At 69.7% G+C, this 56,158-nt stretch carries 52 protein-coding genes (1 of these 52 cut by a window edge); 11 read left to right on the top strand and 41 right to left on the bottom strand.

Annotated elements, in window-relative coordinates; all coding sequences use genetic code 11:
• The 15 genes from KPL78_RS29035 to KPL78_RS28965 form a co-directional block, all read right to left on the bottom strand.
• Positions 1-32, bottom strand: partial view of a DsrE family protein gene (locus tag KPL78_RS29035; protein ID WP_219766788.1) — the beginning only. It extends 343 nt beyond the left edge of the window; only the first 32 of its 375 coding nucleotides appear in the window; its start codon is at positions 30-32; the stop codon falls past the left edge of the window.
• On the bottom strand, positions 29-457 hold the full coding sequence (locus KPL78_RS29030; RefSeq protein WP_219766787.1) for a hotdog family protein: 429 nt from the start codon (positions 455-457) through the stop codon (positions 29-31). The genes KPL78_RS29035 and KPL78_RS29030 overlap by 4 nt, the downstream gene beginning before the upstream one ends.
• Positions 454-1,245, bottom strand: a complete 792-nt coding sequence (locus KPL78_RS29025; RefSeq protein ID WP_219766786.1) for a beta-ketoacyl synthase chain length factor — start codon at positions 1,243-1,245, stop codon at positions 454-456. The genes KPL78_RS29030 and KPL78_RS29025 overlap by 4 nt, the downstream gene beginning before the upstream one ends.
• Complete coding sequence (locus tag KPL78_RS29020; RefSeq protein WP_219766785.1) at positions 1,242-2,429, bottom strand: beta-ketoacyl-ACP synthase; 1,188 nt, start codon at positions 2,427-2,429, stop codon at positions 1,242-1,244. The genes KPL78_RS29025 and KPL78_RS29020 overlap by 4 nt, the downstream gene beginning before the upstream one ends.
• Positions 2,426-4,723: an MMPL family transporter gene (locus KPL78_RS29015; protein WP_219766784.1), complete on the bottom strand. Its 2,298-nt coding sequence runs from the start codon at positions 4,721-4,723 to the stop codon at positions 2,426-2,428. The genes KPL78_RS29020 and KPL78_RS29015 overlap by 4 nt, the downstream gene beginning before the upstream one ends.
• A gap of 305 nt (positions 4,724-5,028) precedes the next feature.
• Positions 5,029-5,583, bottom strand: a complete 555-nt coding sequence (locus tag KPL78_RS29010) for a LolA family protein (protein ID WP_219766783.1) — start codon at positions 5,581-5,583, stop codon at positions 5,029-5,031.
• Positions 5,580-6,485: a lysophospholipid acyltransferase family protein gene (locus KPL78_RS29005; RefSeq protein WP_219766782.1), complete on the bottom strand. Its 906-nt coding sequence runs from the start codon at positions 6,483-6,485 to the stop codon at positions 5,580-5,582. The genes KPL78_RS29010 and KPL78_RS29005 overlap by 4 nt, the downstream gene beginning before the upstream one ends.
• Entirely contained in the window at positions 6,482-6,784 is a 303-nt protein-coding gene (locus KPL78_RS29000; RefSeq protein ID WP_219766781.1) for a 3-hydroxyacyl-ACP dehydratase FabZ family protein, read from the bottom strand. Before KPL78_RS29000 ends, KPL78_RS29005 begins: the two co-directional genes overlap by 4 nt.
• A 40-nt stretch (positions 6,785-6,824) precedes the next feature.
• Positions 6,825-7,841, bottom strand: coding sequence for a succinylglutamate desuccinylase/aspartoacylase family protein (locus KPL78_RS28995; RefSeq protein WP_219766780.1), 1,017 nt, complete (start codon positions 7,839-7,841; stop codon positions 6,825-6,827).
• 8 nt (positions 7,842-7,849) lie between these two features.
• Positions 7,850-8,830 (bottom strand): ABC transporter ATP-binding protein, encoded by a 981-nt coding sequence (locus tag KPL78_RS28990; RefSeq protein WP_219766779.1) that lies wholly within the window; start codon positions 8,828-8,830, stop codon positions 7,850-7,852.
• On the bottom strand, positions 8,827-9,798 hold the full coding sequence (locus tag KPL78_RS28985; protein WP_369412897.1) for an ABC transporter ATP-binding protein: 972 nt from the start codon (positions 9,796-9,798) through the stop codon (positions 8,827-8,829). Before KPL78_RS28985 ends, KPL78_RS28990 begins: the two co-directional genes overlap by 4 nt.
• Positions 9,795-10,673, bottom strand: coding sequence for an ABC transporter permease (locus KPL78_RS28980; RefSeq protein ID WP_219766778.1), 879 nt, complete (start codon positions 10,671-10,673; stop codon positions 9,795-9,797). Before KPL78_RS28980 ends, KPL78_RS28985 begins: the two co-directional genes overlap by 4 nt.
• On the bottom strand, positions 10,666-11,610 hold the full coding sequence (locus tag KPL78_RS30965; protein ID WP_219766777.1) for an ABC transporter permease: 945 nt from the start codon (positions 11,608-11,610) through the stop codon (positions 10,666-10,668). The genes KPL78_RS28980 and KPL78_RS30965 overlap by 8 nt, the downstream gene beginning before the upstream one ends.
• A 4-nt stretch (positions 11,611-11,614) precedes the next feature.
• Entirely contained in the window at positions 11,615-13,186 is a 1,572-nt protein-coding gene (locus KPL78_RS28970; protein WP_219766776.1) for an ABC transporter substrate-binding protein, read from the bottom strand.
• A gap of 78 nt (positions 13,187-13,264) precedes the next feature.
• Positions 13,265-15,418, bottom strand: coding sequence for a N,N-dimethylformamidase beta subunit family domain-containing protein (locus tag KPL78_RS28965; protein WP_219766775.1), 2,154 nt, complete (start codon positions 15,416-15,418; stop codon positions 13,265-13,267).
• Positions 15,419-15,544: 126 nt separating this feature from the next.
• Between KPL78_RS28965 and KPL78_RS28960 the strand changes: the two genes are divergently transcribed.
• Complete coding sequence (locus KPL78_RS28960) at positions 15,545-16,309, top strand: class II aldolase/adducin family protein (protein WP_219766774.1); 765 nt, start codon at positions 15,545-15,547, stop codon at positions 16,307-16,309.
• Between the two features lie 283 nt (positions 16,310-16,592).
• Here KPL78_RS28960 and olsC read toward each other — a convergent pair whose 3' ends face one another.
• The 3 genes from olsC to KPL78_RS28945 all read right to left on the bottom strand — a co-directional run bounded on the left by olsC (position 16,593) and on the right by KPL78_RS28945 (position 19,118).
• Positions 16,593-17,414, bottom strand: coding sequence for an ornithine lipid ester-linked acyl 2-hydroxylase OlsC (gene olsC / locus KPL78_RS28955; protein WP_219766773.1), 822 nt, complete (start codon positions 17,412-17,414; stop codon positions 16,593-16,595).
• A 133-nt stretch (positions 17,415-17,547) separates the two neighbouring features.
• Entirely contained in the window at positions 17,548-18,852 is a 1,305-nt protein-coding gene (locus tag KPL78_RS28950; RefSeq protein ID WP_219766772.1) for an AMP-binding protein, read from the bottom strand.
• On the bottom strand, positions 18,852-19,118 hold the full coding sequence (locus KPL78_RS28945) for a phosphopantetheine-binding protein (protein ID WP_219766771.1): 267 nt from the start codon (positions 19,116-19,118) through the stop codon (positions 18,852-18,854). Before KPL78_RS28945 ends, KPL78_RS28950 begins: the two co-directional genes overlap by 1 nt.
• Before the next feature lie 96 nt (positions 19,119-19,214).
• Between KPL78_RS28945 and KPL78_RS28940 the strand changes: the two genes are divergently transcribed.
• Positions 19,215-20,141 carry a polysaccharide deacetylase family protein gene (locus KPL78_RS28940; RefSeq protein WP_219766770.1) on the top strand — a complete coding sequence of 309 codons (927 nt, stop codon included), beginning with the start codon at positions 19,215-19,217 and terminating at the stop codon, positions 20,139-20,141.
• A gap of 97 nt (positions 20,142-20,238) precedes the next feature.
• Here KPL78_RS28940 and KPL78_RS28935 read toward each other — a convergent pair whose 3' ends face one another.
• Together KPL78_RS28935 and KPL78_RS28930 are read right to left on the bottom strand one after the other, a co-directional pair.
• A complete protein-coding gene (locus KPL78_RS28935) occupies positions 20,239-21,942 on the bottom strand; it encodes a stimulus-sensing domain-containing protein (RefSeq protein ID WP_369412896.1) in 1,704 nt (567 codons plus the stop codon).
• Between the two features lie 87 nt (positions 21,943-22,029).
• The gene (locus KPL78_RS28930) at positions 22,030-22,731 is read right to left on the bottom strand and encodes a response regulator transcription factor (RefSeq protein WP_219766769.1); all 702 of its coding nucleotides are present in this window, start codon (positions 22,729-22,731) and stop codon (positions 22,030-22,032) included.
• Between the two features lie 106 nt (positions 22,732-22,837).
• Between KPL78_RS28930 and KPL78_RS28925 the strand changes: the two genes are divergently transcribed.
• Both KPL78_RS28925 and KPL78_RS28920 read left to right on the top strand, forming a co-directional pair.
• Entirely contained in the window at positions 22,838-23,566 is a 729-nt protein-coding gene (locus tag KPL78_RS28925) for a HugZ family pyridoxamine 5'-phosphate oxidase (protein ID WP_219766768.1), read from the top strand.
• A gap of 95 nt (positions 23,567-23,661) precedes the next feature.
• A complete protein-coding gene (locus KPL78_RS28920) occupies positions 23,662-25,257 on the top strand; it encodes a phosphoenolpyruvate carboxykinase (protein ID WP_219766767.1) in 1,596 nt (531 codons plus the stop codon).
• 406 nt (positions 25,258-25,663) lie between these two features.
• Here the strand turns inward: KPL78_RS28920 and KPL78_RS28915 are convergent, their stop codons facing one another.
• The 5 genes from KPL78_RS28915 to cyoA are packed head-to-tail and all read right to left on the bottom strand — an operon-like array spanning position 25,664 to position 30,546.
• Entirely contained in the window at positions 25,664-26,392 is a 729-nt protein-coding gene (locus tag KPL78_RS28915; RefSeq protein WP_369412895.1) for an SURF1 family protein, read from the bottom strand.
• On the bottom strand, positions 26,389-26,748 hold the full coding sequence (gene cyoD / locus KPL78_RS28910; protein ID WP_219766765.1) for a cytochrome o ubiquinol oxidase subunit IV: 360 nt from the start codon (positions 26,746-26,748) through the stop codon (positions 26,389-26,391). Before cyoD ends, KPL78_RS28915 begins: the two co-directional genes overlap by 4 nt.
• A complete protein-coding gene (gene cyoC / locus KPL78_RS28905) occupies positions 26,745-27,374 on the bottom strand; it encodes a cytochrome o ubiquinol oxidase subunit III (RefSeq protein WP_219766764.1) in 630 nt (209 codons plus the stop codon). Before cyoC ends, cyoD begins: the two co-directional genes overlap by 4 nt.
• Positions 27,371-29,344, bottom strand: a complete 1,974-nt coding sequence (cyoB, locus tag KPL78_RS28900) for a cytochrome o ubiquinol oxidase subunit I (RefSeq protein WP_432761300.1) — start codon at positions 29,342-29,344, stop codon at positions 27,371-27,373. Before cyoB ends, cyoC begins: the two co-directional genes overlap by 4 nt.
• Positions 29,345-29,376: 32 nt before the next feature.
• Entirely contained in the window at positions 29,377-30,546 is a 1,170-nt protein-coding gene (cyoA, locus tag KPL78_RS28895; protein ID WP_255569556.1) for a ubiquinol oxidase subunit II, read from the bottom strand.
• Between the two features lie 159 nt (positions 30,547-30,705).
• On the opposite strand from cyoA, the gene KPL78_RS28890 reads away from it, so the two are divergent.
• On the top strand, positions 30,706-32,037 hold the full coding sequence (locus tag KPL78_RS28890) for an MFS transporter (protein WP_219766762.1): 1,332 nt from the start codon (positions 30,706-30,708) through the stop codon (positions 32,035-32,037).
• Between the two features lie 496 nt (positions 32,038-32,533).
• On the opposite strand, the gene coaE is transcribed toward KPL78_RS28890, so the two are convergent.
• From coaE to KPL78_RS28870, 4 genes are read right to left on the bottom strand one after another with little or no spacing between them, the layout of a single operon-like run.
• On the bottom strand, positions 32,534-33,121 hold the full coding sequence (gene coaE / locus KPL78_RS28885; protein WP_219766761.1) for a dephospho-CoA kinase: 588 nt from the start codon (positions 33,119-33,121) through the stop codon (positions 32,534-32,536).
• Positions 33,118-33,957 (bottom strand): shikimate dehydrogenase, encoded by an 840-nt coding sequence (locus KPL78_RS28880; protein WP_219766760.1) that lies wholly within the window; start codon positions 33,955-33,957, stop codon positions 33,118-33,120. Before KPL78_RS28880 ends, coaE begins: the two co-directional genes overlap by 4 nt.
• Positions 33,958-34,001: 44 nt before the next feature.
• The gene (locus tag KPL78_RS28875; protein WP_219766759.1) at positions 34,002-34,775 is read right to left on the bottom strand and encodes a GNAT family N-acetyltransferase; all 774 of its coding nucleotides are present in this window, start codon (positions 34,773-34,775) and stop codon (positions 34,002-34,004) included.
• A complete protein-coding gene (locus KPL78_RS28870; protein WP_219766758.1) occupies positions 34,772-35,734 on the bottom strand; it encodes a Bug family tripartite tricarboxylate transporter substrate binding protein in 963 nt (320 codons plus the stop codon). The genes KPL78_RS28875 and KPL78_RS28870 overlap by 4 nt, the downstream gene beginning before the upstream one ends.
• Before the next feature lie 486 nt (positions 35,735-36,220).
• Here KPL78_RS28870 and murJ point away from each other — a divergent pair, with 486 nt between their 5' ends.
• Positions 36,221-37,765, top strand: coding sequence for a murein biosynthesis integral membrane protein MurJ (gene murJ / locus KPL78_RS28865; protein ID WP_219766757.1), 1,545 nt, complete (start codon positions 36,221-36,223; stop codon positions 37,763-37,765).
• A 52-nt stretch (positions 37,766-37,817) separates the two neighbouring features.
• Here the strand turns inward: murJ and KPL78_RS28860 are convergent, their stop codons facing one another.
• From KPL78_RS28860 to KPL78_RS28820, 9 genes are all read right to left on the bottom strand, one after another.
• Positions 37,818-38,606: an ABC transporter ATP-binding protein gene (locus tag KPL78_RS28860; protein WP_219766756.1), complete on the bottom strand. Its 789-nt coding sequence runs from the start codon at positions 38,604-38,606 to the stop codon at positions 37,818-37,820.
• 1 nt (position 38,607) lies between these two features.
• Positions 38,608-39,381, bottom strand: a complete 774-nt coding sequence (locus KPL78_RS28855) for an ABC transporter permease (protein WP_219766755.1) — start codon at positions 39,379-39,381, stop codon at positions 38,608-38,610.
• A 1-nt stretch (position 39,382) separates the two neighbouring features.
• Complete coding sequence (locus KPL78_RS28850; protein ID WP_219766754.1) at positions 39,383-40,333, bottom strand: ABC transporter substrate-binding protein; 951 nt, start codon at positions 40,331-40,333, stop codon at positions 39,383-39,385.
• Between the two features lie 705 nt (positions 40,334-41,038).
• The gene (locus KPL78_RS28845; RefSeq protein ID WP_219766753.1) at positions 41,039-42,460 is read right to left on the bottom strand and encodes an alanine/glycine:cation symporter family protein; all 1,422 of its coding nucleotides are present in this window, start codon (positions 42,458-42,460) and stop codon (positions 41,039-41,041) included.
• 79 nt (positions 42,461-42,539) lie between these two features.
• Positions 42,540-44,147, bottom strand: a complete 1,608-nt coding sequence (locus tag KPL78_RS28840) for an AMP-binding protein (protein ID WP_219766752.1) — start codon at positions 44,145-44,147, stop codon at positions 42,540-42,542.
• A 5-nt stretch (positions 44,148-44,152) separates the two neighbouring features.
• Positions 44,153-44,479 carry a DUF6285 domain-containing protein gene (locus KPL78_RS28835; RefSeq protein WP_219766751.1) on the bottom strand — a complete coding sequence of 109 codons (327 nt, stop codon included), beginning with the start codon at positions 44,477-44,479 and terminating at the stop codon, positions 44,153-44,155.
• Positions 44,469-45,455: a phosphotransferase family protein gene (locus KPL78_RS28830; protein ID WP_219766750.1), complete on the bottom strand. Its 987-nt coding sequence runs from the start codon at positions 45,453-45,455 to the stop codon at positions 44,469-44,471. The genes KPL78_RS28835 and KPL78_RS28830 overlap by 11 nt, the downstream gene beginning before the upstream one ends.
• The gene (locus tag KPL78_RS28825; RefSeq protein ID WP_219766749.1) at positions 45,448-46,659 is read right to left on the bottom strand and encodes an acyl-CoA dehydrogenase family protein; all 1,212 of its coding nucleotides are present in this window, start codon (positions 46,657-46,659) and stop codon (positions 45,448-45,450) included. The genes KPL78_RS28830 and KPL78_RS28825 overlap by 8 nt, the downstream gene beginning before the upstream one ends.
• 13 nt (positions 46,660-46,672) lie before the next feature.
• Positions 46,673-47,440 (bottom strand): SDR family NAD(P)-dependent oxidoreductase, encoded by a 768-nt coding sequence (locus tag KPL78_RS28820; protein ID WP_219766748.1) that lies wholly within the window; start codon positions 47,438-47,440, stop codon positions 46,673-46,675.
• Positions 47,441-47,532: 92 nt separating this feature from the next.
• Here KPL78_RS28820 and KPL78_RS28815 point away from each other — a divergent pair, with 92 nt between their 5' ends.
• From KPL78_RS28815 to KPL78_RS28800, 4 genes are all read left to right on the top strand, one after another.
• The gene (locus KPL78_RS28815) at positions 47,533-48,276 is read left to right on the top strand and encodes an SDR family NAD(P)-dependent oxidoreductase (RefSeq protein WP_219766747.1); all 744 of its coding nucleotides are present in this window, start codon (positions 47,533-47,535) and stop codon (positions 48,274-48,276) included.
• 59 nt (positions 48,277-48,335) lie between these two features.
• On the top strand, positions 48,336-48,656 hold the full coding sequence (locus KPL78_RS28810) for a c-type cytochrome (RefSeq protein ID WP_219766746.1): 321 nt from the start codon (positions 48,336-48,338) through the stop codon (positions 48,654-48,656).
• 68 nt (positions 48,657-48,724) lie between these two features.
• Positions 48,725-49,783, top strand: a complete 1,059-nt coding sequence (locus tag KPL78_RS28805) for an NAD(P)-dependent oxidoreductase (protein WP_219766745.1) — start codon at positions 48,725-48,727, stop codon at positions 49,781-49,783.
• Positions 49,784-50,154: 371 nt separating this feature from the next.
• Complete coding sequence (locus KPL78_RS28800) at positions 50,155-51,309, top strand: MFS transporter (protein WP_219766744.1); 1,155 nt, start codon at positions 50,155-50,157, stop codon at positions 51,307-51,309.
• Positions 51,310-51,709: 400 nt separating this feature from the next.
• Here the strand turns inward: KPL78_RS28800 and KPL78_RS28795 are convergent, their stop codons facing one another.
• The 3 genes from KPL78_RS28795 to KPL78_RS28785 are packed head-to-tail and all read right to left on the bottom strand — an operon-like array spanning position 51,710 to position 54,853.
• Complete coding sequence (locus KPL78_RS28795) at positions 51,710-52,369, bottom strand: M35 family metallo-endopeptidase (protein ID WP_219766743.1); 660 nt, start codon at positions 52,367-52,369, stop codon at positions 51,710-51,712.
• Positions 52,370-52,415: 46 nt separating this feature from the next.
• Complete coding sequence (locus KPL78_RS28790; RefSeq protein ID WP_219766742.1) at positions 52,416-53,135, bottom strand: Crp/Fnr family transcriptional regulator; 720 nt, start codon at positions 53,133-53,135, stop codon at positions 52,416-52,418.
• Positions 53,132-54,853: a tetratricopeptide repeat-containing protein gene (locus tag KPL78_RS28785; protein ID WP_219766741.1), complete on the bottom strand. Its 1,722-nt coding sequence runs from the start codon at positions 54,851-54,853 to the stop codon at positions 53,132-53,134. The genes KPL78_RS28790 and KPL78_RS28785 overlap by 4 nt, the downstream gene beginning before the upstream one ends.
• A gap of 268 nt (positions 54,854-55,121) precedes the next feature.
• On the opposite strand from KPL78_RS28785, the gene KPL78_RS28780 reads away from it, so the two are divergent.
• Positions 55,122-56,158: toll/interleukin-1 receptor domain-containing protein (locus KPL78_RS28780; RefSeq protein ID WP_219766740.1), on the top strand; the 1,037-nt coding region annotated here is incomplete at its 3' end.

The raw sequence follows: 56,158 nt of genomic DNA, 5'->3' as shown, positions 1-56,158 counted from the left end.
GATTCAAGCAGGATGCCCAAGGATCGCGTCATGCCAGCACCACCGTCCCGCGCCCCGACAGCAGGGCGCGCCCTTCGCCATTCACCGCGAAGCCGTAGATGAAGCCGCGGCTTTCCCGGGCGAGGGCCGTCGCCGTGATGTGAAGTGGCCCTTCGACGGTGTCGAGCCGTTCGGCCGCCAGCGTCACCCCCGTCAGCCCGGCCAGGAAGCCGACGCCCTGCGCGCCTCCATCGGTCAGCGCCCCATGCAGGGCCATGGCCTGGAGCGCGTATTCCAGCCCGCAGATCGCCGGCAGCATCCCGTCCCGCCGCAGCGGATTCGTGGCGTCGCGGTGGGAGGTCGCGACACAGGCGATGCCCTCGGCATCGGAGGCCTCCACGCGGTCGAGCAGGCACATGGCGCCCTGATGCGGCACCAGCCGGGCGATGGCCTCCCGGCTTGCCGGCAGGCCGGTCACGGTGAGATGGCGACGTCGAGCGCCGCCGTTTCCGGCAGGGCGAAGCGCAACGTGGCCGCCTGGCGGCCGGCCAGCACGCCGAGCAGCGGCAAGGCCCGCGCCGCCGGATTGCCGGCCCGCAGCGCGTCCAGCCCGGCCGGAAGAGGGGGTTCCGCCATCGTCGCTTCGGCACGATAGGCGACCGACAGCCCACCGAGCGCGCCATCCCCGGGGACGAGCACCAGGGCCATGGCGAAAGACTCCTCGCCCGGCCGCAGCGCGGTCAGCGGCGGCGGCAGCGGCACGTCATGCACGACGAGGAGCACCGGCGCCTTCTGCACCGCCACCTGCGCGACCGCCTGCATCAGCCCGGTCGCGAAGACGAAATCATGCCCGCCCAGGCTGACCGAAGGCCGCCCCGACCCCGCGGCGATGCCCCAATACCCGGCCGCCGCATTGTGCACCGAATTGTGGAACTGGGTCGGCGAGATCGCCCCATCCGGCGCATGCAGCGCATCGAGGATGGAGACGATCACCTGCGCCTCCCCATTCGAGCTGGCGAAGACGGAATCGAGGGATTCCGGCGCCAGACCGCTCTCCTGCACCGCCTCGGCGGCGACGGCGATGGCGAGGCGCACCGACGGGCCGGTGCGGCGGCGCTCGGTCGCCGGCAGCAGCGCCGGCACGGGCGGCACGAGCGGAGCGGGTTCATAGGGCACCGTGCCCGCCAGCGCCGGCAGCGAGGCCGTCCAGCCCGCCAGCCCGGGGCCGAGCAGCCCGACCCCCGCGATCCCCGCGCGCACGGTCACGGCAGCCTCCCGATCACCAGGGCGCAGTTGCTGCCGCCGAAGCCGAAGGAGTTGGACAGCACCCGATCCACCCGCGCCGCGCCGTTGGCCACGACGACGCCCGAGGTGAAGGAGGCATCGACCCGTTCCACACCGAGGCAGCCGGGGATCAGCCCGTCCTCCACGCAGATCGCGCTGATCACCGCCTCCAGCGCGCCGGAGGCGCCGAGCGTGTGCCCGGTCCAGCCCTTGGTCGAGGAACAGGGCACCGCTGCACCGAAGACGCGCGCGATGGCGCGGTCCTCCATGGCGTCGTTCGCCCGCGTGCCCGTCCCATGCATGTTCACGTAATCGATGGCGCCGGGTCCGACCCCGGCGCTGGCGAGCGCCGCCTCGATCGCCGCCAGCGCGCCGAGCCCCTCGGGATGCGGGCTCGACATGTGATGCCCATCGGCCGAGGCTCCGGCGCCAAGCAGACCGATTGCCCCGGAATCTTCCGGTCCGGCGCGTTCGATCAGGGAGAAGGCCGCGGCCTCGCCGATCGAGATGCCGTCGCGGTCCTCGGCACAGGGCCGCGTCGGTCCGCCGCGCGCGAGCAGTTCCAGCGAGGCGAAGCCATGCAGCGTCAGGCCGCACAGCGTATCCGCGCCGCCCACCACCGCGGCATCGGCAAGCCCGGCGGCGATCAGCGTCGCCGCATCGAGGAAGGACCGCGCCCCGGAGGTGCAGGCGGTCGAGATGGACACGCAGGGCCCCGCAAGCCCAAGCCGCGCGCGCAGATAGCGGGGCAGGGCGTGCAGGTCGTGGGTGCGGGCGAAATCATAGGCCGGCAGCGCGCCATCCGGCCCGCGCTGGGCCCAGGCGCGCTCCGTCGCCTCGATGCCGGAGGTGGAGGTGCCCAGGACCACGGCGATGCGCCCGGCGCCGTGCCGTGCCCGCGCCGCGTCCACGGCCTCGGAGAATCCGTCTTGCCGCAGGGCGAGTTCGGCCAGGCGGGTATTGCGGCAGGCGAAGGCTGCGAGGTCCGCCGGCGGTTCGATCGCCTCGGCCTCCGGCACGCGGCCGATCCAGATGTCGGCGGGCATGCCCGGCAGGTCGCATGGGGTCAGGCCACCGCGGCGCAGGCGCAAGGCGTCCCGCGTCGCGGCCAGCCCCACGCCCATGGCACTGGCCGCCGTGACGGCGGTGATGCGGAAGCGGGTCATGCCGCCTCACGCCGTGGCGCCAGCACGCAGGCAAGCAGAAAGGCGCTGGCGACGCCGATGCAGACGGTCAGGCCGGTGGCATGCAGCACCGGCGTGCGGCACAGGGCGAGCAATCCGAAAGTGAGCAGAGTCGTGACCATGCAGGAAATGACCGCGCCAAGCGCGCGGGCCGAGTCCTCGGCATCCTCCCGGCCGCTCCGGGAGACAAAAAGGGCATAGTCCATGCTCACGCCGGCCAGCAAGAGCGCCGCGGTCAGGTGGAAGACGGTGATCGCCTCGCCCAGCGCATCGAGCGCCGCGAAGGTCAGCAGCAGCGCCCCGATCAGCGGCAAGGCGACGCGGAAGCCGCCGGCCAGGCCCCGCCCGGCGCCGAGCAATGCAAGAACCAGCAGGCCGCCCACCGCTCCCCAGCGCAGCGCGGTACCCACACCCTGGTCGAGCAAGGCCTCCGTCTCCGCCTTGATGTCGACTACCAGCAGGCCCGGGATCTGCGCCGCGGCCTGGCGCAGCGCGGCGAGGTCACGGACGCCCTCCGGCAGCATCAGGGCGCGCCAGCCATCGGCCTCCTGCCGCAGCAGGGGGGAGAGGCGGGCGGCGAGCGTCGGCGTGCGAGAGAGATCGGCCGGCGTCAGGGGATCGAGGTGGCGCGCCTCGGCGACGCCATCCAGGAAGGGACGGAAGGCGGTGGCGCGGAAGGGCAGGTCGGCGCGGGCCGCCTCGACCCGTGCCGCGAGGGCATCGTCATCCGGCAGCGCCGCCAGCCGCGCGCGCTGGGTCGCCGCACTCGGCAGGTAGCGCGCCGGCTGGTCCAGCGCCGTCACCGTTCCCGAGGCCAGCAGCGCCGTCGAGGCGGTTTCGGCGGCGCGCAGGGCGGCATCGGCGGTCGGCGCGGTCAGGGACAGCAGCACGCGCACGTCCGGGGCGCCGATCTGGCGACGCAATTCCTCATCCAGCGCGCGGACCGATTCAGGCACTGGGCTGAGATCCGCGATGTCGCGGGTCATGCGCGGGCCGCCCGACACGGCTAGCGCCACGGCGACGGCGACCAGCCCCAACAGCACCGGCGTGCGACGCATCGGCAGGCGCAGCAGCCAATGCGCGGCGCGCTCCGGCAAGGGGCGGACGGGCAGGCCCTCCGCGGGCAGCAGCGCCGGCAGCAGGTATCGGGTGGCGAGCGCGGCCCCGGCAAGCCCGGTCGCCGCGAAAAGGCCAAGCTGCGCTAGGCCCGGGAAGCCTGAGGCCAGCATCGGCACCATCCCTGCGATCGCCGCGGCCACCGCCAGCCGCAGGGTGGGCCAGATGCGGCGGGCGGTGCGGCGCAACGGCTCCCCCGGTGCGCGATCGGTGATCAGCAGGATCGGATAATCGTCGCAGACGCCGAGCATGGTCATGCCAAAGCCGAGCGCGGCCCCGTGCACATGCCCGAAGACGAGATCGACGACGACCAGCCCTGCCAGCGTCCCCGCCGCCAGCGGCAGCGCCACCACGGCGAGCATCATCGGCGATCGGTAGCGCCAGAACAGGAACGCCGCCACGAGCAGGAAGGACAGCGTCGAGATGAGCTTCACATCCGCCCGGACGGCGAGCGCGGCTTCCGCGGCGAAGACGCCGGGGCCGGAGAGGAGCAGCCTGGCGCCGGGAGGCGGATGCGCCGCGGCGAAGGCGGTGCGGAAGGCCTCGGCGGCCCGCGCCTGCGCCAGGGCGTCGAGCCCCGCCGCCCGTGTCTGCGCCAGGAGCAGCGCGCGTGGGCCGGGTGCCATCCACACGCCGTTCTCCGTCGCGATCCGTGCGTCCGACGACCAGCCGCGCAGCAGGGCGAGGAAGGTGCCGGTCGGGTCGGCGAAACCGAAGCGGCGCAGCAATGGCTCGGCCGAGGAGCGCAGGCCCGCGAGCAGGCGTTCGAAATCCTGCCGAAGGGCCGCTTCGGTGAAGGCATCCGGTGTCGTCGCGGGCGAGAGGCCGTAGCGGTGCGCGAAGAGCAGCGCGGCCTCGTCATCGTCGATCCGCGGCACGCCATTGGCGATGAGACCGAATTCGGCCGTCGCCTGCAACGCCGTCGCCACAGCGCGGGAGAGGCGCGCAAGCTCCGGTGCCGGCGCGCCCTCGATGCCGGCGATCAACAGGCGTGTCGCCGCGCCCTCGCGGAGTTCGCGGAGAAGGAGGGTGGCCTCGGGGGAGCGAGAGTCCGGCAGGAAATCGGTGATGTCGGTGGTGATCGTGACGTGACGCAGCACCAGCGGAAAGGCAGCGGCGAGCACAGCCAGGGCGAGGAGGAGCGGGAGGAAGCGGCGCATGGGGCTCAGGTGGCGTCAGACAGGACCGTTGGAGGGGCTTTGCCCCTCCAAGCCACCACACCAAAGGCCACAGGGCCTTTGGAAACCGATACCTGGTGTCGGGCGCTGTGGGGGCGCTGCCATGGTGGGGCTGGCCTCGTCGCCCTGTGCCGTGCCGACTTCGCCGCCGCCGGGCCGCACGAACCCATCGCCGGACAGGCAGCCCTTCCTGCCCCGCGCCAAGTGACGGCTTCCAAAGGCCCTGTGGCCTTTGGTGGGGAGAGGTCCGGAGAGGGGCAAAGCCCCTCTCTGGTCGCCTGCCCCCATCATCGCCCCGGCGTCACGGCCATGCGGCTGTTCCCGTCCCGCCCTTGCCGTTCCACCACCAGCACCGCCCCGCCTTCCCCTTCGATGGTGATGCGCTGCACGGCGGCGAGCACTCGCGAGGACAGCGGCGTCAGCACCATGCGCCAATGCGCGAGGTCGCCGGAGAAGCTGATCCCGTAGTAGCGGCGCAGCGTCACCGCATCGCCGGCGAGCGTCGCGCGGATGGCCTCGACGAGTGGACGGATCTCGGGTGCGGTGTCGAGGGAGAGTTCCTGGTGCTGTTCCCGCGTTTCCAGCAGCAGACGGTCGCCTTCGACGAGCAGGCGTTCCTCGAAGGGTTCGACGGTGCGCTTTTCCAGCCGATCCGGCGCGTGCCAGACCAGGAGGCCGCGCGAGGTCAGGGGGCGGTCGAGTTCGGGAAGTTCCTTTTCCTCGACGAAGGTCGCCTGGCTGTCGCGCACGATGGCGAGCGCGGCCATGACCTGGGCCATGACGTCCTGGGCCTGGGCGACGGCAGGCAGGAACAGGGCGGCGAGAAGGACGCGGCGCGTCACGGGGTCTCCTGCCAGAAATCGTAGAAGTTGAACCAGTTGTAGGGGTGCGCGCGGCAGACCTCGCCGAGCCGCGCCGCATAGAGTCCGAGCCAGGAACGCAGCGCCTCGGCCCGCGTTGCGCGCGGCAGGTCGATGGCCTCCGCGAGGGGTTCGAAGCGCAGCAGGTAGCGGCGTGGGCCGAGCCACAGGCCGAAGCCGAGCACGACCGGTGCCTTGAGGATGGCGGCAAGGGTCATGGGGCCGCCGGGGAAGGGGGCCTCGGCGCCAAGGAACGGGACCGGGATCATGCGCTCGGTCCGTGGCGCGCGATCGGCGAGCAGGCCGACCACCCCGCCGCGGTCGATCACCTCCTGCGCCGTGAGCATCGCCTCGGGCCGGCCGAGATGGATGACCGCCCCGGCGCGGGCGGGGTCGAGGCTGTCGAACAGCGCATCCGCCGCGCCGCCGGGGGCGCTGTGCATCAGCATGCGGACCTCGACGGGGGCATCGGCGGCGGTGACGGCGCGCAGCGCCTCGAAGGAGCCCATATGCGCGCCGAGCATCACCACGCCGCGGCCGGAGGCGGCGGCATCGCGCAGCAGGTCGAGGCCCTCGATCGTCAGGTCATAGCCCGCGGTGCGGCCGGAGAGCAGGAAGACGCGGTCGAGCATGGTCGAGGCGAAGCAGAAATAGAGCCGCCAGAGGTCGGACCAGGCAGCCTTCCGCCCCAGGGCGCGCGTCAGGTAGCGGCGTACCGCGCGCTTCTGCGCGGCGGGCGACGTCGTCAGGAAGAACAGCGTGATCGGATGCAGCAGCACGTGCCCGACATGCCAACCCGTGCCGAGCGCGATGCGCGCCATCAGGCGCATCGCGCCGCCGCCGCCGCGTTCGGGCACGCGCGTCCAGGCGGCGCTGTCGGTCATGGGCCGAATCGCAACTCGCCACTGGCGACGGGGCGGCCGGCGACCGTGCAGGCGAAGCCGATCCGGGTGGCGTCGAGGCGGGTCAGCGCGACATCGACCCGTTCCCCCGGCAGGACCGGGGCAGCGAATTTCGCGCGCGGCAGGGAAGTGGGGGCGGGCAGGGCGAAGGCATCCCGCGCCGCGGCGATCACCTGGTCGAGCAGCAGCACCCCAGGCACGATCGGCCGGCCTGGAAAGTGCCCAGGCAGGGCGGGGTGGTCGGGGCCGATGGTGACGGCCGTGTCCAGACGCTCACTCACCCGGCCGCTTGAGCACGCCGGGGGGCGGCGCGGCAAGTGTTCAGGCTGACAGATCGGCAGCGAGATGGAACAGGCAGTCGCCGCGCTTCGTCCGCGCCGGGATGCGCTTGCACATGACGATGCCGGCGGCCTTGAAGGCGATCTCGACCGGCGGCAGCCAGGGCGTTTCGGGGAAATGGATGCGCGCGGCGGGCGTGCCGGGCGTGACGGTATCGCCCAATTCAACCAGGGGTTCGAAGACGCCGTTCTCGGGGGCGTAGATGTACATCTCCGGTCCGCGCACATCGAGGAAGCGCGTGGGCACGGGCGGTTCGACCCAATGCTCGCGGCCGAGGATGCCGAGATGGACCAGCAGGTTGCGCAGGCCGCGCTCGGCGATGGCCAAGCCAGAGGCATTCACCGCCCCCGCGCCCCCGAGTTCGGTGCCGAGTGCGATGGCGCCGCGCCGTTCCGCGCCCGCCCCGAGCGTCTGGTCCGCCCCCTGTCCCTGCTGCCTGCCGCCCTGGATGTAGGTGAAGGGCGCGCCGAAGGCCCGCAGCGCGTCGAGCTGCTTCTGGTACAGCGCCGGGTCGTCGGACTGCTTGGCGAGCGCGGTCGGGATGTAGTTCAGCGACGACCCGCCCGAATGCAGGTCGATGACGAGGTCGGCCAGCGGGATCAGCTCGCTGTCGATGAAATGCGCGATCTGGCGCGTGACGGTGCCATCGGCATCGCCGGGGAAGATGCGGTTCATGTTGACGTCGTCGATCGGCGAGACGCGGCGGCCGGCGAGTGCCGCGGGGAAATTCGCCATGGGCAGCAGGATGACGCGGCCGCGGATCATCTCCGGCTGCAGCCACTTGATCAGGTTGGTGACGGCGATCTGGCCTTCGTATTCGTCGCCATGGTTGCCGGAGGAGAAGAAGGCGGTCGGGCCGTCACCGTTCTTCACCACGACGATCGGGATAGGGATGAAGCCATAGGCGCTGTCATGGGTGGAATGGAACAGGCGGATGAAGCCGGTCTGCTTCCCGTCCTTGGTGAAATCGACCTCGGGGACGAGGCGGGACTTGGCCATGGCGTTCCTCAGCTATCGGTCAGGTGGCAGGCGACCTGGTGGCCGGAAGCGGCGTCCTTCAGCACGGGCGCGCGTTCGCGGCAGACCGGCATGACGTGCGGGCAGCGCGTGTGGAATCGGCAGCCGGATGGCGGGTTCAGCGCGGAGGGGATGTCGCCCACGATGCGCTGTCGCTTGCCGCGCGACCGCTGCGCCGGATGCTGCGCCGGCACCGCGGCGATCAGCGCCTGGGTGTAGGGATGCAGCGGCGCGGCGTAGATCGTCTTCTTCTCCGCGACCTCGACCACCTTGCCGAGATACATCACCGCGACGCGGTCGGAGATGTGGCGCACGACGGACAGATCGTGGGCGATGAAGAGGTAGGTCAGCCCCATCTCCCGCTGCAGGTCCTGCAGCAGGTTGACGATCTGCGCCTGGACGGAGACGTCGAGCGCCGAGACCGCCTCGTCGCAGACGATCAGGCGCGGATGCAGCACCAGCGCGCGGGCGATGCCGATGCGCTGGCGCTGGCCGCCCGAGAATTCATGGGGGAAGCGATCGAGCGCGCGTGCCGGCAGCCCGACCTTCTCCAGCATCGCCGTGACCTTGGCGCGCGTCTCGGCGCCGGGGCGGGCGCCGTGGATCAGCAGCGGCTCGGCGATGATGTCCTCGACCGACATGCGCGGGTTCAGCGCGCCATAGGGGTCCTGGAAGATGATCTGCATGGAGCGGCGGAAACCGCGCATCTCCATCCGGCCGATGCGGGTGATCTCGTTGCCGTCGAAGGTGATGGCACCTGAGGTCGGTTCGATCAGCCGCAGCAGAAGTCGGCCGAGCGTGGATTTGCCGCAGCCCGATTCGCCCACCAGGCCGAGAGTTTCGCCCGCGGCGATGGACAGGGAGACCTCGTCGACCGCCTTCAGCGTCGTCGGCTTGCGCAGGCCGAAGAAGCCGCCGCCGCCGATCTCGAAATGCTTGGACAGCGCTGTCGCTTCGATGAGCGCCGTCATGCCAGTTCCCTCGCGCGGAAGCAGGCGGCTGTGTGCGTGGGTTCCAGCGTCTCCAGCGCCGGGATGGACGCCGAGCAGGATGGCAGCGCATGGGCGCAGCGTGGGCTGAAGCGGCAGCCGGGCGGGCGGCGCGCGGGTTCCGGCAGTGTGCCGGGAATGGCGACCAGGCGCGGCTTGTCCTCGGTGAGCGAGGGCACGCATTCCAGCAGCCCGCGCGTATAGGGGTGCAGCGGGTGGTCGAAGATGGTCGCGACCGGTGCTTCCTCGATGACCCGGCCGGCGTACATCACCATCACGCGATCGGCAGTCTCGGCGATCACGCCCATGTTGTGGGTGATGATGATGACGCCCATGCCGAACTCGTCGCGCAAATCCATCAGCAGGTCGAGGATCTGCGCTTGGATCGTCACGTCGAGCGCGGTGGTGGGCTCGTCCGCGATCAGCAGTTTCGGATTGCAGGCGAGCGCCATGGCGATCATCACCCGTTGGCGCTGCCCGCCGGACATCTGGTGCGGATAGTCGTCGAGGCGCCGCGACGCGGAGGGAATCCCCACCTTGTCCAGCATGTCGATGGCCCGCTTGCGCAGATCGGATTGCGACAGGCGTTCATGCGCCGCGATCGTCTCCATGATCTGGTCGCCGATGGAGAAGACCGGGTTCAGCGACGTCATCGGCTCCTGGAAGATCATCGAGATGCCCGGGCCACGGATGCGTTGCATCTCGCGGTCGGACATCCGGGTCAGGTTCTGGCCATTGAAGAAAACCTCCCCGGCGGCGACGCGCGCGGGCGGCTTCGGCAGCAGATCCATGATGGTCAGCGCCGTGACCGACTTGCCCGATCCGGATTCGCCGACGATGCCGAGGATCTCCCCTTCCTTCAGGGAGAAGCTGACGTCCTCGATGGCATTCACCTCGCCACGCCCTGTCATGAAGGCGGTGGTGAGTCCGCGAACTTCAAGGAGATTCACTGCTGGATCCTGAGCCTTGGGTCGAGCACGTCGCGCAGCCCGTCGCCGAGAAGGTTGAGCCCCATCACCGTGATCATCAGCATCACGCCGGGGATGGTGATGATCCAGGGCGCCTCGCGCAGGAAGTCGCGGCCCTCGGCCATGATGTTGCCCCAGGTCGGCGTGGGCGGCACGGCGCCGACGCCAAGGAAGGAGAGCGTCGCTTCCGACAGCACCGCATAGGCGAAGAGGAAGGAGAGCTGCACGATCATCGGCGCCATGGCGTTGGGCAGGATGTGGTGGCGCAGGATGCGCCAATGTCCTGCTCCGGCGGCGACGGCGGCCTGAACGTATTCCATCTCCCGCAGCACAATCACCGAGGACCGCACGATGCGTGCGGTGCGCGGGATGTAGACGATCGACAGCGCGAGGATGACGTTCAGCGTGGAGGGCCCCAGCACGGCGGTGACCGCGATGGCGAGCAGGATGGCCGGGAACGCCATCAGCGCATCGTTCACCCGCATCAGCGCGTTGTCGAGCTTGCGGAAATACCCCGCCGCCGCGCCGATCAGCGTGCCGAACACGGCGTTCAGCGCGACGACGGACGCGCCGATGATCATCGACAGCTGCGCGCCCCAGACGGTGCGCGACCAGAGCGAGCGACCGAAATTGTCGGTGCCGAAGATCCAGGTCTCGCTGGGCGAGAGGAACTTGTTGCGCATGGAAAGGCGCTGCGGGTCGATGTCGGTGATCCAGGGCGCCGCGATGCCGATCCCCGCCACGATCCCGAACAGCAGTAGGCCGGTCACGAACAGCTTGTGGCGGAACAGCCGGCGTAGCGTGACCCGGAGCGGATGCTCGCGCTTGAGGGCGATGCCCTCGGCATTGTCACTCATAGCGCACCCGTGGGTCGAGCACCGCGTAGAGAACATCGACGCTGATGTTCACCAGCACCAGGAAGGTGGTCACCAGCAGCAGGCCCCCCTGCACCATCGGATAGTCGCGGTTCAGCACCGCCTGGGTCAGCAACTGCCCCATGCCGGGGATGGAGAACAACGCCTCCGTCACCACGGCACCCGAGAGCAGCAGCGAAACGATGATGCCGACCACGGTCACGATCGGGATCAGCGCATTGGAGAGCGCATGCTTCAGCACCACCTTGCGCTGCGGCAGCCCCTTGGCGCGCGCCGTACGGATGTAGTCCTGGCGCAGAACTTCCAGCATCGACGACCGCGTGATGCGCGCGAGCAGCCCCGCCTGGAGCAGCGCGAGCGAGAAGGCCGGCATGGCCAGGCTGCGCAGCCAGCCCAGCGGATCGGCCGAGAAGGCGACATACCCGCCGGAAGGCAGCCAGCCGAGATGCACCGCGAAGAGGATGATCATCAGCAGGCCGAGGAAGAAGTTCGGCACGCTGATGCCGATCATGGCGAACATCATCGCCGCCTGGTCGATCCATGAATTCTGCCGCAGCGCGGCGATGATGCCGCTCGCGATGCCGATCAGCAGGGTGAAGACCAGGGCGTAGAGCGACAGGCCGATGGTCACCGGCAGGCGTTCCATCGTCGCGGCGAAGACGCCCTTGCCGAGCAGCAGCGACCGCCCGAGATCGCCCTGCGCCAGCCCCCGGTAGTAGTCGACCAATTGCAGCCAGAGCGGCTGGTCGAGGCCGAGGTCGCGGCGGAGCTGCTCGATCTGCGCCGGCGTCGCGGCGACGCCGGCGATGGCCGCTGCCGGGTCGCCGGGGATCAGCCGCATCAGCCCGAAGGTGATGAGGCTGACGATGAAGAGGACCGGGATCGCGCTGAGGACGCGCCCGGCCGCGACGCCGATCACGGGATTACCGCTGCACCCACACGTTGGAGAAGCGCGGGATGCGGAAGGGCACGAAGTTCTTCACGTTCGCCCGCACCGCCTGCACCTTGGTCAGCGATCCGAAGGGATAGGCATAGGCGCGTTCCAGCACCAGCCGCTGCATCCGCGCGAAGGCGTCCTGCCGCGCGGCCGGGTCGCGCAGATTGTTCATGTCGTTCCAGGCGGCGAGCACATCCGGATCGTCCTTGTCGTCGCGCGGACGGTAGTTCGCCCCGGGCGAGACCAGGAACTGCATGGTCGCCAGCGCGCCGAGCGCCGGCTGCGTGCCCCAGCCGGAATGGAAGAAATGCCATTCATCGCTGTTCACGCGCTGAGACATCTGCACCGAGGTCGGCCAGTCCACCACGCGCAGATTGGCGTTGATGCCGACCGCGCGAAGCTGCTGCTGCATGACCAGCGCCGCGTTGTACATCGGCGGGTAGTCGCGGTTGGTCAGGATGGTGATCGGTTCGCCGCGATAGCCGGATTCCCTCAGCAGGGCCCGGGCGCGGGCCTGATCGTTGATGTTGTAGGTCTCCTTGCCGGCATCCGTGTAGGAGGGCTGGTTCGGGAACTGGAAGCCGACATTCAGGCGAAAATTGCCGTCCGTCGCCGCGTCCATGATGTCTTCCATGCCCATCGCCGCCTGCACGGCACGGCGGAAGGCGAGGTTGTTCGTCGGCGGGTTCGCGGTGTTCGGCAGCGCGATCTGGATCCACCAGTTCTGCAGCGGCAGGATGGTTATCGCATTGTTGCGGCGCAGGCTGTCGAGCGAACGGGTCGGCACGTCCTCCACCGCCTGGAGCTCGCCGGTCTCGAGCCCCGCCACGCGGGCCGAGGCCTCCGTCACGATGCGGAAGGTGACGGTGTCGACGCAGGCGACGCGATAGCCGCCGAAGCCGGTGCGCTGCTCGAAGGCGGTGTTGGGCTGGTAGCCGTCGAAGCGGCCGAGCTTCGCATGGCTGCCGGGGACGAATTCCAGAAGGCGGAAGGGCCCGGTGCCGACGGTGCGGAGCTGCTGCCGCTCGTCATTCTCGTGCTCCGAGGGGATGATGACGATGGGCACGGAGAAGCTGGACAGCGCCTCGATGAAGGTCGGCTGCACATGCTTCATGCGGATGATGAAGGTGTAGGGGTCCGGCGCGTCCCAGCCCGCCACGTTGTCGAGCGTGCTGCGCTGCAACCCGATGCGGTTGTAGCGGTTGAAGGACGCCACGACATCAGCCGAGGTCATCGGCTTGCCGTTGTGGAAGGTGATGCCGCGGCGCAGCTTGAAGGTGTAGGTCAGCCCGTCGCCGGACTCCTCCATGCTCTCGGCGAGCTCGAGGATCGGACGGTTGTTCTCGTCCCGCGTCATCAGCGATTCGTAGATGTTCATCGCGATGTTGCGGGTGGAGATCGTGCTGGACGTCATCTGGTCCAGCGAATTCACGTTGGCTTCCTGGCCGAAGACGATGTCGCCCCCGCGCGACGGACAGGTGAACGGCGCCGCCAGCGCCGCGGCGGGCAGGCCGAGGCCCGCCGCCAGGATCGAGAACGCAAGACGAGAGCGCTTCATGAGCACCATCCCCCGGAAATTGCGTGGCCACCCTAGTTTCCGGCGAGCGTCCGATGCGTCAGGCAGCCTGTCAACCGGTCAGTCGGCGAAGCGGCGCAGCACATTCTCCATGATGCGGCTGACCGGGCCCTGGAATGCGCCATCCTGCCAAAGACTGCCGCACCAGGTGATCGATCCGGTGGCAAAGACGGCGCCGCCGCCCGGCGTGTCGAAATACACGATCTCGGCGCGCTTCAGGGCATCGGGCGTTTCGCCGGTGACGGTCTTGACGTGGGACAACAACTCCTCCGGCACGGTGACGAAGGAGGCCGGCGGGTCCTCGGACCGCGCCAGGATCGCCGTGCCTTCCGGCGTGCCGAGCGCGGGATCGGCGCGGTCCAGCTCGAAGCCCGCGGCGCCGCCGCCGGACAGGCCGTAATCGCCGAAGGTCTCGCCGTCGACGCCGTCGAAGATCCAGGCGTGCCGGGGATCGCGCGCTGCCGGCAGCAGGCGGTAATGCGTGCCCTCGAACAGCCCCTGGCCCGAGAAGCCGACGCCCGCGAGCATCTGCGGCGGCCGCCTGTTGCGCCGCCACAGCCCGCCATAGGCGCCATCCGTCTGGTGATAATATTCGCCAGGCTCGGCGGCCCAGGCGCGGATGCCGCCCTCGGCGCGACGCAGCTCCAGCATGCCGGGCAGGGTCTGCGTCACCGCGATGCGCCAGTAGAAGCCATTGCCGCCCAGATACATCAGCCGCCCCGTCCCGCGCGTATAGTCGCTGAGGGCGTCCAGCGTGCGGATGGTGTGGTATTCAGGGTGCGAGCCCGTCATCACCACGCGATAGGGCTTCAGCAGGTCGAGCCCTTCCTCGTGCAGGTCCTCGTCGGTGATGACGTCGAAGGCGATGCCCTTCGCCTCCAGCCAGGCGAGGATATGCGTGTCCGCCGGATAGTGCCGCAGCCCCGACCCGCGCGCGTCGTTGAAGGTCAGGAAGCCCGGCCGCATGGTCAGGATCGGCCGCAGACGCGACGAGAACGACACCCCGCTGCCATCCGGATGCAGGTTGTAGGTAGACCCCGCATAAATCGCGAAGTCGTCCGGATTGTGCGGATAGGCGCCCCAGGCCGCGACGCGCGCCTTGTAGGCCGCATCGGCATTGCCCCGCGCATGGTTGGCATAGGCCTGGTAGGTGAAGGTCGAGGCGAGAAAGGCGACCGGCGCCCGCGCCTCGCCCTTCGGGGGCAGGACGTAGAGCGGCAGCCAGTCCTCGCCCTCCGCGCAGGTCAGGTGCAGCGCATAGGCGCCGGAGGGCAGGTCGTCGGGTACGGTGAAGGCAAGGTCGGACTGCCAGCCGCAATCGCCGAGGTCGTCGGCATGGAAATGGATGGCGCCGTAATCCTCTGGCGCATGGCGCCAGCACATCTCGCGCCCCGACCAGCGCGCGCCGACCATGGCGCGCGTGGGGAGGTTCACCAGATACCCGTCGCAATGCTGCTCCCCGACATCGAGGATGCGCTGCGTCGGGATGTCGCGCGAGAAATCCCAGCCGGCGATCGGGTCCAACGCGGCGAGCGTCGCCGCCGGATGCGGGTAGCTGTCGCGGTAGCCCCCCAACAGCGCCGGGTCTTCGACCTTGGCGGTGAGGTGGCGGCCGCCCTTCGCATCCGCGGCAATCACGATGCGCGCACCGCCCGCTGGCAGGTGCAGGTGCGGCACCACGGCGGTCGCGACTGTCTCCGCCCCGCCGTCGAGCGGCACCATCCCCACCGCGACCCGCCCCGTGCCGGGATCGGCGCTGAGCCACAGGCGATGCCAGCAGCGCAGCGCCGGCGGGCGCGGCGTCGCGACCACGGCGCCGCCGATCGCGCCTGCAACGCCATCCGGCGTCAGGGCAAGCACCACATCGCCTTCCGCGATCACGACGGCCTCTTTGACAGGGTGCGCGCCCAGCCAGACCAGCGCCGTCCAGGTCATTGGGCCGACGTCCCGCACCGGCCCGCGCGGCACCACCGCATGCGACCCGATGCGGATCGCCTGCCGCCGTCCGGCGAAGGTCACATCGAAGCGATGCGATAGATCCTCGAAGCGCAGCCCCGGGCCTTCCGGGTTCGGATCACCCGAGATCACCCGCACCAGCCGCGCCCGGGCCGCGCCGCCCTCGCGCACGCTGACATGCGCCGTGAAGCGCTCGCCCGGCCGATGCGAGAAGCGGTCGAGATAGCCGGTGATGGGCAGTTCCGCGGGCGATGGCATGCAGGGCTCCTCGACAGGCCGGACCGCCCGGAAGCCTCCGACCCCTGCTGCGATGCGTCAATCCGCGTCTGGCGGGCCCGGCGCGATCATGCCAGCCTTCACCCTTCCGCGTGCGTGGAGGCCCCCATGTCGACCGTGATCCGCAACCTCACCGACAGCCGTGCGGAGGAACGCGAATGGGCGCTCCGCTGCGACATGGCGGCCGTGTTCCGCATCGGCGCGCGGCTCGGCTGGAACGAGCATATCGGCAACCACAACTCGCTGATGCTGCCGGATAGCGAGGAACCGCTTTTCCTCATCAATCCGCGCGGCTTCCTGTTCCAGGAACTCCGCGCCTCGGACCTCATCGTCTGCGACCTGGATGGCAAGGTGGTGCGCGGGACGGGCGAACTGCGCAAGGTCGCCTTCCACATCCATTGCCGCATCCACCTGGCCAACCCCGCCGCGACCTGCGTCATCCACGTCCATCCGCGCTGGCTGACCGCGCTGTCGATGATCGAGGATGCGGAGTTCTCCCTGTCGCATCACAACTCGCTGCTGCTGAACGACCGCGTGGTCTACGACCCGTCGGGCGACGCCCCGGTGCATTCCAATGAGGAAGGTGACCGCATCGCGCGGTTGATGGGCGACAAGACGATCATGGTAATGCGCGGCCATGGCGTGACCGTCGTCGGCCCCACCGTCCACGACGCCTTCGACGAGACCTACATGGCCGAGCGCACGACCATGTACCAGATGACCGCGATGCAGACCGGGATGAAGCTGCACACGCTGCCGGATTCGGCGCGCCGCCACCATGCGGGACCCTGGGGCGAGAAGCTCGATGCCCGCTTGCATCTCGACGCCTGGCGCCGCGTGCTGGATCGGGAGGAGCCTGACTACAAGACCTGACTTGTGCCGACGGTCGCTGGCCGGCGCGCGCGGAATTGGAGGGGCGCTGCCCCTCCAGGCCACCCCGCCAGAGGCCCGAGGCGCTTGGAAACCGTCACTTGGCGATTGCCAGTACAGGCAGGTCACGTCCTGCGCAGCGCGTTCCATGTGCGAAGGCGAGCTTCGGCACTCATTCCGCCAGGGGCGCCCAGCACCAGGTATTGGTTTCCAAAGGCCCTGTGGCCTTTGGTGGGGAGAGCGCGAGAGGGGCAAAGCCCCTCTCGGTTCCACAGGCCAGGACGTATCAGGCGCGTCTGTTCCGCAGCGCCTCGGCCTGTTCGTAGAAGCGCTTCTCCCAGGCCTTCTGGTTGTCCATGCCCTCCCGGATGAAGGGCGTGAAGACAGCGAGGTTCAGCAGCAACCAGTTCACCAGCCGGGCCGGGAAGCGCAGCGGCTTCACGAAATCGACGAAGAGCACCACGCGCGTCCTGTCCGTGTGGTTCCATGCCTCGTGCTCATAGGCATCGTCGAAGATCAGCGCCTTGCCTTCCTCCCAATGGCAGACCTGCCGGTCCACGCGGATGGCGAGCTGGCCCGGCGCCGCCTCCGGCACGATCAGCCCCAGATGCAGTCGCAGCACGCCGTTGTAGGGACCGCGATGCGCCGGCAGGTGCTTGCCGGGTTCGAAGATCGAGAACATCGCCGTCTTCAGCCCCGGGATGCGCTGCACGACGCGCCAGGTATCCGGGCATTGGGCGATGTTGCGTTCCGAGGAGACGCCATAGCCGGTGAGGAAGAACGTCTTCCAGGCGCTGTCGGTGCTGATCGTCTTCACGTCGGAAGACAGCTCATGGAAGCTCGGCAGATCCTGCTGGCGCTGCAGCAGCGGGTCGAGCTCGGCCCGGATCAGGTGCCAGTCGTTCTCGATCTCGCGCGCCCAGGGGAAGGTGGCGTTGTCGTAGACGGGAGGGTTGCCGACCTTGGAACAGCGCAGGTTCAGCCGTTCCGCCCAGGCCACGACGCTCATGAAGAAGCGGGTGACGAGGCTCGGGCGTTCCATCGGCGCGACGCCCGCCGTGCCGAAGGTCTGTTGCGGGGGCGCGGCGGCGGGTCGGGTTGCGGTCATCAGGTCTTCGTTCACGCCGTCGGGTTCCCTCTCAGGGCCGTGGAGTCGCCATGCTATTATGCAAATCAGTCGCATTCGCAAATATGGAATGCGCCGACCCACACTGCCGATAATGCCGCAGGACCGCTACCTACTATCGCCGCCAGGCCAGCGCCGCGATCGCGTTCCGCGACACCTTACCCACAGCATCCCGCGGCAGGGCCGGCAGCATGACGACGGGGCGCGGCAGGAAGGCGGGTTCCACCTGCTCGCGCAGCGCCGCGACGATCGCTTCCGCGCTGAGCCCCGGCGCGACGACAGCGGCCGCCAGCCGCGCCTGCGGATTGGCATCGAGGTCGTCAGGCGCGACGAAGGCGCCGTCCTCCACCCCATCGATGCCGGTCAGGATGCGTGTCAGCCCGGCGAGCGACGCTCGCTTGCCCGCCACCTTCACCATGTCCGCGAGCCGCCCCTCCAGCCGGAAGCGGCCTTCGCCGTCCCGGACCAGCCGGTCCGACAGCGGCACCGGCGCCGGCAGTCCGGGCACGGTCACGCTGGCGCTGTCCTCGCCGATGGCGAACGTCATGCCCGGATAGGGCGTCCAGCCCGGCCCCTCCAGCGTGCGGCGGGACGCGATAGACCCGGCCTCGGTCGCACCGTAGATCTCGCGCACTGGCGCACCCCAGGCGGCCTCGGCCTCGGTGGCCAGCGCATCCGACAGGGGCGCGGTGGCGGAGACGATGCCCGCCAGCGCCGGCATCGCGACCTCACTGCGCAGCAGCGCGCGCAATTGCAGCGGCGTTGTCACCAGCAGCCGCGGCGCCGGCAGCGCGGCCAATGCTGCCGCAATGTCCTGGGGATAGAACACATCCCCGGCATGCCCGGCGCCTGCACCCTGCAACGGCAGCATCACCGTCGTCTCGAAGCCGTACATGTGCTGCGCCGGCACCGTGCCGAGGACGCTGGTCCCGCCCGTCACGCCGAAGGTCTCCGCCGCGCCGCGCGCACCGGCGACCAGCGCGCCCCAGGGCTTCGCATGGGGCTGCGGCTCACCCGTGCTGCCGGAGGTGAAGGCGATGACCGCGATGGCATCGGCCGGGATCAGCGGATTGGGCGCAGCCTCACCCGGCATGGCATCCGGCCGCAGCACCGGCAGGGGCAGGACAGCCGCGACATCGGACAGCGCGTAGCGCGCGCCATGCCCCTGGGCGATCTCGGCCAGACGCAGCGGCGTGCGGTCGGCGGACAGCAGCGTGACATGCCCGCGCGACAGCGCCGCCGCGAAGCCCAGCAGCGCCAGGTAGCGATCGGCGCAGAAATTCAGCACCGGCCCCTCGTCCGGCAGGCGCGCGGCCAGCGCCGCGACCTCGGCCAGAAACCGCGCCACCGTCACCGGGGCGGCACCGCGGTGGAAAACCACCTCCTCCAGCCCGCGGGAGGTCAGCGGCAATCCCGGCATCAGGCGCTCCGATGCGCCTCGATATGCGCCGCCAGCGCCCGCAGCGAGGCGAAGATGCGATGGTTCCGCTCATCGTCGGAACGAAGCTGGAAGCCATAGCGGCGCGACACGGCGAGCGCGATCTCAAGCGCGTCGATCGAATCGAGGCCCAACCCCTCGCCGAACAGCGGCGCTTCCGGATCAATCGCCTCCGGCGGGGTTTCGAGATGCAGCGCCTCCACGATCAGGCGTGCAACCTCGGCTTCGAAGGAGAGGGTGGTCGTCAAGCTCGGGCTCCCGCCGCGCGTCGCAATGCCTCCCCGGAACGCCCCTCTGGCCTTTTGGCCCTGAAGAGGATAGGTCCGCCGGCAACCTCAGCCGCCATGCCAACCCGTTCCGGAACCTTCACTTATCAATGCGAAAGCGGCCGAACAAGGGCGTCGGCGCGCGCTGCCCGCCGCTTTGCCGCCCTGCCGGCCATCTTCACCTTCACCGTGGACGTGGAGACGCATCCGGGCGGCAGCGGGCCGACCGGCCCGACGGCGCGGCTGCTCGATCTGCTGGAGGCGCGCGGGTCGCGCGGCACCTTCTTTATTCTGGATTCTGTTACCCGGAGCGAACCTGGCCTGGTGCGGGAGATCGCGCGAAGGGGGCATGAGATCGCCTCCCACGGCCATGCGCACCGTCATCTGGCCGAAGAAGCGCCCGCGGCGTTCCGCATGGCCATGGCGACCGCGCGGGACCGGCTTGCGGCACTGACCGGCTTCGCACCCGTCGGCTTCCGCGCCCCCTATTTCTCGCTGACGCCCGCGGCCGGCTGGGTGCCGGAGGTGCTGGCGGAACTCGGCTTCGCCTACTCTTCCTCCCTGCTGCCGGCGCGCAACCCGCTGGCCGGCTGGCCCGGCGCCCCGCGCGGACCCTTCCGCTGGCCGTCTGGCCTGCTGGAACTGCCGGTGCCGGTGGGGCGGATTGGGCCGGTGGCCGTGCCCTTTCTCGGCGGGATGTATCTGCGCTGGCTGCCTCCCTGGCGGCTCAGCGGGCTCGCGCGCAACTGGGCGGCGGGCGGGCAGGGCGGCCTGTGGTCCTATTGTCACCCTTACGACCTCGACACGGACGAGTCGCTGGTGCATCGGCCGGATGCGGGGCCCTTCGGCAGCCTAATGCTGTGGCTGAACCGGCGCACCACCTTGCCTCGCCTGGAAGGCCTTCTCGAAGGCCGGCGTTCCCTGCCCTTCGCCGCAAGGCTGGTGGAGTTCAGCATGGTCCCGACCTGGGGCGGTGGCGGGGAGGCGCCCGCCAAGGCAGCGTAGACAGACGGTGCTGGCGGACCAGAGAGGGGCAAAGCCCTTCCCCGATCGACGTGTCCCGCATCGTCGCACGCATGGGACGGAGCAGCGCCCCCGGCGATCACCCTGCCGGCAGCCGCACCATGAAGCGCGCCCCCTGCACTGTCCCCGCGGCGTCGCGGATGTTCTCCGCCGAGATCTGCCCGCGCAGCCCTTCGACGATCTGCTTGCTGATCGACAGGCCGAGGCCGGAATGCTGGCCGAAGCGTTCCCCGCTCGGGCGTTCGGAATAGAAGCGCTCGAAGATGCTCTCCAGCTTCTGTTCGGGGATGCCAGGGCCTTCGTCCTCGATGGCGACTTCCACCATGCTGCCGATCGGGCGGGCCTTCACCCGCACCGTGCCGTTGCGCGGGCTGAACGACAGGGCGTTGCCGAGCAGGTTGCGGAAGACCTGGACGATGCGGCCCTCGACGCCACGCACGACCAGCGGGCCGGCCGGCGCTTCGAGCACGACGCGCGGATCGTCCTCCTCCTTGCGCGTCGCGTTGTGCAGTTCGGACAGGGCAGAGAGAATCGGCGCGATGTCGACGGGGGCGGAGATGGTCCGCGACAGCTCCGCATCGACGCGGGAGGAATCGCTGATGTCGGCGATCAGCCGGTCCATGCGGACGGCGTCCTCGGCGATGATGGCGAGCAGGCGGTTGCGGCTGTCGGGGTTCTCGACGCGGCGCAGGGTTTCCAGCGCGCTGCGCACGCTGGTCAGCGGGTTGCGCAGCTCATGCGCCACATCGGCGGCGAAGCGTTCATTGGCGTCGATCCGGGCCCATAGGGCGCGGGCAGAATTCTGCAGGTCGCGCGCCAGTGTGCCGATCTCGTCATTCCGGGCCAGCAGGGGTTCGGGGACGGATTCCTCGCGGCCTTCGCCTTCGCGGATGCGCTGGGTGGCGCGGGCAAGGTCGAGCATCGGCGTGGCGATGGTGCGGGACAGGTAGAAAGACAACATCACCGTCAGCACCAGCGCCGTGCCGAACAGCAGCAGCACCGAGGCGCGGATCTGGAACAGGCGCTGGTCGACCTCCCGCGCTTCCTTCGTCAGCAGCACGATGCCGACGGATTGGTTGCCGCGGCGGGCGGGCTCGGCGACCGAGACCAGCAGGCGGCCATCGCCCGTGCGCCGGATATAAGGCCGCACGCCGCCTTCCAGCGCGAGGCGCAGCTCCTCGCGCCGGTCGGGGCCGAGGTCGGGTTGCCAGTCGAAATCCGGCGCCTCGGGTCCGACACTGACGGCGACGCCGCCTCCCCCGCCCGCGACGCGCAACGGTCCGGGCAGGATGGTGACCAGCCGGTCATAGATGCCGGCCACGGCCGAACTCAGCGCGCCGCGGGGTTCGGGCGAGGGCAGGGGCTCGGTGACGACGGCCCCGCCGGTGCCTTCCCGCACGCGGCTGTCGGCGACCAGCAGGCCGGTATTGTCGAACAGCCGCGCCTGGGTGTTGGGGGAGGGTTCCACCAGACGGCGCAGCAGCGGCCGGGCGAGTTCCGGCACCAGGATGGCGCGGTCCCCCTCAATGCGGACGGCGGCCTCGGCGATGCCGCCGGCGTAGATGCGGGCCTGGGTGCGCAGGGCCTCGACCTCGGCGGCGATCAGCCCGTTCTGATACTGGTCGAGATAGAGCAGCGCCGCGGCCAGCAGCGCCGGCGGCACGGCATTGACCAGCAGGATACGACGCAGCAGGGGCGAAAAGCGCCGGCGCGTGCGCCGGGGCTCCGGCTTGCTGGTGGCCGGGGCGGCGGGGCGCGGCAGGCTGGCGGTGTCGTCAGGCACGGCTTCAGCCTAAAGGGTTTTCGGGCGTGGCGGCAGGCTGGCGCGGCACGGATCCGATCGGACGACGGACAGACCCGGCCGTCCCGCTCAGGCTTCCTTGTAGCGGTAGCCGATCCCGTACAGCGTCTCGATCTGGTCGAACTCGCCATCCGTCTGGCGGAACTTCTTGCGGATGCGCTTCACATGGCTGTCGATGGTACGGTCATCGACATAGATGTTCTCGCCATAGGCCGCGTCGATGAGCTGGTCGCGGTTCTTCACCATGCCGGGGCGCACGGCCAGCGCCTTGACCAGGAGGAACTCCGTGACCGTGAGCTGCACCTGTTTCCCCTTCCAGACGCAGGTGTGCTTGGTCTCGTCCAGCACCAGGTCGCCGCGGGCGATGACGCCACCTGGAGGGGCGCCGGACCCTTCGGCGCGCGATGCCTCGTTGCGGCGGAGCAGGGCGCGGATGCGCTCCAGCAACAGGCGCTGGCTGAAGGGCTTGGTGATGTAGTCGTCCGCGCCGAGGCGCAGGCCCATCAGCTCGTCCACTTCCTCGTCCTTCGACGTCAGGAAGACGACGGGCATGTTGGACCGCTGGCGCAGTCGTTGCAGCAGTTCCATCCCGTCCATGCGCGGCATCTTGATGTCGAGCACGGCGAGGTCCGCCGGCTTGGACAGCAGCCCCTGCAGGGCGCTCTCGCCATCGGTGAAGGTGCGGACGGAATAGCCTTCCGCCTCCAGCGTCATCTGGACGCTGGTCAGGATGTTGCGGTCGTCGTCCACGAGGGCGATGGTCTGGGCCATAGTCTCTTCCGGGTCTCCGGCGTCCTGATGGGGCCGCGGTTGCACGGCGGCGGCCCTGGCGCCACTTTCGCGGGCGATTGTGGCACGAGCCGGGCCGGGGAGAGACATGGCATCACAGGAGGGGATTCGCGAGGCCATTGCGCTGATTCGGGGCGCGACGGCGGCGAGCCTGGCAACTTCGGCCCAGGGCCAGCCCTTCGCGAGCCTGGTCACGCCGGCGCCGGCGCCCGACCTGTCCCCGCTTCTGTGGCTGTCGGCCCTGTCGGCGCATACGCGCCAATTGGCGGCAGACCCCCGCTGCGCCCTGATGTTCACCGGCACCGCCGAGGGCCCCAACCCGCAGACCGCCCCGCGCGTGACCGTGACCGGCCTCGCCGAACGCGTGGCAGAGGACCAGGCCGCTCCGCTCAAGGCGCGCTGGCTGGCCCGCCACCCGTATGCGGCGCTCTATGCCGATTTCGCGGATTTCGGGCTGTGGCGCGTCGCGATCGGCGGCGCCCTGCATGTCGGCGGCTTCGCGCGGGCCGAGCGGATCAAGGCGTCCGAGCTCGCCCCGGACCCCGCGGCGGTCGCCGCGATCCTGGCCGCCGAGTCCGATATCATCGGGCACATGAACGCCGACCATCCCGACGCGGTGGCGGCCATCGCCCGGGGGCTGCTCGGCGCCGGGCCGGGCGACTGGCGCATGGTCACGATCGATGTCGATGGCGCTGACATCTCCGATGGTAACCAGTCAGTTCGTCTTGCTTTCTTAGCACCGTTAAGCGATTCCGAGGATGCTCGCGCGGCCCTGATCCGCGCAGCGCGGGAGGGACGGAACCGGTTGCAAGGCTGAAATACGGTGGATTTCCGCCGTAATTCTGCCGTTGCCGGGGCTGAAATGGCGCCGTCATCGAACCGCGACATGTCCTGCCAGGAGAGTGGCCCTCTATGTCTTCCCCGAACCCCGCGCTTGCCGGCACCGGCGTCTCCCCCAGCGGGGAAGTGCATCCGAACCTGACCGCGCCGGCGCTCGTCGCCCAGGCGCTGCGCCGCGGCGAGGGCCGGCTGTCCGCCGATGGCGCCTTCATCGCCGTGACCGGCCAGCACACCGGCCGTTCGCCGCAGGACAAGTTCGTGGTCGATGAGCCCACGACGCGCGACGCCGTGTGGTGGGGCAAGGTCAACCAGCCCCTGCCGGCCGAGAAATTCGCCGCCCTGGCCGCCAAGGTCCGCACCTGGCTCGGCCAGAAGCCGGAACTCTACACCCAGGATCTGAACGCAGGTGCGGACCCCGCCCAGCGCATCAATGTCCGCCTGGTTACCCCGAATGCCTGGCACGCGCTGTTCGCGCGCAACATGTTCATCCGCCCTGAGAAGGACACGCTGGACGGCTTCGCACCCGACTGGACGATCCTGCACGCCCCGGAATTCGAGGCCGATCCCGGGACCGACGGCTGCCGCACCAGCACGGTGATCGCGCTGTCGCTCGAGACGCGGACCATCGTTATCGCCGGCACTTCCTACGCCGGCGAGATCAAGAAGAGCATCTTCACCGTCATGAACTGGCTGCTGCCGGCGCGTGGCGTGCTGCCGATGCATTGCAGCGCCAATGTCGGCGCCAAGGGCGACGTGGCCCTGTTCTTCGGCCTGTCCGGCACGGGCAAGACGACGCTCTCCTCCGACCCGGAGCGCGCGCTGATCGGCGATGACGAGCATGGCTGGTCGGATACCGGCGTCTTCAATTTCGAGGGCGGCTGCTACGCCAAGGTCATCAAGCTGTCCCAGGACGCTGAGCCGCAGATCTGGGCCGCGTCCCACCGCTTCGGCACGGTGCTCGAGAACGTCGTCGCCGATGCGGATGGCGTGGTCGATCTCGACGACGGATCGCTGACCGAGAACACCCGGTCCTGCTATCCGATCCACTACATCCCGAACACGGTGCCGTCCGGCACGGCGGGCCTGCCGAAGAACGTGGTGATGTTGACGGCCGATGCCTTCGGCGTGCTGCCGCCGATCAGCAAGCTGTCCGCCGCGCAGGCGATGTACCACTTCCTGTCGGGCTACACCGCGCGCGTCGCCGGCACGGAAAAGGGCCTGGGCAAGGAACCGCAGGCGACCTTCTCCACCTGCTTCGGCGCCCCCTTCCTGCCGCGTCATCCGGAGGTCTATGGCCGGATGCTCGCCGAGCTGATCGCAAAGCACGGCGCGGATTGCTGGCTGGTCAACACCGGCTGGTCGGGCGGTGCCTACGGCACCGGGTCGCGCATGCCGATCAAGGTGACCCGCGGGCTGCTGCGCGCGGCGCTGGACGGCTCGCTGGCGAAGGTGGAATTCGTGCAGGATCCCTTCTTCGGCCTGATGGTGCCGAAGGCCGTGCCGGGCATTCCGACCGAGCTGTTGAACCCGCGCGATGCCTGGGCCGACAAGGCGGCCTATGACCGCACCGCGGCGCAGCTTGTCGGGCTGTTCGAGAAGAACTTCGCGACCTTCGCCGGCGCCGTCGGTGAGGATGTGAAGGCCGTGGCGATCCGCGCCGCGGCGTAAGGCTGGCGGAGATCCGCAGGCGATGACGTCGACGTGACGCGTCGATCCGCCTCGCGGATGATGGTCGCAGGAAGAGCGTTGAACGTCCGCTCTTCCTCGACCGCGCGGACCGCGCGGTAGCCTTGCATCGCGGCACCTTGCAGGACGCGTCGACGACCGCGGATGCCGGCGAGGCTGTCGCAGGCGCCCTGCAACGGAAACTGCGGCGTCGCGAGCCGCGATTGGCCGGGGGCGAGTCACGGCGTGGCGGGAGCGACTCGGGGCGCCTTCTCCTGGGCAGTGAATGCCCCAGGTGCCTGAAGCCGATGTCGCTCCGCGGATCCGTCCCGATCCGGCGTTGCCCCGCGCCATGCCATCGCGGCATCAGACCTCGATCCCAAATCTTTCTTCCCGTGCCGGGCGCCGGTCACTCCGGATTCGTCGCGTCCTCGGCCCGGCCCCGGCGCAGGACCGTCAGGCCGGCCCAGGCCGACAGCAGCGCCAGGCCGAACCAGGTCAGCGCATAGATGAGGTGGTTGTCCACGAAGCGGATCACCGTCAGCCCCCCGACCGGCTGGTTCTCCGGGCCCGTGGCGACCTCGGCATCGACGAAGAAGGGCGCGGCATCTGCGATGCCGCGCCGGGCGGCGATGGCCGCGACATCGCGCGAATACCAGCGATCCTGCGCGGGATCGTTGGCGCGGAGAAACCCGCCCCCCGGCTCGCTCAGGCGCAACAGGCCGACGATGCGCACTGGGCCATTGCCGCCTTCCCCGCCGCGCGTCGATGCGTCGCGCCGTTCCGGGGGAACGAAGCCGCGATTGACCAGGATGGTGCCGTCAGCGGTCTGCATGGGGGTGATGACCCAGTAGCCGCTGCCGAGCACGGTGGTGGCCCGCACCAGCGTCTCGCGATCCCGCAGCATCCGCCCTTCGACGAGGACGCGCCGGTACCCGTCCCGCACTGCGGAGATCTGCGGCCATTCCGCCCGCCCCGGGACGGGGGCCGGCGCCGCGTGGACCCTGGCCTCGACCTGCGCGATCAGCGCGTGCTTCCAGGCGCGGCGCTGGAGTTGCCACAGCCCGAGCCCGACGAAGGACGCCACCAGCACCAGCGCGCCCGCACCGGCCAGTGCCGGCGCATGACGCGACGTCACGGGACGCTGCGTAACTCGTGCGGCATCGGCATCATGTTCGCGTTGAGGTGATACATCACCCATAGCGAGCCGGTCATGGCGATCGCGACGACGACCAGGGTGAAGATCAGCGCGATCATCGTCCAGCCGCCTTCGGAGCGGCCGTTCATATGGAGGAAGTACACCATGTGGACGAGGATCTGCACCACCGCGAAGCCCACGATCAGCACGCTGGTGGGGCCGGCCGCGAGCGGCCGTTCCATCACCAGCCAGAAGGGGATCGCGGTCAGCACGACCGACAGGCCGAAGCCGATCAGATAATCCCGCAGCGTGCCGTGGGCGGCACCATCCGTCGCGTGATGCGCCTCGTCGCTCATCGCAGCATCCCCATCAGGTAGACGAAGGTGAAGACACCGATCCAGATGATGTCCAGGAAATGCCAGAACAGGCTGAGGCACATCAGGCGGCGCTGATTCGCCGCGATCAGGCCGCGCCGGCCGACCTGGACGATCATGGTCAGGATCCAGACCAGGCCGAAGGTGACGTGCAGCCCGTGCGTGCCGACCAGGGTGAAGAAGGCCGACAGGAAGGCGCTGCGCTGCGGCGTCGCGCCGATCGCGATCATGCCGGCGAATTCATGGATCTCGATCGACAGGAAGGCCAGGCCGAAGACGGCCGTGATGGCGAGCCAGAACCGCACCAGTCCCGACCGCCCTGCCTGCATCGCCAGCATGGCGAAGCCATAGGTGATGGAGGAGAAGAGCAGCATCGCCGTGTTGACCGCGACCAGGGGCAGGTCGAACAGGTCGCGCGGCGATGGTCCGGCCGCATAGTTCCCGCCCAGCACCGCGAAACAGGCGAAGAGGACCGCGAAGATGAGGCAGTCGCTCATCAGGTAGATCCAGAAGCCCAGCATCGTGCTGCCGCCTTCCGGATGCTCATGCTCCTCGAGGTCGTAGAAGCGCGGCGCGGGCATCTGCGTCGTCATGCTGTCGTTCGTCATTCTGCCGCTGCCAGGGCTTGCGTGCGGAGCGCCTCGGTATCGGCGATGGTCTCGGCCGGGATGCGATGGCTCCGATCGTAGTCGAAGGTGTGGACGATCGCCGTCACGATCACCGCGATGAAGCTCAGTCCCACAAGCCACCAGATGTGCCAGATCAGCGCGAAGCCGCAGATCGTGCTCAGTGCGGCCAGCACCACGCCCGCGCCCGTATTCCGCGGCATCGGAATGGAACGGAAGCCCGACAGCGGCCGCTGATAGCCGCGGCGCTTCATGTCGTACCAGGCATCCAGGTCATGGACGACGGGCGTGAAGGCGAAATTGTACTCCGGCGGCGGGGAGGAGGTCGCCCATTCGAGCGTCCGCCCGTCCCAGGGATCGCCGGTCACGTCGCGCAGCCGCTCGCGGTGCAGGATGCTGACGGCGAACTGGATCAGCATCGCGGCGATGCCGCAGGCGATAACGGCGACGCCGACGCCGGCGGTGATGAAGAAGATCTGCAGCGAGGGATCGTCGAAGACGCGCATCCGCCGCGTCACGCCCATCAGCCCCAGGATGTAGAGCGGCATGAAGGCGAGCCAGAAGCCCACCACCCAGCACCAGAAGGAGATCTTCCCCCAGAAGGGATCGAGCTTGAAGCCGAAGGCCTTGGGGAACCAGAAGTTGATCGCCGCGAAACTGCCGAACAGCACGCCGCCGATGATGACGTTGTGGAAATGCGCGACCAGGAACAGCGAGTTGTGCAGCACGAAATCCGCCGGCGGCACCGCCAGCAGCACGCCCGTCATGCCGCCCACCACGAAGGTCAGCATGAAGGCCACGGTCCACATCATCGGCAGTTCGAAGCGGATGCGGCCGCGATACATGGTGAACAGCCAGTTGAACAGCTTCGCGCCGGTGGGGATGGAGATCACCATGGTGGTGATGCCGAAGAAGCTGTTGACGCTGGCACCCGACCCCATGGTGAAGAAGTGGTGCAGCCACACCAGGTAGGACAGGATCGTGATGCACACCGTGGCGTAGACCATCGAGGTGTAGCCGAATAGCCGCTTGCCCGAAAAGGTCGACGCCACTTCGGAGAACACGCCGAACAGCGGCAGGATGAGGATGTAGACCTCCGGATGGCCCCAGATCCAGATGAGGTTCACATACATCATGGCGCTGCCGCCGAGGTCGCTCGTGAAGAAGTTCATCCCGAGGTAGCGGTCGAGCCCCTGCAGCGCGAGCACCGCCGTGAGCACCGGGAAGGTCGCCACGATCAGCACGTTGGTGCACAGCGCGGTCCAGGTGAAGACCGGCATCTTCATCAGGCTCATGCCGGGCGCGCGCAGCTTGATGATGGTCACGATCAGGTTGATGCCGGATAGCGTCGTTCCGACACCGGCCACCTGCAGGGCCCATATCCAGTAGTCGACGCCGACATCCGGGCTGTAGGTGATGCCCGACAGCGGCGGATAGGCGAGCCAGCCCGTCTTGGCGAATTCGCCCACGAAGAGCGACATCATCACCAGGATGACGCCGCCCACGGTCATCCAGAAGCTGAAGTTGTTGAGGAAGGGGAAGGCGACGTCGCGCGCGCCGATCTGCAGCGGCACCACGAAGTTCATGAAGCCCGTGACGAAGGGCATCGCCACGAAGAAGATCATGATCACGCCATGGGCGGTGAAGATCTGGTCGTAGTGGTGCGGCGGCAGGTAGCCTTCGGACCCGTTGAAGGCGATCGCCTGCTGCAGGCGCATCATGATCGCGTCGGCGAAGCCGCGCAGCAGCATCACGGTGCCGAGCACCAGATACATGATGCCGATCTTCTTGTGATCGACGCTGGTGAACCACTCCTTCCAGAGATAGCCCCAGAGGCGGAACCAGGTGAGGAGCGCGAGCAGCGCCACGCCACCGGCCGCGACCACGGCGAAGGTCACGACGAGGATGGGCTGGTCGAGCGGCAGCGCGGCGAGGGTCAGCTTGCCGAGGATGGGGCTCACGTCCGAAGGGGTCGTCATGGCGGTCACGATTCCGGGCCGGGCGGCAATTGGGATACGGCCAGGGGCAGCGAGCGTTCCAGGCCAGGGGGGCGCAGGCCGGCTCCGGTCAGCCGCATCTGGCTGACCGCTGCGCGCTCTGGTCGCGCCGCCGGAAAGGTGGGAATGGCGCAGATGGATGCCACCATGCTTCCCGCCGGCCTCTCGGCTCCGTCGTCCGCAGCACCGCCCCGGACCAGTCGCCGCACACTGCCGATGCCCGCCACGCCGAGACCGCCGCGCGCGTCGATGCTCATCATGTCATGCTGGCACATGCGGCCCGGCTCAACGCACATGTTCAGGATGGCGGAAAACAGGTCCGGGTCCACGGCGGAGAAGTGACGGACGGGGGCGTTCTGGCTCGGCCGTTGCAGCGCGAGGAAGTCCGTGCGGCCGAGTGTCTCGCCGGCCCGCCTGACCTGTGCGACCCAGCCCTCGAAGCCCTGCTCGGTCATGCCGTGGAAGCGGAAGCGCATGCCCGAGAAGCCGGCCCCGCTGTAGTTCGCGGAGAAGCCCTCGAATTCGCCGGGCCGGTTGATGACCGCGTTCAGCGTCGTCTCCATGCCCGGCATGGCGTAGATCTGCCCGGCGAGGGCAGGGATGTAGAAAGAGTTCATCACCGAGGTCGCGGTGATGCGGAAGCGGATCGGCCGATCGACCGGCGCGGCGAGTTCGTTCACGCTGGCAATGCCGTATTCCGGCAGGATGAACAGCCATTTCCAGTCGAGCGCGACGACATTGACTTCCAGCGGCTCGACGGAGGCCGGCACCGGCCGGTCGGGCGCGATCCGGGCCAGCGGGCGGTAGGGGTCGAGCAGATGCGTCCCGGCCCAGGTCAGGGCGCCGAGGCAGATGATGATGACGAGCGGCGCTGCCCAGATCACCAGCTCGAGCCCTGTCGAATGGTCCCAGTCCGGATCGTATGGCGCGTCCCGATGCGCCGCGCGGTAACGCCAGGCGAAGAGGACGGTGAGCGCCATCACCGGCAGGATGATGAGCAGCATCAGCCCCGTGGCGATCATCACCAGGTCGCCCTGGCGCTGCGCCACATCGCCCGCGGGGTTGAGGACCACGAGGTTGCAGCCGCCAAGCAGCAGCGGCACGGCGAGCAGGGCCAGGCGGCGCACCGTCCGGCGCATTCGATCGGAAGCGGTCATGTCGCGCAGTTAGCCACGGGATAGTCCCTAGGATATAGGCGAAATTGTTAATTCCGACACACGCCGCATTTTGTTCCAGACCCACGACGCCGCATCGGTCCAGACTTGCGGAAGCGGCCCGCGCCGCGCTTAAACGAAGCACGGACGAGCTGTGACCCCATGACGACCACCCATCCCATCGCATCCACCGAGGCCGAGCGCGACGCGCTTGCTCTGCACAGCCGCGATGATCACCAGATCTCGCCGGGCGAAATAGCGATCGGCGTGGTGATCGGCCGGACCTCGGAGTTCTTCGATTTCTTCGTTTATGCGATCGCCTCGGTGCTGGTCTTCCCGAAGCTCGTCTTTCCCTATGTCGATCCGCTGACCGGCACGATCTACTCCTTCGCGATCTTCGCGCTCGCCTTCATGGCGCGGCCGGTCGGCACGCTGATCTTCATGGCCGTGGACCGCGCCTATGGTCGTGGCACCAAGCTCACCATCGCGCTTTTCCTGCTGGGCGGTTCCACCGCCGCCATCGCCTTCCTGCCGGGCCACGACACGATCGGTCACGCCTCCGTCATGCTGCTCGCGCTGTTCCGCATGGGGCAGGGCGTCGCGCTGGGCGGGTCCTGGGACGGCCTCGCTTCGCTGCTCGCGCTGAACGCACCGGAAGGCCGGCGTGGCTGGTACGCGATGATCCCGCAGCTCGGCGCGCCGCTCGGGTTGATCGTCGCCAGCCTGCTCTTCGCTTTCTTCACCGTTACCCTGCCGGCCCAGGACTTCCTCGACTGGGGCTGGCGCTACCCCTTCTTCGTGTCCTTCGCCATCAACGTCGTCGCGCTCTTCGCCCGGCTGCGCATCGTCGTGACGCCGGAATATGCCCGCCGCTTCGAGAGCCTGTCCCTGGAGCCCGCCTCGGTCCGCGAGACGATCCAGGCCGAGTGGCGCACCATCGCCATGGGCGCCTTCGCGCCGCTCGCCAGCTTCGCCATGTTCCACATGGTCACGGTCTTCCCGCTGTCCTGGGTCTTCCTCTTCACCCCCGAGGCACCCGCGGGCTTCCTCGTGATCGAGGCGATTTCGGCCGCGCTGGGCACGGTGGCGCTGGTGGCATCCGGGCTGATCGCCGACCGCGTCGGGCGCCGGACGCTGCTCGGCTTCTCGGCCGCGGCCATCGCGGTGTTCAGCGGCTTCGCGCCTCAGCTCCTGGATGGGGGGCCGATCGGCGAGGCCGTGTTCATGCTGCTGGGCTTCGTGCTGCTCGGCCTGTCCTTCGGGCAATCCTCGGGAGCGCTGTCTTCCAGCTTCTCGCCGCGGCATCGCTACACGGGCTCGGCTCTCACCTCCGACCTGGCTTGGCTGTTCGGCGCCGGCTTTGCCCCGATCGCCGCATTGCTGCTGTCGAGCCACTTCGGCCTTGCATCGTCGGGTGCCTACCTGCTGTCGGGTGCGCTGTGCACCCTGGTGGCGCTGTGGCTGAACCGCGAGCTGGCCCGCACGATCGAATAGCGGGCGCGGCGCAGGGTTCCGGTCCGCCCGGGCACGGCGCGCCGCGGGCGGACTGCGATACCGGGCCAGCCGATATCATGCCAGCGGCCACTGTTCCTGATCGGTCGACCGAGAGGGGCTTTGCTCCTCTCGCACTCTCCCCGGCCAAGGCCACAGGGCCTTTGCAAACCTTGGTCTGGCGCGGTGCGCCGCTGCCACGATGGCGCCGAGAGCCACTCTTGCGCAGGATGCGCGCTTTGCGGGGGCGGCACGCCTGTCGCGTCCAGCGCCAACGGACTGCGTTCCAGGTGCTCCAAGCGCCAGGGATGCCCATTGGCGTTGCACGGCAACGTCAATGGGATCCCGGTGGCGGGGCGATGTGGAGAGGCAGCGGCCCCTCCAACTCCAGCAGCGGAAGGCGCCCAGTCATCCGGACGGCCTTTGGCCGTGTGGACTGGCGCGGCAGGGCCGCTCCCATCTCCCAACCTCGCCAGCCATCAATTTCGGCCGGCGGGAATCAGGCGGTCAGCCGCCGCACCAACCGATGGATCGCGGCCTGGGCGAAGCGGCGGCTGAGCCCTGTCGGGATGACATGATCGGCGCGCCGACGCTTTTCGGCATCCGGCATCTGTCGGGCGCGGATGGCGGCGAAGCGTTCCTCGGTCATGCCGCGGCGGCGCAGTACGCGGGCGCGCTGCACCCCGGCGGGGGCCGAGACCACGACGATCCGATCCGCCCGCTTCTCGCCGCCGGTTTCGAAGAGTAGCGGCACGTCCAGTACCACCAGCCTCTCGCCCGCCCGGCGGGCGCGGGCGAGGAAACGCCGCTCCTCGTCCCGCACCAGCGGATGCACGATCCGCTCCAGCCGCTTCAGCGCCTCAGGGTTGCCGAGAACGACGCGGCGCAGGGCCTCTCGATCCAGCCTTCCATCGACGACGCTGCCGGGAAAGGCAGACGCGATCGGCCGCAGCGCACGCCCCCCCGGTTGCTGCAAGCGGTGCACTGCGGCATCCGCGTCGAAGACAGGGACTCGCAGGCGACGGAAGCTCGCCGTGGCTGTGGATTTCCCCATTCCGATGCTGCCGGTCAGGCCCAGGATGATCATCGCGGCGGAATATCCCCGGCGACCGCCTCGCGCAGTGCCGCATCGACCGTGGGTGCCGTGCCGAACCAGGCTTCGAAGCCCGGCCGCGCCTGATGCAGCAGCATGCCAAGTCCATCCACGGCCCGCAGGCCACGCGCCCGTGCGGCCGCGAGCAGGGGTGTTTCCAGCGGCACATAGACGATGTCCGCGACCACCGCGCCGGGGGGCAGCGGTGCGAGGTCAATGGCGAGCGACGGATGGCCGCGCATGCCGAGCGATGTCGTGTTCACCAGCAGCGCCGCCTCGGCCAGGGGCGGCGCCTCGGCCACGCGGACCGGGCCGCCGAGGTCGCGGGCCAGCGCCTCGGCCTTGTCGCGCGACCGGTTCACCAGCACGAGCCACGGGCAGCCGGCGTCGAGCAGCGCCGCCGCAATCGCCCGTGCCGCCCCGCCGGCGCCGAGCAGCACCGCAGGCCCCGCGGAGGCCTGCCAACCCGGTACGGCGTTGCGGACATTCTCCAGGAAGCCGAAGCCGTCGGTGTTGGATCCCTCGATGCGGCCATCCCGGAACACCAGGGTATTCACCGCCCCAGCGCGTTTCGCCGTCGCATCCACCACGTCGCAGACGGCGAAGGCCGCCTGCTTGTGCGGGATGGTGACATTCGCGCCGCGGAAGCCGAGCGCCACGAGGCCCCGCACACCTTCCTCGAAGCGGTCCGGATGGACCGGCAGGGGCAGATACGCCCCATCGATGCCGAGGCTGTCCAACCAATACCCGTGCAGCCGCGGCGAACGGGAATGGGAGATGGGCCAGCCGAGGACGCCGGCGAGACGGGCATGACCGGAAAGCAGTCGCATCGGCGCAGAAAGCCCTGCCGCGGCGGCCGGCGCAAGGCCGCCCGTCAGCCGAATTTCAGCGGCGGACCGGCCTCCGCCGCCGGGACCCAATAGACGTAGCGATAGGCTTCCGTCAGCCCGAGGGCGGTGTTGAGGGCAAAGGAGGGTTCGTTGGACACCGCCACCTGGCAGAACATCCAGCGCGCACCCTGTCCGCGCGCCCAGTCGGCGGCGGTGCGGACCGCCCGCGCGGCGAGGCCCCGGCGCCGGTATTCCGGCCGCACCGCCAGGTCGAAATAGCCCGCCAGCCTGCCCGCCACGACCACCGAGGCCACCGCCGCCGCCACACCGTCCACCCGCAGCGTGATCCAGGCCCCCGGAACGGTCAGTAGCGGAGGCGTGCCTTCCTTTTCCTGGCGGCGCCTGGGGCTCTGATGCTCGGCGGTGGCGGTCACGGCCATCCAGTCTGCATCCGGGGCCGGCACGGCTTCCGCCGTGGGGTCGGGTTCCGCGAGTCCCTCGATCGCGGCGATCAGGACGCGGGTCTCGTCCTTGGGCACATAGCCCCGGGCCTCAAGAGCGGCGGCCAGCCCCGGCGGATCGAGCGGCGTGGAGCGGAACCGCGCCGGCAGCCCCATCGCGGCATAGCGCGCCGCGATGCGGTCGATCCGCGCTTCCAGATCGGGATCCGCGCCGCCATCGAGCGACGACGCCGCATTCGCCCGCCCGGTCCCGCCGGAGAAGGCACGCACCACGAAGGGGCCGTCGAAGCCGGTGCGCGGTGCGGGGACCGTGGTCAGCGTCGCGCGCTCCAGCGCGAGAATATCGGGGGGCGTCATGGCACCAGGCCGAGGCGGCCGATCAGCATTTCCTCGGTGCGGGCGGATTCGGCGATGAAGGCGGCATAGGCGGCGCCGTCGCGATAGTCCTCGGTCATGTCCAGTCGCTCGAGAAGGCTGAGGAAGGGTTCGTCGCGCATCGTGGCGAGCACGGCATCATGCACGGCCGCCGTGATCTCGGCCGGCAGGCGGGGTGGGCCGACGATGCCGAAGGGCGAAGTCACCACCAGGCGGTAGCCGAGCTCGCGCAGGGTGGGCGCGTCGGGCCAGCGGCGCAGGCGCTCCGCACTCCAGACATTCAGCCAGACGGCCTCGCCATTCGTAACGGCCTCGCCGATGCCGGCGGGGCCTGCCATCACGTCGATGTCGCCGGCGGCGAGCGCCTGGACCCCGTGCATCGCCCCGCGAAAGGGCACGTGAACGGCCTGCACACGTTCGCGCAGCAGCAGCCGGGCCATGGTGAGGTGGCCCGTGCTGTTCACCCCTGCCGTGCCATAGGACAGCGCGCCCGGCTTCTCCCGTGCCTCGCGGATGAAGCCGGCCCAGCCATCGGGGAAGCGATCCACCTTGGCGATGCTGCCGAAGGCGCTGCCGGCGACGCTGAGGATCGGGGTGGTATCGCGGCTCGCGTCGAAGGGCAGGTTCTCGAGCAGCGCGATGCGGATCGCCGCAGCGGGCAATTGTGCCAGCAGCAGCCCATCCGGTGGCGTGTTGACCATCCCCGCGATGAAGCGGACGCCCCGCCTGCCCGGCTTGTTCAGGATCTCGACCGGCTGGCCGAGCCGCCGGGCCATGCCCTCGGCCAGGGCGCGCATCACTTCATCATTCGTGCCGCCGGAGGCGTAGGGGACGACAATCGTGACCTTCCCGGCCGGCACCCATCGGGCCAGTCCAGGTCGCATGGTCATCGGGAGGGCCAGGGCGCCGCCCAGCAGGGCACGGCGCGCGATCCCCGACATAGTCAGCCGTCTCCTTCGGCAGGAACAAGCACCCAATGTGCGACATCACGAGAGAGTGCGCCAGCACCCACCGGCGGCAAGGGGCGGCGCCAGGGGGAGCAGGGGGCCTCCCGATGGTCCGGGCAGGCCGGGTGCGGCGTCTGGCGGAGGCGTTCCGCCCCTCGGCGCTGCCCCGCCATCGGGATGCCATGGATGGTGCCGCGCACCGTCGATCGGCATGCCTGGTGGCGGGGCATCCCGGCCCGCAGCGTCCCGGCACGGGGGGCGATGGCCATGGAGTTCCCACGCAGTGCCCGTCGCGCACCGGTGCGGCTGTCGGCTGCATTCCGCCTGCGGCGCCCGGCGCCAAATTGAGGTTTCCAAAGGCCCTTTGGCCTTTCGCGGGATGGTTTGGAGGGGCGGAGCCCCTCCGACGCGACGCCGAACGTGTCGCGGCGTGTGGCAGGTGCCTTGCTTCCGCCCCAAGGCCCGGGCAGACGAGGCGCAATGCTGAAATCCGTCCTCACCGTCGGCGGCTGGACCATGGCGAGCCGGGTCCTCGGCTTCGCGCGCGACATGCTGGTCGCGGCGCGGCTGGGTGCCGGGCCCGTCGCCGATGCTTTCTTCGTCGCGCTGAAGCTGCCCAACCTGTTCCGCCGCCTGTTCGGCGAAGGCGCCTTCAATGCGGCCTTCATCCCCACCTTTGCCGGGACGCTGGTGAAGGAAGGCCGAATGGCGGCGCAGGACCTGGCGGAGCGCATGGGTTCGCTGCTCGGGCTCTGGCTCAGCCTGCTGACGGTCCTGGGGCTGATCTTCATGCCCCAGGTTCTGGTGGTGCTGGCCCCTGGTTTCCAGGCCGACCCCGCGAAGTTCGACCTGGCGGTCACCCTGACCCGCATCACCATGGGATACCTGCCGCTGATCTGCCTGACCGCACTGATCTCCGGCGTGTTGAACGGGCTGGATCGCTTCGCGGCCGCGGCGGCGGCACCTGTCTTCTTCAACCTCTTCCTGATGGCGGCGCTGGTCGGGCTCGCACCATACGTGGCGACGCCCGGGCACGCCCTGGCCTGGGGTGTTCTGGCATCCGGCTTCGTGCAGCTTGCCATGGTGTGGCTGGCCGCGCGGCAGGCCGGCATGACGCTGAACCTGCTGCGGTGGCCCGAGCTGGCGCCGCCGGTCATGCAGGTGCTGCGACGCATGGCACCGGGCGTGCTCGGCGCCGGGGTGACGCAGATCAACCTGGCTGTGGATGTCATCATCGCGTCGCTGCTGCCGTCGGGGGCGGTGTCCTTCCTGTACTACGCGGACCGGGTCGCCCAGTTGCCCCTGGGCGTGGTGGGCGCGGCGATGGGCACGGCGCTGTTGCCGGTGCTGTCGCGCCAGCTGCGTGCCGGCCAGCGGCTTTCGGCACATCGAACGCTGAACCGGGGCACGGAGATGGCCCTGCTGCTGACCTTGCCCTCGGCGGTGGGCCTTGCCGCGGCGGCCGGGCCGATCGTCGCCGCCCTGTTCCAGCGCGGCGCCTTCGGGGCCGAGGCCGCGCATGCCAGCGCCACCGCACTGGTCGCCTATGCCTTCGGCCTGCCGGCCTTCGTGCTGGTGAAGGTCTTCGCCCCGGGCTTCTTCGCTCGCGGCGACACGGCGACGCCGGTGAAGATTGGGCTCGTGGCCGTGGCGCTGAACCTGGCGTTGAACCTGCTGTTCATGTCCTGGCTGGCGCATGTCGGCGTGGCACTGGCGACATCCTGCGCCGCCTGGGTGAATGCCGGCCTGCTGGGCTGGCTGCTGGTCCGGCGGCGTATCGTCGTCGCCGATCGGCGGTCCCGGCGCGTGCTGCCGCGCATCCTGGCTGCGAGCCTGGTAATGGGCGCCGTGGTGGCAGGATTGGCCCTTGTCCTGCCAGCGCCGAGCCATTCGGTGGGGCGGGTGGCGCAGGCGGGGGCGCTGATCGGGGCCGGGGCGCTGGCCTACCTGGCCGCCGGGACCGGCCTGCGCGGGTTCAACCCGCGGGACGTGCTGAGGATGCTGCGGCGACGCAAGGCGGCATGAGGGTTGGAGGGGCGAAGCCCCTCCCATGCCACAGAGGAGGACCGGGCGCCCCCTACGCCATCGCCGCCTTGCGCACTTCCTCGCGGATCTCCCCCATCAGCCGCGCCTTCAGCGTTCCGAATTCCGCGCTGGTCTTCATCGTCCAGTCGCGCGGATAGGGCAGGGGGATGGGCACATCCGCCTTGATGCGCCCGGGGCGCGCCGACATCACCACGACGCGCTTCGCGAGGAAGATCGCCTCGTCGATGTCATGGGTAACGAACAGCACGGTCTTGCGGTCGGCTTCCCAGATCTCGAGCAGCAATTCCTGCATCAGCTCGCGCGTCTGGTGGTCCAGCGCGCCGAAGGGTTCATCGAGCAGCAGGATCTCGGGGTCGTTCGCCAGCGCGCGGGCCAGGGCGCAACGCTGCTGCATGCCGCCGGAGAGCTGGCGCGGCCAGTGGTTCTCGAAACCTTTCAGACCCGTGCGGGCGATGAAGCGCGCGGCGATGGCCTGCTGCTCGGCGTCCGGCACGCCGCGTTCCTGCAGGCCGAAGCGAATGTTCTGCGCGACGGTCAGCCAGGGGAACAGGGTGTAGGACTGGAACACCATGCCGCGGTCGGCGCCGGGGGCGGTGACGGGCGCGCCGTCCAGCGTCACGCTGCCGGCCGTCGGCTGGTCGAGGCCGGCGACGATCCGCAGCAATGTGGACTTGCCGCAGCCGGACGGGCCGAGGATGGCGATGAACTCGCCGGGGGCGGCGGTCATATCCGTCGGCTGAAGCGCGAGCGTCGGGCCGGCCTTCCCACGCCCGGGGAAGGTGCGCGTGACGCCGGCGATGCGCAGGGTCTTGTTGCTCATCTCACAGCGCCGCCCAGGGGAAGAGCCAGCGGTTCAGCGCCTTGAACAGGAAGTCTGTCGCCAGCCCGATCAGCCCGATCACGACGATGCCGAAGATCATCTGCCCGGTATCGAGCAGGCGCTGGCTGTCCATGATCATGTGCCCGATGCCGGAGGAGGCGCCGATCAGCTCGGCCACGATGACGTAGGTCCAGGCCCAGCCGAGCACGAGGCGCAGCGTTTCCATCACCAGCGGTGCCGAGGCCGGCAGGATGACCCGCCGCAGCACGCCGCGCGACTTGGCGCCCAGGGTATAGGCGGCCTCGACTAGGTCCATGCGCGTGCCGCCAGCGATGACCGAGACCATGATGACGATCTGGAAGAAGGACCCGATGAAGATCAGGGAGAGCTTCTGCGTCTCCCCGATGCCGACCCACAGGATCAGCAGCGGGATGAAGGCCGAGGCCGGCAGGTAGCGGGCGAAGGAGACGAAGGGCTCGAAGAAGGCCTCGACCGGCTTGAAGGTGCCCATCAGCAGGCCGAGCGGCACGCCGCAGGCCGCGGCGATGACGAAGCCGCCCACCACGCGCCAGATGGTCACGGCGATGTCGCCGAGGAAGCCGTATTCCGTCAGCAGCGACCAGCCGGACAGCAGCGCCTGGCCGGGCGAGGCGAGGAACAGCGGCGGCACGTAGCCCGAATAGGTGACCGCCGCCCAGACGCCGACGAACATGGCGAAGAAGCCGACGCCCAGGATCACCCGGGCGGCGGCAGGGACGGGAACGAGTGGCTTCATCTCACCCGATGAAGGCCGGGTTGAACAGCGTCGTCAGGTCCACGTCGCGGCGCACCACGCCGGTCTCGCGCTGCACCAGATGCGCCTTGCGGGTGAATTCCGGCAGGCCGTTCGCGACGTAGTCCCGGTTCATCGGCTGGTCGAGCCATTCGATGAACTGCGCGGACGCCTTGAACTGCTCGGCCGACTGGTTCACGCGGCGGCCCATGATCTCGTAGGATCGGTCGGGCTCGGCCTTGACCATGGCCAGCGCGTCGAACCAGGACTTCACCAGGCGGCGCACCGCTTCCGGGTTCGCCTGGACGAAGGCGGGCGGCAGCGCCAGCGTATCGACGATGCAGGGGTAGTCGAGCGTCGTCGCGAAGATCTTGCCCTTGTCGGCCCCCATGGCACGGACCTGGGAGAGATAGGGCTCGTAGCTGGAGCAGCCATCGTACTGGCCGGCGACGAAGGCCTGGGCGGCGGGCTGGGCGGCGAGGGTTGCGAGGTTCACGTCGCGCATCGACATGCCGTTCTCACGCAGCATGTAGGCCAGCACGAAATAGGGAGAGCTGCCCGCGCCGTCGCAGGCGAAGGTCTTGCCCTTGAAGTCGGCCCAGGAATTGATGGTCGGCCGCACCGCGATGCCGTCGCCGCCCTTGGATCGGTCGAGCACCAGCACCTGCACCAGCGGTGCGGTGCTCGCCCACAGGATCATGGTATCGACCGTGGTGACGACGCAGTTCAGGGCCCCGGAGACAAGGGCGAGGTTGCGTTCCCGCACCGGGATGAACTTGGTCTCCACCTCGATGCCGTTGGCGCGGAAGATGCCGGCCTGTTCGGCCAGCGTCAGCGGCGCGAAGCCGGTCCAGCCCGACATGCCGATGGTGATCTTCGGCAAGGCCTGGGCTCGCGGGATGGCCGGTGCAGCCACCAGGCCGGTGGCGGCTCCGAGGAGAAGGCGGCGGTCCATGATCGTCGCTCCGTGCGAAAAAGGGCTGTTCTTCCTATCTCCTGCCAGGGATGCTTCGCGCAAGCGGCGCGTGGGGTGGCAATGGCGCCACGGTGCCGGCGTTGCCGCCGCCTTCGGCAGGTCCTGCGCGAAAGACAGGCTTGCTTGCCCGGCGCGATCGGGATTAGGGTCCTCGCCATGGACGCGCTGCGCATCCCGACGACCCGATTTTGGTACCGCTGGTATCCACCAGCGGCCTAGGGAACGTCATCGCGACCGAGTTTCCCCGAAAGCCGCCAAGCCCTGGCGGCTTTCGCGTTTCGGGACCTCGATTTCCCCGCTTCTCGCAAGACCCAGGTGCAAGGCGGCCCCACACTGAAGAGGCCACCATGAAGCGCACCGAATACGATTTCGACGTCATCTCCGGCCCGTCCACGCCGGTGCGGCAACAGCCTGTGCCCAAACCGGCGCCGCAGCCGCAACCGGCGGGTAAGTGACGCCAACGGACCGGTCTGTTGACCGGTCTGAGGCCGCAATAGGTTCCCGATCACGTTCCCCTGCAACGTGATCAGGAACCCGGAATGCGGCCCGCCGGCAGTCCGGCGAAACCCGGGCAAGCCGGAGGTTTGCGCGTCACGCGGATAGCGTGCCTCCGGCGCGACGCGTTTGATGGCATGGAAAGCGAATGCCAACGGTCCCGGACCGGGGCCGTTGGCTTGACCGCGATCAGCCGCGGCGCGTCCAGATCTCCGCATCGATCTGCCCGGCGAGCTCGGGCATGGTCTCGGCGGCGAAGACCGGCTCCTTCCCCTGGCGCCGCTGCGTCAGGTAGTCCTGCGTCAGTCGCACCACCAGGTTCGACAGCATCACGATGGCGACGAGGTTGATCGTCGCCATCATGCCCATCGAGGCATCTGCCGCGTCGAAGACGGTCGCGATGCTCTCATAGGCACCCCAGACCACCATCGCGAGCACCGCCGTCCGCAGCACCGTGCGCGCCGTCCTGTTGTCGAGGCCGAGGAAGACCAGCGCGCCTTCAGCGTAGGCGTAGTTGCCGATGATGGAGGTGAAGGCGAAGAAGAAGATCGCGACCGCGATGAAGTAGGGGCCGGCGGCGCCGATATGGACCTCGAGCGCCTGCTGCGTGAGTTGCGTGCCGGTCAGCCCCGATCCCGGCACGAGCTGGCCCGAGAACAGGATCATCAGCGCGGTCGCCGTGCAGATCAGGATGGTATCGATGAAGACGCCGAGCGACTGCACGAAGCCCTGGCTGACCGGGTGATGCGGGTCGGGCGTGGCGACGGCGGCGATGTTGGGCGCGCTGCCCATGCCGGCCTCGTTCGAGAAGAGCCCGCGCTTCACACCGTTCAGCATGGCCGCGGCGATTGACCCCGTGACGCCGCCGGCCGCCTGGGTCAGGCCGAAGGCGCTGCCGATGATGGTGCCGATCATCGCGGGCACCTCCGTGATGTGAATGACGACGACATAGGCGGCGACCGCGAGGTAACCCACGGCCATGAAGGGCACGACGTATTCCGCCACGCGCGCGATGGCCGCGATGCCGCCGAAGATGATGACCCCCGTCAGCGCGGCGAGAACAAACCCGGTGCCCATCTTCGGGATGCCGAAGGCGCCCTGCATCGCATCGGCGATCGAATTGGCCTGCACCGCGTTGAACACCAGGCCGAAGGAGATCAGCAGGCAGATCGAGAACAGCACGCCCGCCCAGCGCGCCTTCAGGCCGCGCCAGATGTAGAAGGCAGGGCCGCCACGATACTGCCCCTCGGCGTCCTTCACCTTGTAGAGCTGGGCGAGCGCGCTCTCGGCGAAGGCAGTGGCCATGCCAAGCGTGGCGACCATCCACATCCAGAAGATCGCCCCCGGCCCGCCGAGATAAAGCGCGACCGCGACCCCCGCGAGATTCCCCGTGCCGACGCGCGAGGCGAGGGAGGTGCACAGCGCCTGGAAGGGCGAGATGCCGGCACGGTCGGTGGAGGAGGACCCGGTGACGCAGCGGATCATCTCCGGGAAGTGGATCACCTGCAGCAGCTTCAGCCGGATGGTGAAGTAGAGGCCGACCGCCAGCAGCCCGTAGATGAGGACATAGCCCCAGAAGATCGTGTTGAGGAAACCGATCACCTGGTCCATCGCATGTCTCCCGGACTCGGCTCGCGGCGTGGATGCCGCCACCTCCGGGCATCCCAGATCATTCCAGGAGCGCGCGCAATCAGGAGTTGATCGACAGTGTCCGCCGCAGCTCGAATTTCTGGATCTTGCCGGTCGCCGTCTTGGGCAACTCGCCGAAGGTGACGTGGCGCGGCGCCTTGAAATGCGCCAGGGACGCGCGGCAATGGGCGATGATCTCGGCCTCGGTCGCCGTGGCGCCGGGCTTCAGCGTCACGAATGCGTGCGGCACCTCGCCCCATTTCGGGTCGGGATGCGCGACGACGGCGGCCTCCATCACGTCAGGGTGGCGGTAGAGGGCTTCCTCGACTTCCAAGCTGCTGATGTTCTCGCCGCCGGAGATGACGATGTCCTTGGCGCGATCCTTCACCTCGATATAGCCGTCGGGGTGCAGGACGCCGAGGTCGCCGGTGCGGAACCAGCCATCGACGAAGGCGGCGGCGTTGGCCTTCGGGTTGCGGAGGTAACCCTTCATCACCGTGTTGCCGCGCAACGCGATCTCGCCGAGCGTCGCGCCATCGGCGGGCACGCGCGCGCCGGTCTCGGTGTCGATGACCGTGGCGTCCTCCAGGGTCGGCAGCGGCACGCCCTGGCGCGCCATGAAGGCGGCCTTGTCGGGCAGATCGAGATTGGTCAGTTCCGGCTGCCAGGCGCAGAGCAGGGACGGCCCGTAGCATTCCGTCAGCCCGTAGAGATGGGTCACGTCGAAGCCGAGGCGTTCCATCGCGGCGATGACGGGGGAGGGCGGCGCGGCACCGCCGGTCGCGATGCCGACGCGCTGCGGGAAGCTGCGGCGCTGGTCCTCGGGCGCGTGGATCAGCATGGTCAGCACCACGGGCGCGGCGCAGAGATGCGTCACGCCATACTCGGCGATCAGCGCGAAGATGCGCGCCGGATCGATGCGGCGCAGGCAGACATGCGTGCCGCCCTGCAGCGTGACGGCCCAGGTATAGGTCCAGCCATTGCAGTGGAACATCGGCAGCGTCCAGAGATAGACGCTCTGCGGCGACAGACCGAAGGCGAGCGCATTGCCGCAGGCGTTCAGATACGCCCCCCGGTGATGCACCACGACGCCCTTCGGATCACCCGTGGTGCCGGAGGTGTAGGAGAGCGAGATGGCGCGCCACTCATCCTCCGGCGGTTCGATCGGGAAGGCGGCGTTGCCGGTGGCGAGGAAATCCTCATAGGGCGTGGCCGCGATCTCCGCGCCGGGGACGCCGTCATCGACGATGACGATACGCGGCGGGTTTGCGACGCCATCCAGCGCCGCCACCGCGACGGCAGCGAATTCGCGGTCGAGCAGCAGCACCTTCGCCCCTGAATGGCCGAGGATGAAGCGCACCGTCGGGGCGTCGAGCCGCGTGTTGATCGGGCACAGCACCGCATGCGCCATGGGCACGCCCATATGCGCTTCCAGCATCTGCGGAATGTTGGGCAGCAGGGCGGCGACCACGTCCCCCGGCGTGATCCCGGCACGCCGCAGCGCCGAAGCGAGGCGCCGGCTGCGGTCGAGATAGGCGGCATAGGTGATGCGCCGCTCGCCATGGATGACGGCGGTGCGCCCCGGCCAGATGCGCGCCGCGCGGGCGAGGAAGGAGACCGGCGAGAGCGGGACATGGTTCGCGCGCGTCTGCGGCAGGTCGTCTTCCATGGCGGTCATCCCAGGGCGCGTGGCGCGCTGACCAGGCAGCGCGCGCGGGTGATGTCGTCCAGCAGCGCGGCGGCCTCGCCATGCTGCGGCGTGCCGGGGTCGAAGCGTCCGGCGCGGATGTCGGTGGCCAGGCTGCGCGCATCGCTGGCCAATGCGGCGAGGCGCGCTTCGGCATCGCCCTCCTCCGAGGACCGCGCGGCAATGGCCATCGCGTTCGCCACCATCCGCGCGGCAAAAGCCTTGTCCGGCGGCAGCGCGGGCAGCAGGTCTTTCAGCAATACCTCCCGCGCGATGGCGAGCAGGTCGGGGGGCAGCGGTTCCTCAGCCAGCATCGCGGGCCTCCACCATGCGCAGGATCTCCCATTCCAGGCCCGGGACCATGTGGCCGGTCAGCGCCAGCTCCAGGTTGCGCTCGACGCCCGAGATATGGCGCTCGGCCTGGTCCACCGCGATCGAGGCCCAGCGGATATGTGCCGCCAGTTCCCACCAACGCACGCGGGCGTCGTCCACGGCGCCATAGCCTTCGTACAGCGCGGCGCGCGGGCCGATGCCGCCGGCTTCCTGCGCGTCATTGCCGAAGCGCCAGCATTTGGCGCAGAGCCAGCCGAGATCGGCATGCGGGTCCGACCAGCAGGCGAATTCCCAGTCGAGCACGGCGGTCACGCCGCTCTCGTCCAGCATGATGTTGCCGGTGCGGAAATCGTTGTGCACCAGCACGGCGGTCACCGGTGCGGGCGCCGTCCGTTCCAGGTGCCGCAGCCCCCATTCCAGCACGGGGCGCGGCAGGCGCTGGCGGTCCAGCGCGGCGCGCTGCTCGGCGATGAAGGCGCGGCAGGGATCATCCGGCGCGGTGCCGAGGAAGGCGAGATCCTCGCGCGGCGGGCGCACCGTATGGATGCGCGCCAACTCCCGCCCCAGGGCACGCACGCAGGCCTCGCGGCTGCCGCCCAGCGTGTCGCTTTTCACCACGCGATGTGCGGCGGCGGTGCCGGCGACGCGGCGCATGACGAAGAACGGCGCGCCGGTCACCGTGGCGTCCTCGCACAGATACAGCGGTTCCGGCACCGTCACCCCGGCGGCGAAGGCGGCGCGCAGCAGCGCGAATTCCTGCGCGCGGCCATGCGACACGGCGAGCGTCGCCGCATTGTCCGTCCGCAACACCCAGGCCCGGCCATCCGACAGGTCGACCGCCCAGTTCTGCTGAATGGCGCCGCCCGACAGCAGCGCCATGCGCTCGATCTCAAGCTTCGGCTCGCCCGTCGCCGCGCGCAGCCAGGCCGTCAGGCGAGCGCGGCGGGGTTCATCCACGTCCGGCCTCGCCCCAGCGGAAGAAGCCATCGCCTTCGGCACGCAGCAGGCCGGCCAGGACCATGCGATGCACCTCGGATGCCCCATCCACCAGCCGCGCCTGGCGGGCGTAGCGGTAGATCCACTCGATCACCGTGTCCTTGGAATAGCCGCGCGCGCCAAGCAATTGCAGCGCCGTATCCACCGACTTCTGCAGCGCGTCGGCGACGACGATCTTGGCCATCGACACCTCCTTGCGCGCGAAGAATCCCTGGTCGAGAGCCCAGGCCGCACGCATGGTCAGCATGCGGCCGATCTCGATTTCCATCGCCGCCTGGCCGATCAGGCCCTGCACGCTCTCGCGGTCGATCAGCTTCATGCCGAAGGAATCGCGCTGCTTGATGCGTTCCATGGCGATTTCCAGCGACCGGCGCGCGAGGCCCGTCCAGCGCATGCAATGCGTCAGCCGCGCGACGCCCAGCCGCATCTGCGTCAGCTTCAACCCGTCGCCGACGCCGAGCAGGCGCTGCTCATCCGGGATCTCCAGCCCGTCGAAGACCAGTTCGCAATGCCCGCCATGTTCCTCGGGGCCCATGATCGGGATGCGGCGGACGATCTCCCAGCCCGGATCGGCGGCATCGAACAGGAAGGCGGACAGGCCCTTGCGCTCATCGTCCGAGGTGCGGGCGATCAGGATGAAGACCTTCGCGTTGCCCGCGCCGGTGATGAAGTGCTTGCGGCCGGTGATGCGCCAGCGGTCGTTGCCGACGCGTTCGGCCTTCGTATAGGTCAGGTTGGGATCGGAGCCGCAGCCATCGGGCTCGGTCATCGCGAAGGCCGACTGCACCGCGCCGTCGACGACGGGCTGCAGCCAGCGCTCCTTCATGTGCTCCGGCAGCACACGATCGAGGATCATCATATTGCCGTCGTCGGGGGCCGCGCTGTTGAACACCACGGGGCCGAAGATGGAGCGGTTCATCTCCTCATAGCAGGCGGCCATGCCGATGCGCGGCAGCTCCATCCCACCCAGGCGCTTGGGCATCTGCAAGGCCCACAGGCCTTCCGCCTTGGCGGCGCGGCGCATCTCCGTCAGCACATGGGGGGCGATGTTCTCGTGCTCGTCGTAGTTCGCGCGGTCGGATTCCAGCGGGATCAGTTTCTCATCCACGAAGCGGCGGATGCGGCGCCGGACTTCCTCGATCTCGGGCGGCAGGACGAAATCCATGGGGTGGCGTTCCTCAGAGCGGATTGACCGAATGCCCGCCATCCACCGTGACCGTCGCGCCCGTCATGTGCGCGCCGGCGGCGGAGGCGAGGAGCAGCAGCGGACCCGTCAGGTCATCGGGCGTGCCGAGCCGTCGCTGCGGGATGCGCTTGATCATCGCCTGGCCGGGTTCCGAGGCGAAGTAGTCGCGGTTGATGTCCGTCGCGACATAGCCCGGCGCGATAGCATTCACGCGGATGCCGAAGCGCGCCAGTTCTACCGCCATCTGCCGGGTCAGATGCAGCAGTCCGGCCTTGGCGGCGGTATATCCGGCAACGCCGGGAATGATGCGGTCGCCCAGCACGGAGGCAATGTTGACGATTGTCCCGGGCATCTTCGCGGCGGCCAGGCGCCGCGCGGCTTCCTGCCCGACCAGGAAGCAGCCGCGCAGGTTCACCGCCATCACGCCGTCCCAGTCTTCCGCGCTCTGCTGCAGGAAAGACTTGGTCACGGCGATCCCGGCATTGTTGACGAGGATGTCGCAAGGGCCGCCCAGCGCAGCCTCGGCGGCCTCGAAGGCCGCTGCAATCGATCTCGGATCGGTCACGTCCAGCGGCACTGATACGGCCCGTTCGCCCAGTGTTTCCGCCAGCGTCGCCGTCGCCTCGACCCGTCGTGCCGCCAGCGCCACCGACGCCCCGGCACCGTGCAGCACCCGCGCGAAATGCCCGCCCAGCACGCCCGAGGCGCCCGTCACCAGGGCCCGATGCCCGGCCAGCGAGAACAGCCCGGCGATGTCCATGGCGTCTCCTTCCCTTTGGCAACCAGGGGTGCCACCCGTTGCGCGCCCCTGCAAGCCCCACGATGCTGCCCCGCAGCACCAGGAGAGACCGCATGACCGACCGCAGTGTCCTCGTGACCGGGGCCCAGCAGGGCATCGGCGCCGCCGCCGCCCGCGCCTTCGCCGCCGCGGGTCATGACGTGGCGGTGAACTGGCTTGATGACCGTGCCGCCGCGGAGGCCGTCGCCGCCGACATCGTGGCGCTCGGCCGGAAGGCCGTGCTGGTGCAGGGCGATGTCGGTACCGCCGCCGCCTGCGCCGCGCTGGTGGAATCGGCTATCGCGGGGCTCGGCCGGCTCGACGTGCTGGTGAACAATGCGGGGATCTACCCGCGCGTGGACTTCCTCGCCATGACCGAGGCGGAATGGGACCGCGTGCTGGATGTGAACCTCAAGGGCAGCGCCTTCTGCGCCCAGGCCGCCGCGCGCCACATGGTCGCCGAGGGGACCAAGGGCGTCATCCTGAACCTCGCCTCCGCCGCGGTGCGAGGCGCGCCGCTCGGCGTGCATTACTCCGCGACGAAGAATGGCGTCGTCGGCATCACACGCTCCATGGCGCTCGCCCTCGCGCCGCACGGCATCCGCGTGAACGCCGTCGCCCCCGGCCTGACCGACACCGCCCAGCCGCGCTACGGCAACACCGACGCGGAGTTGCTGGAAATGGGCAAAGCGCTGCCGCTCGGCCGCATGGGCCGGCCGGAGGAGATCGCCGGGCTGATGACCTGGCTCGCATCCGACGCGGCGTCCTGGGTGACCGGCCAAGTCTATCACATCAATGGCGGCGGCTACTTGCCCTGACCGGTAGCGCGATGCCGCGCAAAGGACCAGACTTGGTGCATGAACGCGGGAGAGTCCCCATGCGCCGCCTCGCAGCAACCCTGATCCTCCTGGCCGGCACCGCCCTGCCGGCGCTCGCCCAGACCGAGCCCGGTGACCCCGCCGCCGGCCGGCGCCTGGCCGAGACCTGGTGCGCCAATTGCCACCGCATCGCGCCCCAGGGTCCGGGCCCGGTCAGCGACGCGGCGCCGGCCTTCGCCGCTGTCGCCGCGATGCCCTCCACGACCCGCATGGCGCTGGCCGCCTTCCTTCAGACGCCGCATCCCCGCATGCCGAACTACCAGCTCTCGCGGGAGGAGATGGACGACGTCATCGCCTACCTCCTCTCGCTCCGGCGCTGACCTCCCCGTCTGGCGCGTCCCTGCAACCCGCGCTACCCAGGCGGGACGTCCAGAGGGGAAATCGCCAGGTGTCTTCATCCCAGTCCCGTTTCCGCGTCGGCTACCTGATCCGGGTGCCGCATCAGAGCTTCCTCGACACCGCGGCGCAGGATCCGGGGCTCGAGATCGTGCGCATGACCCTCGATGACGGCGTGGACGCGGCGATCAAGGTGCTCGAGACCTGCCAGGGCTACTACGTGAAGGCGTCGCGCGACGAGTTGCCGAAGCCGATGCATGTCCAGGACGAGCTGCTCGCCCGCCTGCCCAACCTGCTGATGGCGGCGTCCCAGGGCGCCGGCTACGACACCATCACGCCAGCGGCCTGCACGCGCGCGGGCGTGCTCGTGGTCAACCAGGCCGGCGGCAATGCGGAAGCCGTGGCCGAGCACGCTGTCGGCATGATGCTGTCCCTGCTGAAGCGCTTCGGCGAATGCCATGCGGGCATGCGCGAAGGCCGTGCCAGCCGGCGCGAGGACTTCATGGGCCGCAACCTCTACGGCAAGACGGTCGGGCTGGTCGGCATCGGCAATGTCGGCACGCGGACCGCGGCCATGCTGAACGCCGCCTTCCATTGTCGTGTCCTCGCCTACGACCCCTATGTCGATGCGGCGACCGTCGCCGATCGTGGGGCGGAGAAGATCGACGATCTCGCCGCCATGCTGCCGCAATGCGACGTGGTCTCCCTGCACTGCCCACTGACGCCGGAAAGCCGCGCCATGATGGCGGCCAATGCCTTCGCCGCGATGAAGCCCGGCTCGGTGCTGGTGACGACCGCGCGCGGGTCCATCCACGACGAGATGGCGCTGGTCGAGGCGCTGAAGTCCGGGCACCTCGCCGCCGCCGGCCTTGATGTGTGGGAACAGGAACCGCCGCCGCCGGACCACCCGCTGCTGTCCATGGCCAATGTGATCTGCACGCAGCACACGGCGGGCGTGACGCATGAAAGCCGGTCGATGATCGCGCGCATCGCGGCGGAGGCGTTCTCCGACTTCGCAGCCGGGCGCTTCCCGCCGCGGATCATCAACCCGGAGGTCAAGCCGCAGGTCGCGGCGCGGTACAAGGCGGCGCTGGGGCGCAGCCTGGGGTAAGTGGCGGCACTGTGGAATTGGAGGGGCTTTGCCCCTCCAAGCCACCCCACCAAAGGCCACAGGGCCTTTGGAAACCTTGACTTGGCGCCGTACACGCCGGGCAGGAGCAGCAGGGAAGCGCGGTCCCGGTACGGCGACAGCAGGCGATCGGGCCTGGCTGCGCTGCGCGCCACCCGATGCTCAAGACCGACAGCTTTGCCCGGCACCAAGTGACGGTTTCCAAAGGCCCTGTGGCCTTTGGTGGGGGGAGGCCCGGAGGGGGGCAAAGCCCCTCTCCGTCTCCCTGCGCGCCGGGCTGCGACGCAAGGCTCCTCCAATTTCACGCTTATCCATCTAGGCGCGCGTGCGTCGCCGCGTGACCATGGCGCGCAATGGCCAGTCGCGCTCTCACCGTTTCCGTCCTCGGTACGACACAGACCCTCTCCTGGGGGTCGTCCTATTACCTGCCCGCCATCCTCGCGACGCCGATCGCGGCCGAGTTCGGCGTCTCCCGCGCCACCATCTTCGGCATCTTCTCGGTCGCGTTGCTGCTGACGGCGGTGCTCGGGCCCGCGGCGGGCCGGGCGATCGACCAGCGCGGCGGGCGCGACGTGCTGGCGCTGTCCAATGTCGTCTTCGCCGTCGGGCTGGTCATGATGGGGCTGGCGCCAGGACTGGTGGTCTTCTGCCTGGCCTGGGCGGTGCTCGGCGTCGCCATGGCGATGGGGCTGTATGACGCCGCCTTCGCAACGCTCGCCGGCCTCTATGGGAAGGAGGCGCGGAACAGCATTACGGGCATCACGCTCATCGCCGGATTCGCGAGCACGGTGGGCTGGCCGACCTCGGCGCTGATGGAGGCTGAATGGGGGTGGCGGGGCGCCTGTCTCGGTTGGGCGGCTTTGCAGATCGTGCTGGGGCTGCCGCTGAACCGATTCCTCCTGCCGCCGGTGCCGCCGCCTGAGAAGCGGGCCGCCGCGGCGAGCGCCGAGACGGGGCCGGCGCCGCGCTTCGCTGACATGGCGTTGTTAGCCTTCGTGCTGGCGGCGGCGGGGTTCAGCGCCTCGGCGCTGGGTGCGCATCTGCCGGGGCTGTTGCAGGCGGCAGGGACGACGGCGGCGGCGGCGGTGGCCGCGGGCGCGTTGCTCGGCCCGGCACAGGTGGGCGCGCGGATCCTTGAGTTCGGCTTCCTGCGGGGGGTCGATCCGTTGGTCTCGGCACGCATCGCGGTGGTGGCGCATCCGGTGGCCGTGGCGGTGCTCTTCGCGGGTGGGGCGCCGATGGCCGCGGTCTTCGTGCTGATCCATGGCGCTGGCAACGGCATGCTGACCATCACGCGCGGGACGCTGCCGCTCGCGCTGTTCGGGCCGGTAGGTTACGGGCAGCGGCAAGGGCTGATTACGGCGCCGGCGCGGGCGACGCAGGCCTTCGCGCCGTATTTCTTCGGGCTGCTAGTGGATGCCTACGGGACCGGGTCGCTGCTGCTGACGGCGGGACTCGGCATCGCGGCGCTGGTGGCGCTGTATGGGCTGAAGCCACGGGCGGGTTGAGTGGAGGAGCCGTGCGCGGGCGTTCCTGGCGAGGCTGATGGCTTCCCCCTGGCGAAAGCCGAAGAGCCTTGGTGAGTGGCGTGCCGTCGCTGCGGAATTGGAGGGGCTTTGCCCCTCCAAGCCATCCCACCAAAGGCCACAGGGCCTTTGGAAACCGTCACTTGGCGCGGCGCGCGACTGTCAGAAATGGCGTCGAGACCCACTCCTGCGCACGGAAGCGGGCTTGGCGGGGGCGGTAAGGCCATTCTGCCCGGCACCAGAAGACTGCGGTCCAGGATGCCCAGCATCCTGGCGGGGTGGTTCGGAGGGGCAGAGCCCCTCCGATGGCCACCTCACCGCCCGGACTTCAGGAAGGCTGTCGGCAGCTACCAGGGAAAGGCAACGCCCCTCTCCGTCGCCTTCACCGCGGCAACGTCTCGACGAAATACTCGTAATTGTCTGCGTTCTCCGCCGCGCGCGCCGCGTTCTCCTTCGCCAGCACCAGCGCGCCGTTCGGCCGGTAGGCGTGATCGCGCGTATTGGCGGCGATGTGCGACCCCTCATGGATCAGGATGCCCCAGCGGGCGTCGGTCCCATCCATCCGCGCGCGGAAGTAGGGCGGGCAGAGCCCCAGCACCAGGTCGCGTTCCCGCGCATAGGCGAAGCGCCCGCCCGGGCAGCCGGCCGGGTCGTTGCAGCGGATGTTCAGGCCCGAGGTATCGGCCAGCCGCGCCGCCGTCAGTTCCAGCGTGATGGCGATGGTCTTGCGCGGCGCGGAGCCGAACCACCGCGTGACATGCGGATGGTCCGGCTGGTCGCGCACGAGGCGGAGGGCCTTGGCGAGGCGCTCCTGCGCCTCCGCCAGCGCATCGTCGATCAATGCCTGGTGGGCCGGCGTGCAGGCCGGGCCGGGGATGTCTGCGGCGGTCAGCTCGGCCGGCGGCGGCTTGTCGGTCGGCAGTTCCACCTGCAGCACGCGCCGATTCGGTTCGGCCGGCGGCGGCTTGGCCGTCGGCAGGTCGGCCAGGGCAGGCAGGGTCGCCAGCATCAGCGCGGCGGCCAGGGGAAGGTGACGCGTCATCGCCGTCAAGTGTGTCACGGCCGGTGGCACGGCGGTGCGAAATGCTTCATGCCCCGTCCCGCGGCCCCGCCGCGACGGCGGTGAGCCCGGCCTCGTCCAGCACGAAGAGAAACGCCTTCTCCGTGTCGTAGGAAACCAGGTTCGACCCGCGCCAGGCATTCAGGATCGAGATGATGCTGCGCGTCGTCGCGCCGAGCAGGTCGGCGAGGTCCCCCTGCCGGAACCGCGCGGCGAGCCGCACCCCGCGATCGGTCTTCACGCTGTCGGTCTTCAGCAGATAGATCACCTGGCGGGCGAGGCGGACCTCCAGCGGCGCGAAGGTCGCATCCTGCAACAGCCCGAAGGTGCGCCGCAGGCGCGCGGAGAGCATGCGCGCCAGCGCGAGGCCAAGCGCCGGCTCGCTCTCCGCGACCTCGAGGAAGGTGGCGGCGGGGATGCGGGCGAGCTTCACCTCGCCCTGCACGAGCGCATCGGCACTGCGCGTGGCGCCGTCCAGCACGCCGATCTCGCCGAAGATGTCGCCGGTGCGGAACACCTCGACCATCAGGCGCTTGGCCGCGCTGTCGGGGGCGCCGACGCGCACGCGGCCGCGGCCCTCCAGCACGGCATAGACGGCATCCGGCGCGTCGCCCTGGGCAAACAGCGGCGCGCCATCGGCCGGTGCGATGCGACGCGCGCTGTCGGCCAGGCGCGCCAGGGCCTCGGCGGACAGGTCGCGGAACAATGTCATGCGGCCGAGATCCTCGGCGAGGCGGGGGTCGCTCAAGTCCTGTCCTCCTCGAAACCGGCGCGCCGCAGCGCATAGAGCGGCAGGGAGCCGAAAGCCTTGGCCGTGGGAATACGGCCGGCATAGTCGCAGGCCAGCCCCGCCCCGGGGGGCAGCAGCGCCACCTCGCAGGCGAAGGCCTCGGTGGCGAAGATGCGGCCCGGGGGTGTCACGGGCTCGATCCGCGCCGCGCGCGTCATGGCGCGACCGGAGGTCTTCGTCACGAGCTGCACCGCATCATAGACCGGCAGCATGGGGCCGAAATCCAGCGCGAAGCGGGGATGGATGGGTGGGTCCTGACCTTCCAGCGCCGCGCGCATGTCGAAGGCGCAGGCGGCGGCCGTGGTCACCTCGTCGAACGTGATCTGCACCGCATCGCCCCAGGCGTTCCGATAGGTGGAGGGATAGCGGTCCAGCGCCGCCCCCATCGCGGCCCAGGGGCCTTCGTAGAATTTCGCGAAGCCGAGGTCGTCCAGCGCGCTGAAGCGCGGCAGGTCGCCGAACAGCACGGCCATGGGGGTGCGGCGCGGCTCCGGCGGCGGTTCGGCGCTGCCGTTGCGCGGCCAGGGCCAGCCGAGGAAGAGCGACTTCCCGCCGGCCGTGGTCCAGGCCGTGACATCCGCTCCGGTCCCCGCCGCCCCGCGCGAGGGCACACGGTCCCAGGCCGCGACCTGCAAGGCCTCGCCATCGCGGTGCCGGGCATGCAGCCGGGCGAGGCCCATCGCCCGCCGCGCCGCCATGGCCAAGTGCAGGTCGTCGCCGGGGAAGGGCCGTTCGTCCAGTTGCTGGATGCGGACCCGGTCGAGCAGGGCGCGGTAGCGCGGCACCCAGCGCTCGCCTGCCGGGACGACCGAATCGGCCTCATAGGTGTCGGGGTCACAGGGCAGCACCACGGTCGGGACGACGCCGGCGCGCAGCAGCGCCTCGACCGCCAGGATGTCGAGCCCCGCCGCCAGGCCGCCGAAGGCCATGCCGACATGCTGGGCGGCGATGGCGGCATCGAGCGTCGCGCCGATCAGCCCCTCGATCGCCGGATCGTCCTGTCCCGGCTTCGGCATGTGGCCGGTGTAGTGCAGCACCGAGGGGATGCGCAGCGCATCGACGATGGAGGGCGAGACGCCCAGCGCCGCCGCCTCCCGCCGCAATTGCCGGCGCGTGGTGGCCCGGGCGGACAGGTCCGACCCGGCGCGCGCCTCCGCTTCCTCGAGCGCGCGGCGGGCGCCGATCTCGCGTCCGGCGATGAGCAGCGCCTCGGCTTCCGTCGCGGCCGACCAGTAGTCGCCGGAATCACGATGGTTGCGCAGCACCTCCTCGGCGATGGCAGTGGCGGCGGTCCGGTCGCCGCCGAGCAGCAGCAGGGCGGCGGCGTTCACGCCATGCCATCCGCCGCCGCCGCGACGCCACAGGTCGCCATAGCGCCGCGCCGCGTCGGCCAGCAGAGGTCCGCGGACGGCCGCCGGCTGCTCGAAGGCCTGGTCCTTGATCAGCCGCGCGCCGAGCGCAGCGATTTCGGGATCCGGCTCGGCATCGAGTCGGAGCTGGTGGAACAGGTCGAGCGCGCGGCTTGTCGCCCCCGCCCGCGCGATGGTCAGCGTGGCGCGATAGCGCAGCGCGGGGTCGTCCGGGCGTTCGGACAGGGCGGCCATGGCCCTGTCATGGGCGGAAAGGAGGAGGCCCTCCGCCTCCAGGGCCAGGACCTCCGCAAGTGGGTCGGACATGAGTTCCTGACGCGCGGATCGATGCGATCCTAGAAGGCTGCCCGGGGGGCGGGCAATCTGTGCCTCGGAGCCTGTCTTGAAAGCCCGGCACCGGCCCACACCCCCACCCGGCCACCCAACGACAGTATGCTGAATTGGGTGGCCGGGTGGGGGTGTGGGCCGGTGCCGTACCTTGAAAGTCGCCTCAAGGCGTCTTTCAGGACAGACTCTCTGTGCATGGCGTCCCGGCGCGGGCTGTGCCAGAAGGCATTCGTTCCGGACGCCGCCCATGCCGCATGACGTATTTCTCAGCTACGCGTCGCCCGACCGCGCCGCTGCGGATGCGGTGTGCGCGGCGTTGGAGTCGCGTGGCATCCGCTGCTGGATCGCCCCCCGCGACGTCCCGGCCGGGGCGGATTGGGGCGAGGCGATCCTGACGGCGATCGGCCGCGCCCATGCCATGGTGCTGATCCTGTCCCGCAGTACCGCCAATTCCGTGCATGTCAGGAATGAGGTCGTCACCGCAGTCTCGCAATCCCTCGCCCTGGTGCCGGTGCGCATCGAGGATTGCCAGCCGGGCGGCGCGCTGCGGCTGCATCTTGCGGGCGCGCATTGGCTGAACATTTTCCCCCCGCCCTTTGCCCAGCATGTCGATGCGCTGGTCGCCGGGGTGCGGCTCGCTTTGGCGGCCGATGCGACCATCGAGATCCCGCGCGCCCAGGCGGCGGCGCTGGTGGCGGCGGCGCGTGCGTCGCATGCGGCCGCCCATGGTCGACCGGCCGGGCCGCCGCCGGGTGGTGGGCAACTGGCCATGTCGCCACCGCGCCATGCCGGGCCGCCCCCTGACGCGCCGGGCCGGGCCGCCCCTATGCTTGCCGCGGCCGCAGCCCCGCGTGCCGCCGCACCGGCCCGCCAGGCCGCGAGCCCGGCGCCGTCGTCCAAGCGACCCGCCCTCATCCTCGCGTTGCTGGCCGTGCTGCTGCTGACTGCCCTCGGCGCCGCGGCCTGGGTCTTCGAGCCGCGCCTGCGCGCGCTGCTAGGCGCCGCGGCCATGCTGCCGGTCGCCACCGGCGTGACCAGCGCCGTGGCAGCGCCGCCGCCAGACGAGCCCCGCGGCCTCGGGTCCAGCGCGACGCTGCCCGGTCTCGGCGGGCCGCTGATGCTGCCGCCATCCCCGACGGCGCCCGCCGCGGATTCCTCCCCGCGCAGCCTGGCCCCCGCGACCGTGCTGCCGGGGCTCGGCGGGTCGGTGGCGCTGCCGCCGGCTGCGGTGACGCCGGCGGTGCCCGCGCCCTTCGCCCCCGCCCTCCGCCCGGCCCCGGCCCC

The organism is Roseomonas alba (assembly GCF_019430885.1).
Classification (GTDB): domain Bacteria; phylum Pseudomonadota; class Alphaproteobacteria; order Acetobacterales; family Acetobacteraceae; genus Neoroseomonas; species Neoroseomonas alba.
The sequence above is the reverse complement of the archived record's forward strand: the minus strand, read 5'-3'. Positions and strand labels throughout refer to the sequence as shown.

Excerpts from the sequence above, each read along its gene's own strand:
- KPL78_RS29020 (WP_219766785.1), bottom strand. The coding sequence starts at position 2,429 with ATGACCCGCTTCCGCATCACCGCCGTCACGGCGGCCAGTGCCATGGGC.
- KPL78_RS29015 (WP_219766784.1), bottom strand. The coding sequence starts at position 4,723 with ATGCGCCGCTTCCTCCCGCTCCTCCTCGCCCTGGCTGTGCTCGCCGCT.
- KPL78_RS29005 (WP_219766782.1), bottom strand. The coding sequence starts at position 6,485 with ATGACCGACAGCGCCGCCTGGACGCGCGTGCCCGAACGCGGCGGCGGC.
- KPL78_RS28995 (WP_219766780.1), bottom strand. The coding sequence starts at position 7,841 with ATGGCCAAGTCCCGCCTCGTCCCCGAGGTCGATTTCACCAAGGACGGG.
- KPL78_RS28990 (WP_219766779.1), bottom strand. The coding sequence starts at position 8,830 with ATGACGGCGCTCATCGAAGCGACAGCGCTGTCCAAGCATTTCGAGATC.
- KPL78_RS28980 (WP_219766778.1), bottom strand. The coding sequence starts at position 10,673 with ATGAGTGACAATGCCGAGGGCATCGCCCTCAAGCGCGAGCATCCGCTC.
- KPL78_RS28970 (WP_219766776.1), bottom strand. The coding sequence starts at position 13,186 with ATGAAGCGCTCTCGTCTTGCGTTCTCGATCCTGGCGGCGGGCCTCGGC.
- KPL78_RS28965 (WP_219766775.1), bottom strand. The coding sequence starts at position 15,418 with ATGCCATCGCCCGCGGAACTGCCCATCACCGGCTATCTCGACCGCTTC.
- KPL78_RS28960 (WP_219766774.1), top strand. The coding sequence starts at position 15,545 with ATGTCGACCGTGATCCGCAACCTCACCGACAGCCGTGCGGAGGAACGC.
- olsC (WP_219766773.1), bottom strand. The coding sequence starts at position 17,414 with ATGACCGCAACCCGACCCGCCGCCGCGCCCCCGCAACAGACCTTCGGC.
- KPL78_RS28950 (WP_219766772.1), bottom strand. The coding sequence starts at position 18,852 with ATGCCGGGATTGCCGCTGACCTCCCGCGGGCTGGAGGAGGTGGTTTTC.
- KPL78_RS28940 (WP_219766770.1), top strand. The coding sequence starts at position 19,215 with ATGCCAACCCGTTCCGGAACCTTCACTTATCAATGCGAAAGCGGCCGA.
- KPL78_RS28930 (WP_219766769.1), bottom strand. The coding sequence starts at position 22,731 with ATGGCCCAGACCATCGCCCTCGTGGACGACGACCGCAACATCCTGACC.
- KPL78_RS28925 (WP_219766768.1), top strand. The coding sequence starts at position 22,838 with ATGGCATCACAGGAGGGGATTCGCGAGGCCATTGCGCTGATTCGGGGC.
- KPL78_RS28920 (WP_219766767.1), top strand. The coding sequence starts at position 23,662 with ATGTCTTCCCCGAACCCCGCGCTTGCCGGCACCGGCGTCTCCCCCAGC.
- cyoD (WP_219766765.1), bottom strand. The coding sequence starts at position 26,748 with ATGAGCGACGAGGCGCATCACGCGACGGATGGTGCCGCCCACGGCACG.
- cyoC (WP_219766764.1), bottom strand. The coding sequence starts at position 27,374 with ATGACGAACGACAGCATGACGACGCAGATGCCCGCGCCGCGCTTCTAC.
- cyoA (WP_255569556.1), bottom strand. The coding sequence starts at position 30,546 with ATGACCGCTTCCGATCGAATGCGCCGGACGGTGCGCCGCCTGGCCCTG.
- KPL78_RS28890 (WP_219766762.1), top strand. The coding sequence starts at position 30,706 with ATGACGACCACCCATCCCATCGCATCCACCGAGGCCGAGCGCGACGCG.
- coaE (WP_219766761.1), bottom strand. The coding sequence starts at position 33,121 with ATGATCATCCTGGGCCTGACCGGCAGCATCGGAATGGGGAAATCCACA.
- KPL78_RS28880 (WP_219766760.1), bottom strand. The coding sequence starts at position 33,957 with ATGCGACTGCTTTCCGGTCATGCCCGTCTCGCCGGCGTCCTCGGCTGG.
- KPL78_RS28875 (WP_219766759.1), bottom strand. The coding sequence starts at position 34,775 with ATGACGCCCCCCGATATTCTCGCGCTGGAGCGCGCGACGCTGACCACG.
- KPL78_RS28870 (WP_219766758.1), bottom strand. The coding sequence starts at position 35,734 with ATGTCGGGGATCGCGCGCCGTGCCCTGCTGGGCGGCGCCCTGGCCCTC.
- murJ (WP_219766757.1), top strand. The coding sequence starts at position 36,221 with ATGCTGAAATCCGTCCTCACCGTCGGCGGCTGGACCATGGCGAGCCGG.
- KPL78_RS28860 (WP_219766756.1), bottom strand. The coding sequence starts at position 38,606 with ATGAGCAACAAGACCCTGCGCATCGCCGGCGTCACGCGCACCTTCCCC.
- KPL78_RS28855 (WP_219766755.1), bottom strand. The coding sequence starts at position 39,381 with ATGAAGCCACTCGTTCCCGTCCCTGCCGCCGCCCGGGTGATCCTGGGC.
- KPL78_RS28850 (WP_219766754.1), bottom strand. The coding sequence starts at position 40,333 with ATGGACCGCCGCCTTCTCCTCGGAGCCGCCACCGGCCTGGTGGCTGCA.
- KPL78_RS28845 (WP_219766753.1), bottom strand. The coding sequence starts at position 42,460 with ATGGACCAGGTGATCGGTTTCCTCAACACGATCTTCTGGGGCTATGTC.
- KPL78_RS28840 (WP_219766752.1), bottom strand. The coding sequence starts at position 44,147 with ATGGAAGACGACCTGCCGCAGACGCGCGCGAACCATGTCCCGCTCTCG.
- KPL78_RS28835 (WP_219766751.1), bottom strand. The coding sequence starts at position 44,479 with ATGCTGGCTGAGGAACCGCTGCCCCCCGACCTGCTCGCCATCGCGCGG.
- KPL78_RS28825 (WP_219766749.1), bottom strand. The coding sequence starts at position 46,659 with ATGGATTTCGTCCTGCCGCCCGAGATCGAGGAAGTCCGGCGCCGCATC.
- KPL78_RS28820 (WP_219766748.1), bottom strand. The coding sequence starts at position 47,440 with ATGGACATCGCCGGGCTGTTCTCGCTGGCCGGGCATCGGGCCCTGGTG.
- KPL78_RS28815 (WP_219766747.1), top strand. The coding sequence starts at position 47,533 with ATGACCGACCGCAGTGTCCTCGTGACCGGGGCCCAGCAGGGCATCGGC.
- KPL78_RS28810 (WP_219766746.1), top strand. The coding sequence starts at position 48,336 with ATGCGCCGCCTCGCAGCAACCCTGATCCTCCTGGCCGGCACCGCCCTG.
- KPL78_RS28800 (WP_219766744.1), top strand. The coding sequence starts at position 50,155 with ATGGCCAGTCGCGCTCTCACCGTTTCCGTCCTCGGTACGACACAGACC.
- KPL78_RS28795 (WP_219766743.1), bottom strand. The coding sequence starts at position 52,369 with ATGACGCGTCACCTTCCCCTGGCCGCCGCGCTGATGCTGGCGACCCTG.
- KPL78_RS28785 (WP_219766741.1), bottom strand. The coding sequence starts at position 54,853 with ATGTCCGACCCACTTGCGGAGGTCCTGGCCCTGGAGGCGGAGGGCCTC.